The sequence below is a fragment of the Gemmatimonadales bacterium genome, from assembly GCA_036265815.1.
Taxonomy (GTDB): Bacteria; Gemmatimonadota; Gemmatimonadetes; order Gemmatimonadales; family GWC2-71-9; genus CAVVWJ01.
Genome location: DATAOI010000052.1, coordinates 113,366 through 168,557 on the forward strand (window position 1 = coordinate 113,366; position 55,192 = coordinate 168,557).

A 55,192-nucleotide genomic window follows, 5' to 3' on the forward strand; every position below is an offset into this window, starting at 1 on the left:
CATCGGCGCCGTCGCCTGGATCAACTGGTACTTCTTCCTTGCCGAGGCGCCGGAGGTGGCGGCCGCGGCGGGGGTGGATGGCCCTCAGCGCGCGCGGATCGAAGTCAAAGGCGGCTACTCGCCCGCGGTGGTGCGGGTTCGTGCCGGCCGGCCGGTGCGGCTCGAGTTCTACCGCGACGAGACCAGCGGGTGCACCGAGGAGGTGGTGCTGCCGGATTTCGGCATTCGTACCTTCCTGCCTCCATACCGGACGACGCCCGTGGAGTTCACGCCAGTGCGTGCCGGCAGCTACGAGTTCACCTGCGGCATGGGGATGGTACGGGGACGGGTCATCGCGGAGGCTCCCGCCGCCGACGGGGGAGAACGGCCATGACGACCGCGGCCCCGAATGCTCCGGACCAGTGCACCATTCCGGTGACCGGGATGACCTGTGCCGCATGCAGCGGGCGGGTGCAGCGCACGCTCGAGCGGACGCCGGGCGTCACCGGCGCCAATGTCAATCTCATGACCGGCAGCGCGACAATCAGGTATGACCGGGGCGCGATCTCCCCGGCAGGACTGGTCGAGGTCATCCGCTCCACCGGCTACGGCGCAGAGCTCCCCTCGCCGGACGCCTCATCCGAAGATCTGCTCGAGGCGCAGGACCAGACCCGCGCCGATGAGGTCCGGGAGCTACGGCGGAAGCTCGCCGTGAGCGCCACTGCCGCCGTACTCGCCATGCTGGTGAGCATGCGATCCGGGGCGAGCATGGGCGGCGGCACCGCCCTCGGACGATACCTCCTGCTCGCCCTCACCATTCCGGTCGTCGGCTGGGCTGGACGCCACTTCTATGCTCGGGCATGGGCCGCGGTTCGGCACCACAGCGCCGACATGAACACGCTCATCGCGGTCGGAACCGGGGCCGCGTTCCTGTACAGTCTCGTGCTGACATTGGCGGGAAGCTGGTTCGCGGCCCATGGGATCGAGCCGCAGGTCTACTTCGAGGCGGTGAGCTGGATCATCGCTCTGGTCCTGCTCGGCAACCTGCTGGAGGCCCGGGCCAAGGGGCAGACCACCGGCGCCATCCGCCGGTTGATCGGACTCCGTCCGGCGACCGCCCGGGTGATCCGCGATGGCGGGGAGGTGGAGATCGGTCTGGCGGAGCTGCGCATCCGGGACGTCGTCGTGGTCCGGCCCGGAGAGAAGCTCCCCGCCGACGGCACCGTGCTCGAGGGCAGCAGCAACGTGGACGAATCGATGCTCACCGGCGAGCCGGTGCCGGTGCCGAAGCGGGCTGGCGACGCGGTCATCGGCGCGACGCTCAACCAGAACGGCGCGTTCCGCTTCCAGGTCGATCGGGTGGGCCAGGACACGGTGCTCTCTCGGATCATTCGCCTGGTGCAGCAGGCCCAGGGATCCAAGGCGCCGATCCAGCGCCTGGCCGACCGGATTTCCGCGATCTTCGTTCCCGTCGTGCTCTCGATCGCGGTCGCAACCTTCGTCATCTGGTTCGACTTCGGTCCCGCTCCCGCGTACCTGCACGGGCTGGTCTCCGCCGTGACGGTGCTGATCATCGCCTGCCCCTGCGCCATGGGCCTGGCCGTGCCGACTGCGGTGATGGTTTCGACCGGCCGCGGCGCCGAGCTCGGGGTGCTGATCAAGGGCGGTGAAGTGCTGGAGCGGAGTCACGCGATCGACACGGTCGTCTTCGACAAGACGGGGACGATCACGGCCGGCCGCCCCGTGGTACGGTCGGTTCTGCTCGCGCCCGGCATCGACCCGGAGCTCGCGGGAGACGAGACCCGCCTGCTCCAGCTCGCCGCGGCGGTGGAGCAGAAGAGCGAGCACCCGTTGGCCGATGCCGTTGTCGCCGAGGCGGAGCGGCGGGGCGCCGCTGCCCTGAGCGCAACCGATTTCGAGAGTCGCACCGGCAGCGGAATCGTGGGCACCGTTCTGGGCCTGCGAGTGGCCGTGGGCAACGCCGCCCTGGTGCGTGAGCTGGGAGCCGATCCGACCGCGCTCGCTGCCCACGCGGACCGCCTGGCCGCGGAGGGAAGCACGCCCGCATTCGTCGTGGTGGATGGTCGGCTCGCCGGTCTGCTTGCCGTCGCCGATCCGGTGAAGCCGACCAGCCGTCAGGCCGTGGCGGTGCTCCAGCGGCTGGGCATCGATACGGTGCTCCTCACCGGCGACGATCGCCGCACCGCGGAGGCCGTGGCCCACGCCGTCGGCATCCGTCGCGTCGTCGCCGAGGTCCTGCCCGACCGCAAGCTGGAGGAGGTCCGCCGGATCCAGGAGCAGGGGAAGGTCGTCGCCATGGTGGGCGATGGCCTCAACGACGCGCCCGCCCTAGCCCAGGCGGACGTGGGTATCGCCATGGGGACCGGCACCGACGTGGCCATCGATGCCGGCGCGATCACCCTCATGCGGGGCGATCCGCTCGGTGCGGTCACCGCGATCGCGCTGGCCCGGCGGACAATGCGGCTCATTCGGCAGAATCTCTTCTGGGCCTTCATCTACAACGTGATCGGCATTCCGGTCGCGGCCGGCGTGTTGTATCCGGTGTTCGGCCTTCGCCTCACTCCCGCGATGGGGGCGGCAGCAATGGCCCTGAGCTCCGTGAGCGTGATCTCCAACAGTCTGCGGCTGCGCCGCTTCTCTCTGCGAGGGGACCTGGTATGAACGACGTCATCGCTCCCTGCGCCTGCGCCGCCCGCCCGGGAGACGGGGCCCACGCCACGGCGGTCGACCCGGAGATCAAGCGTGCCGTCGTCACCCGCCTGCGGCGGATCGAGGGCCAGATCCGGGGTCTTCAGAAGATGGTGGACGAGGAGCGTTACTGCGCCGACGTGCTGATGCAGGTCTCTTCGGTGCAGGAGGCGCTACGGGGCGTGGGTCGGTCGCTGCTGCACAACCACCTGAAGCACTGCGCCACCCAGGCCATTCGCTCGGGCGATCCGGCGCAGGCGGAAGCAATGTACCAGGAGTTGATGGAGCTGATGTCTCGAAGTCTCAGATAGCCAGCGGCTCGGCCGCGACCCGCGCCATGTCTCGAGCCACGGTGCGGGCGGCTCCCAGCAGCACCAGGCCGCCCGCGAGCGCCACCCCGGGCAGGACCAGCACCGCACGGTCCAGGCCGAAGCGGTCGGACAGCGCACCGACCAGGGGAAACGCCACCGTGTCGCCCACCAGGTGGATGAAGCAGAGGTAGGCGCCTGCCACCGTCGCGGTGATCCGGGCCGGCACCACGTCGAAGATCACCGCCGCGATGGGGCCGTTGTACCAGGAGATGAAGAAGAACGCCGCGCAGAACACCGGCACGAATACGGCCAGATCGCGCACCGTGAGCAGCCAGACGGTGAGCGGCGCGCCCAGCAGCAGCCCGATCGAGATCGTCAGCACCCGCCCCGTCTTGGTGTAGCGTCGAAGCCAGTCGGCGACCACTCCCCCGCAGAGCGCGCCGGCGATGCCCGCCACGAGACCCCAGGTCCCCAGCAGCGTCGCCGCCTCGGTCACCTGGAGTCCGAGCTCCCGGGCCATGAAGGTCGGTGCCCAGCCGACCAGACCGTTGACCCCGAAGGAAATGAGCGCACCGCCCAGGAAGACGTACACCAGCGTCGGCGTGCGCAGCACCGCCGCGAGCGAGGCGGCCAGATCGCCGAACACCCGGACCAGCGCACTCGGCCCTTCGGCGGGCGCGCGCGCGAAGTGCCGGACCCATACTCTGATGTTGAAGGCGAGCCCGATGGCCACGGCCGCCCCGAACGCGGCGACGTCGACCTTGGAGTCCGCCCCCGACACGCGATCGAGCTGGAAGGCAAGCAGGCCACCGACGGCGACACCGCTCAGCAGTGGTGCGAAGTGGCGCATGATAGCCATGAGCCCCACCTCAAGCTCATCCAGGGCGGCCTTGAGCGACACCATCCGGGGACGCCGAACCGGATCCCGCAGTCTGATGGTCAAGGAGGCCAGAGCGAAGCCCGGTAGGCTCACGGCGAAGAGGGCGGTCCGCCAATCATAGGCGGCCTCGAGGCGGCCGCCGAGCCAGATCCCCAGCACGCCGCCCAGCGTGATTCCGGCCGAGAGGATGCCCATGGCCACGGCGCGACCGCGGGAGGGGAAGTAATCCGCCGCCAGCGACTGGGCCGCGGCGCCAAACGCCGCCCCGCCCGCCCCCACCAGCGCCCGTGCGAGGAGCAGTCCCCCGAAGCTGTCGGCGAACCCGCTCGCGAGCGTGCAGGCGCTCCACAGCAGCACGCCGCCGGTGATGACCCCGCGGCGGGAGCGCAGGTCACTGAGCACGCCGAATGGCAGCGCCGCCAGCGCAAACACCAGCACGTACGACGAGGCCAGCCAGCCGAGTTGGGCGTCGGAGATGTGCAGGTCCCGCTTGATCGGCTCGAACAACGCGAAGACGATGTTGCGGTTGACGAAGCTCAGCAGGTTGGTCAGCGCGAGGAGGCCGAGGGCGTACCGGCTGTAGGCGGACGACGGCGGGTTGAGCGGCGGGGTCACCGCCGCGCCACGGTCTCGGCCCCGCCGGCGCCCGGGTGCATGTGGCTCAGCGACTCGTCCGCACGCTGATCGCGGAAGGCCAGGGCGGCCCGGTACTCGTCGATCAGCCGGTCCATCATCTCCTGGCGCCGGGCGAACAGGCGCTTGAGCGGGCGGGCTTCGCGCCGCTCCTTGGCATAGGCGGTGAGGAGCGGCAGCGCGATGGAATTGTCGCTGTACACCACGACCGTCCCGGGGAGCTGGTCGGGGTCGATCTTTCCCCAGCTCACGGCCTCGGCGGGCGTGGCGCCGGAGAGACCTCCGGTGTCCGGCCGGGCATCGGTCATCTGGAGGAAGTAGTCGTGCCCCCGCTCGTCGATCCCCAGCACCTCCTGGATCTGGGGCTCGGTCTGCAGCATGAAGTTCTTGGGGCTGCCACCGCCGACGATGAGCACTCCGCTCTTCCCGCCTGAGCGCTTGGCCTCGAGCACGATGCTGGCGGTCTCGTTGACGTCGGCGCTCACGTCAAAGCGGAGCTTGCTTCCCGCCAGGGCCTGCTCGGCCACGTTCATGCCGATCGAGCTGTCGCCGGGCGAGCTGGTATACAGCGGCACCTGCAGGTCGTGCGCAGCCGAAAGGACCGAGCGGCGAGTGAGCCCCAGGGCCTTCTCCCGCTCCCGGACGTACCCGCCCAGCAGGTAGTGGTACTCGGCGCTGCTCATCGGCCGCTGGAACTCCTCCCGCGCGGACACGTCGCGGATGAACGCATCGGTGGAGAGCAGCACGTGATAGTCGAAGAAGATATCGTAGATCCGCACGACGCCCTTGTCGCGCAGCTCGACGTCGTTCGCGTTGGGGGTGCCGCGATGCATCGCCAGTCCGAGCGCGAAGTGCGCGTCGTGATACAGGTTGGCCCCGGTGGAGATGATCCAGTCGACGAAGCCCGACTCCATGAGCGGGATGAGGCAGCTCATGCCCAGTCCCGCGGGTGTCATGGCGCCAGTGAGGGTCATGCCGACGGTGACATCCGGCTCGAGCATCCGCTGCACGAAGAGCTGGCAGCCTTCCCGCAGGCGGCCGGCGTTGTAGGCCAGGAATGCGTCGTCGATCAGGCCCGCCACCGTTTCCCGCCCGGAGATCGCGGCCGGCTCGATGCGCTGCCCCCGAAGGTACGGAGCCGAAGGACGAGTCATACGATCATCCTATGATCCGCGCGGCGGGATCTCCCGGCTTCTCCGAGCGCGCCTCGATGACCAGCCGGGCCGCCTCCGCGGGATCGTCCGTCACGCTGAAGAGGAACAGGTCGGTGGCGTTGATCTTCCGCTGTTCCGCCACCGTGCGCGTCAGCCACTCGATCAGGCCGCCCCAGTAGGCGCTGCCGAAGAGGATCACCGGGAAGTGCTTCACCTTTCCCGTCTGGATCAGGGTCAGCGCCTCGAACAGCTCGTCCAGCGTGCCGTAGCCGCCGGGAAAGACGATGAACGCGGTGGCGTACTTCACGAACATCGTCTTCCGCACGAAGAAGAACTTGAAGTTGAGGCTCCGGCTGAGATAGGCGTTGGAGCCTTGCTCGAACGGCAGCTCGATGTTGCAGCCGATCGAGAGTCCGCCGCCCTCCTTTGCGCCCCGGTTGGCTGCTTCCATGATTCCCGGGCCGCCGCCGGTGAGCACTGGAATCCCCGCCCGGGCCAGCAGCCGCGCGGTCTCCACCGCCTGCTGGTAGTGTGGATCGGTGGCCGGAGTCCGGGCGGAGCCGAAGATGGTGACCCCGTCGCTCACGTCGGCCAGATTGTCGAAGCCCCACACGAACTCTCCCATGATCCGGAGCACCCGCCAGGAGTCGGAGCGCAGGAAGAGCGCCTCCGGCCGCTGCGGGGGCGGGCTCTCGAGCAGCTGCTCGTCTTCCGTGGGCAGCTTCTTGTCGTCCATGTGCCGGTAGGGGCTATTGGTCATGGGTCAGACGCTCGATCGCGGCGCGGTGGTCATCGCGCACGTTGTAGAAGTAGGGGGAGATCCGGACGTGCCCCGGACGGGCGTCGGAGACGATGCGCGCCTCCGCCAGCCGGCGGACGTCCCGGGCCGGGTCCGCGCTCGGCAGCATGACGATGGCGGACCGCTCCTCTCGAGAAGATGCCACCTGGGGCTGGAGACCCGCGGCGCGGGCCTGATCGATCAGGTCCTCCGCCAGGGCCATGGTGAGGCGGCGGATCTCCACCACGCCGATCTCCTCGATCAGGTCCAAGCCCCCCAGCTGCGCGTAGACCGGCAGCAGGGCAGGCGTTCCGGTCTCGAGCCGGCGGGCGTCGGCGTGCAGCTCCAGTCCGCGCGGATCGAAGTTGAACTGCTGCCGGTGCGAGAACCATCCGGCCGAGCGAGGCGCCAGCGTCGGGAGCAGCTCGGGTCTGGCGTAGAGAAACGCGACGCCGGTGCCGCCCAGCAGCCACTTGAGGCCGCCACCGCAATAGAAGTCGACGTCCAGGGCCCGCACGTCGACCGGAAGCTGGCCCGCCGCCTGGTACCCATCGATCAGCAGCAGCGCGCCTCGGCGGTGGGCCACCTCGGACAGGGCGCGTACATCCTGGATGGCGCCGCTGGTGAAGAACACGTGGCTGGTGGCCACCAGCGCGGTGCGGTCATCGACGGCCCGGGCGATGGCCTCGACCGGCACACCGATCCCATCGGGGCTCTCCACCACCACCAGCTCCACTCCCGCGCTCCTTCGGGCCAGCCACTGGTAGGCCACCGTGGGGAAATCGAGCGCGGTCACCACCACCTTGGGGCGGCGGCCATACTCCAGCGACTGCGCCACCGCGGTGAGCGCGCTCGAGATGCTGGGATGCAGCGCCACGGCGCCGTCCGCCGCCCCGATCAGGTGTCCGTAGCGACTCCGGAGCTCCGCCAGAGCCGCCCACCAGATGTCGTACCAGGCGGCCGCGCCGCGGCCCTCCCAGAGGTCGAGAAACTCCTCGACCTTGGCGCGCGACCGGCGGGACAGCGCGCCCAGCGAGCAGCTGTTGAGGTAGATGGAGTGGCGGAAGATGGGGAATTCCGCCCGGTAGTCCCGGGGAGGAGCGGGGGCGGCGGTGGCCATAGCGAGCCCAATATAACCGACCATGGGCCCGCGGCAGCACCCGCCGCATGAGGGTGGATGTATTATGCAGCATGTTCGCCCCTCACGTCGCCGGGAATGCGGCGCCGAGCTATCGGGGGTCGTGGTGGAGGCTTGTCGCGCGGCTGTCGGTGAGCGCCCTGCTGCGCCCGCGCCTGGCGCTCGACCTCGTGGCCACCGCCTGGGCCTTTCGCCGGCGTCGGTGGTGGGCGCGGCCGCCATTCCTGCCGCTCCCCGATCGGAAGTATCTGCGCTGGCGGATGTATACGGCGTATGCCGACGAGGAGGCCGTCCCGCCGGCCGAGGACGTAGTGCGCTTCGCCACGTGGCGGCGCGAGACCATGGGTCTGTAACCTGAGGAGTGCGCGGTGATCGGAGCTCCGGAGAAGACTGGATTGCCCCATCTGGTCATCGTGGGAGGCGGGTTCGCCGGATTGTACGCCGCCAAGGCGCTGAGCAAGGCGCCCCTGCGGGTGACGCTGGTGGACCGGCACAATCATCACCTGTTCCAGCCGATGCTCTACCAGGTGGCAACGGCGGGTCTCAACCCCAGCGACATCGCCTCGCCCATCCGGTCGATCCTGCGGCGCTCCAGGAACACCGAGGTGCTGTTGGCGGAGGTCGATGCCGTCGACCCCGCGGCCCGCCGGATCCACCTGACCGATGGCGACAGCCTCGCCTACGACTATCTGATCGTCGCCACCGGCGCGCGCCATTCCTATTTCGGCCACGACGCGTGGGAGCCGCTCGCCCCCGGGCTCAAGAGCCTGGAAGATGCGCTGGAGATCCGCCGACGGGTGCTGCTGGCCTTCGAGCGAGCGGAGCGGGAGACCGACTCGGTCCGGCGGCATGCCTATCTCACGTTCGTGATCGTGGGGGGCGGACCAACCGGCGTCGAGATGGCCGGGGCCGTGGCGGAGATTCGCCGCTATGCGCTGCGCCGGGACTTCCGCCGGATCGATCCGGGTGAGGCCACCGTCATGCTGCTCGAGGGCGGCCCCCGATTGCTGCCCTCTTACCCTCCGAGCCTGAGCGAGCAGGCGAAGCTCAAGCTGCGCCGGCTGGGTGTGGAGGTGCGCACCGAAACCCTGGTGACCGATATCCGTCCGGGCTCGGTGGGTGCCGCGGGCTGGACCATCCCCACTCAGACCGTCATCTGGGCCGCCGGCAACACCGCCAGTCCCCTGCTCACGAGCCTGGGTACGCCGCTCGACCGGATGGGACGCGCGCTGGTCGAGCCGGACTGCTCCATCCCGGGCCATCCCGAAGTCTTCGTGCTGGGCGACGCCGCCGCGTTCGAGCACCAGACCGGCGGCACCCTTCCCGGCATCTGCCCCGTAGCCATTCAGATGGGGGTCTACGCGGCGCGTACGATCGAGGGCGATCTCGCCGGCCGGCCCCGCCGCGCATTCCACTACTGGGACAAGGGTCAGCTGGCGGTGATCGGCCGGGGCCAGGCGGTGGCGGACATTTGGAAGCTCCACTTCGGCGGATTCGTCGCTTGGCTAACCTGGATCTTCGTGCACATCTTTTTCCTGATCGGATTCCGCAACCGGATCCTGGTTCTGCTCCAATGGGGCTGGTCGTACGCGACCTACAGCCGCGGCGCTCGGCTGATCACCGGCGAGGCGCGCATGCCCGCCGTGCCGCTCAGAGCGGTTGGAATGCCCGGCGCATCGCCGTGACTCTCTCGTCCTCCGTCAAGGCCCGCGCCGCCGAGCTGGGTTTTCTGGCGTGCGGGATCACCGATACTCGTCCGCTCGCGCACGGCGACCGACTGGACGACTGGCTGGCCCGCGGCTACGCCGGCACCATGCGGTATCTCCATCGGCAGGCGAGACGCCGCAAGCAGCCCGCCCTGATCGTCCCGGACGCGCTCGCGATCGTGGTCGTGTTGGAGAACTATTACCAGCCTGACGACACCGCTGATCGCCTCGCGCCCCGGGTGGCGAAGTACGCTCGGGGGGAAGACTATCATCACGTGACCGGCCGGCGGCTCGACAGCCTGGCGGAGTACCTCCGGGAGCTGGGCGCGCGAGTGGCCCGTTCTTACGTCGACGCCGGCCCGGTGCCCGAGCGGGAGCTGGCCCAACGCGCGGGACTCGGATGGATCGGCAAGAACAGCATGCTGATCCGCCCGGAGACAGGGTCGTTCTTCTTCATCGGCACCATCTTCACCGATCTCCCGCTGCAGCCCGACCAGCCCTTCGAGCCGGACCATTGCGGCAGCTGTACCCGCTGCCTCGAGGCCTGCCCCACGGACGCGTTGGTGGAGCCTGGGGTGCTGGATGCGACCCGGTGCATCTCCTATCTCACGATCGAGTACCGCGGGGAGATCCCAACCGCGCTGGCGGAGCGGTTCGAGGGCTACGCCTTCGGCTGCGACATCTGCAACGACGTCTGTCCCTGGAATCAGCGATTCGCCGTGGCCACTTCGATCCCCGAGCTTCGCTCGCAGCACCGGCTGGCGGGAGTTGGGCCAGAGTTCTTCGACCAGATGGACGAGGAGGAGTTCTCCCGCCGCTTCGGCCAGACTGCGCTCGCGCGCCCCGGACTCGTGGGCATGCGGCGGAATATTCAGGCGGCGCTCGCCTCGGAGCGCGGCGGCACGACGACCGAACACGGCGAGCGGGGATGAGCGATCTCACCTATTACGGCCGGCTGCTCGACTACGATCATTGGGCCAACCGCGAGACTCTTCGGCATCTGCGCGAGAGCGCCGAGGCGCCGCCGTTCGCGGTACGGTGGATGGCCCACATCATCGGCTCCGAGTATCTCTGGCTGGCTCGCCTGCGGGAGGAGGCGCCGACCCTGCCCGTCTGGCCCGATTTGGACCTCGACGCCTGCGCTGCCGGGCTTGCCGAGCTCGAGCCCGCCTGGGCGCAGTGGCTGGACGCCCTCGAGCCCGAAACCCTGGGCGAGGGGGTCGGGTACCGTAACACAAAGGGCGAGTTCTGGACCAGCACCATGGGTGACATCCTGACCCATGTGATTCTCCATTCTTCCTATCACCGCGGGCAGATCGCTTCGGCGATGCGGGCGGGCGGAGAGAATCCCGCGTACACCGACTTCATTCACGCCGTGCGCCAGGGTCTGGTCGAGTGACCTCGGGGGGTGCAGGTCCGCTGCTCGTGGGTCTGGGTACCTGTCTGATAGTCGTCGGGCTGCTGGTCTGGTCGGGGGCACTCGACTGGTTTGGCCGGCTGCCGGGCGATATTCGGATCGAGCGGGAAGGCGTGCGGATCTATGTCCCGCTGGTCTCGATGCTGCTCCTCTCCGCCACCCTGAGTCTCCTGCTCTACCTGCTGCGCCGGTTCCGCTGACACAGCCGGTGCGCGCTGGCGCCCGGGTATCGTCTCCTTGGACGTGCTCGGCCGGGACCAGCCAGCGTGACGACGAGAACCAAAGCCTTCGCGGTCTTCCTCGCCTGGACCCTGGTGGCCCTGGTGGGGCTGTGCCAGTGGTACCTTCTGCGGGTCTCCGCCGGAGTGCCTCTCCAGTGGGGCGGTTTCCTCGCCGGAACGCTCCAGAGCTGCTGGCTCTGGGCCGCCTTCACCCCGGCCATCGTCGCCCTGGCGCGCCGGTTTCGGCTGGAGCGCGGCGCCTGGACCCGGAACCTCCTGCTCCACTTCGGGCTCAGCCTCGGGTTCGGGTTCCTCGATACCCTGGTGGGCGAGGGGGTCGCCCACCTGCTTCCCTTCGGGACGCCACGACCCCTGCTTATCGCCTTCCTCGGCCAGTCGTTCCTCGAGATCTTCAGTTACTTCGCCGTCGTGGCCATCGCCCACGCCGTGGACTACTATGCCCTCTTTCATGAGCGGCAGGTGGCCGCCTCGCGCCTGGAAGCGCAGCTGCTGAGCGCCCAACTCCAATCGCTGGAGATGCAGCTCCGGCCGCACTTCCTCTTCAACACGCTCCATACCGTCGCGTCGCTGGTTCGAACCGGTCGGAAGCCGGACGCCGTGCGGATGATCGCCGGATTGAGCGACCTGCTCCGCGCTTCGTTGCGACCCGACGCCGCGGCGGAAGTGCCCCTTCGGGAGGAGCTGGCGTTCGTGCAGCGCTACCTGGAGATCGAGCGGATCCGCTTCCAGGACCGGCTCCGCACCAGGATCTCCGCAGGTCCGGAGGTCCTCGATGCGCTCGTCCCCAGCCTCATTCTGCAGCCCCTGGTAGAGAACGCGATCCGCCACGGGATCGAGCGCCGGGCTGCCCCCGGAGAGATCATACTCGAGGCCGTTCGCCAGAATGGAACGCTCTGTCTTCGTGTGCAAGACTCCAGTTCGGGCGCGTCCATCGTGTCGCCGGGCAGGTCGGGGGGAGGCATCGGACTGAGCAACACGCAGGCCCGCCTGCGGCACCTCTACGGTCACCGGCAACACTTCGAGTTGGCGGCCGCCGCTCAAGGCGGCACGGTGGCCCGGATCGAGCTCCCGTTTCATCGAGAGCCGGTGAACCATGGACGACCCGCAAGCTCCTGATCGGCTGACCGCGCTGATTGTGGACGACGAGGCGCTGGCCCGCGCATCGCTCCGCGGCCTGCTGGGGCAGGATCCCGAGATCGAGCTCATCGGCGAATGCCGTGACGGTATCGCGGCCGCCGCACTGATCGCGGCACGAATCCCCGACATTCTCTTTCTGGATGTCCAGATGCCGGAGGTGGACGGCTTCGAGGTGCTCCGCCGAATCGGGCAGGCCGGGATCCCCGCGGTCGTCCTGGTCACCGCCTTCGATGAGTACGCGCTCCAGGCGTTCGAGGCGGAAGCTCTGGATTACCTGCTGAAGCCGTTCGATGATGCCCGCTTCCACCGGAGCCTCTCTCGGGCCAAGAGCCGGGTGCGGGAGCGGCGGATGAACCGGCTCACCCGCCGGCTGATCGCCGCCTTCGGGGCGCCGGCCGCCCGCGACACCCCCGCCGATCCCCCGCCGACCTACGCGGAGCGGCTCGCGCTCAAGAACGACGGCCGCATCTCGTTCCTCCCGGTGGGCGAGGTCGACTGGATCGAAGCGGCCGACTACTGCGTCCGGGTACACGCGGACGGGCGCTTCCACCTGCTCCGCGAGTCCATGCGCGAGCTCGAGGCCCGACTCGACCCGCGGCGCTTCTTCCGGGTGCATCGTTCCGCCATCGTCAACGTCTCCCGTATCCGCGAGCTCCAGCCGTACTTCCACGGTGAGTTCGTGCTGGTCATGCAGGACGGCGCCCGGCTCAAGCTGAGCCGGGGCCGGCGGGAACAGCTCACCACATTGCTTGGTCTCTCCGCCTGACGCTCGGCCTCTCCAATGGCGCATCTGGCCACGAGTTTGACGCAGTTCGCTGCAAATCGATTTCTCTTCGGGCGCTGCCGAGGCAGCGTGGTCGCTGGGGACATCTGTCCTCGATCGAGCGACTACTCCAGGAGGAATCATGCGAACGATCGGCTGGGTGATGATGATCGCCATCGGTGCGGGAGCGTGCGCGGACCCGCAGGGAGTGCAGGACGTGCAATCCGGTACACCAGCGGCATCTCCGGCACTCGCCCGGGGAGCCGGGATCGACATTCAGGCGGAGCGGGCGGCCCTTTTCGCGGCGGACCAGGCCTTCGGCGCAGGGCTGGCCGCTCCCAACCTGACGGCTGGCGTGCTCGCGGGCCTGGCGGACAATGCCTATCTGCTCTTCCCGGGAGAGAACCTGGCCCAGGGACATGCCGCCGCCGAGGCCATCTTCACGGCGAACTTCGACGCCGGGTCGGCGTTCGTGTGGCAGCCCGCGCTGGCGGATGTGTCCGCCGATGGGGAGATCGGCTACAGCTTCGGCGCGTTCGAATTCACCGATGACGGCGCGCACGTCTTCTGGGGCAAGTACATCAGCGCCTGGCGGAAACAGAGCGACGGGCGCTGGCAGATCGAGGCGCTCAGCCTCTCCTTCTACCGAAACCCGGCCGGAGCGCTGCCGGCCAACTTTCCCCACCCGTTGGACAACGGCCGGGGACCGTTTACCCCGGTGGACGTGCCGGCTGAAGAGCAGGCGCTGCTGGGCGTGGATGCCGCCTTCTCGCAGGCGTCGGTGGATCTCGGCCAGGCCGAAGCATTCAAGCTCTACGCCGATCCCCACGCCATTGTGCTCGGCAATCCCGATTTTGTCATCGGACGGAAGGCGATCTTCGAGTCACGGCAGGGCGGTGCTCCCGGAACGGTGTTGAGCTGGACACCCCAGATCGCGGAGGTGGGGCCGCTCGGTGACCTCGGCTTTACTATCGGCACCTATCTCTTCACCGCACCGGGCGTGGCGTCGAACGGCAAATACCTTACGATCTGGCGCAAATCCGCCAGCGGGACGTGGCGGTTCGTGCAGGATGGCGGCAGCGTCAGTCCGCCACCGGCCGCGCAGTAACGGCGACCGGCGGGTGCCCGGTGCGGCGCGCGGCCCGCGCCGTACCGGGTGCTCGTCCCGCACCGCGATGCTCCGCGCATGCCGGCTGTGAGCGGTGTAGCTTCCTCGCATGGCTCGTTCGGATTCGGCCTCCCCCCTGGTGCCCGAGGTCGCCACCGTGGATCCCCGGCGGCTCGAGCGCCTCCGCCGGGTGGGGTACCTGCTCGACAACTCCATCCCCATTCCGGGAACCCGCTACCGGCTCGGCATCGACTCGCTGATCGGCTTGGTGCCGGGGCTGGGCGACATCATCGGCGGCGTGCTCTCGCTCTACATCATCGCGCAGTCCGCCCGGCTCGGCGCCCCGCGCAATCTCCTGCTGCGAATGGGGTGGAACGTCGCGATCGATACCCTGATCGGTGAGGTACCCATACTGGGTGATCTCTTCGATATCGGCTACAAGCCCAACCTGCGCAATCTCGCGTTGCTGGAGGCCTATCTCCGCCGGCCGGCGGAGCTCGAGCGCTCCACCACTCGGCTCGCGATCCTGCTCGGGGCCGGTCTGCTGCTGCTGACCCTGGGAGCGATCGCCGTGGCCGTGGTCTTCCTGCGATTTCTCGATGGACTCCTCAAGCACGGACTGCTCCGGTGACCACCCCACCCCCGTCCATGTACAGCGTGGCGATCTTCGTGCACGACATCGGGCGCGCGGTGGAGTTCTATCGCGACCATCTGGCGCTGCCGCTCGCCAAGCAGGGAACGTTCGGAGCGGAGTTCTTTCAGGAGGGAACCCACATCGGGGTGCATCCGGCCGTGCACCCGGATGCCAAGGCGATGGTTGGCCGGCACACCGGCATCACCTTGCACGTCCCCCATCTGCTGCGCTACTGCGGCCAGCTCCACGACCGGGGGGTTCGATTCATCACCGAGCCCGCGCAGCAGAGCTGGGGCATCATGGCCATGGTGGCCGATCCGGACGGCAACGTGCTGGCGCTGTGGGAGGATCGGGTGCCCGAGGGCGAGAGCCACACCGCCCACGTCGATCAGGCGGACGGCGCCTATTAGCGGTCCCTCAGACCTCCTCCTCTGCTCCCGGCCGGAAGGGTGAGATGCCCCGAGCGGCGGAGTCACCGCGGAAGCAGTCCTCGACGATCTGCCCCTGCTGCTCCATGCCGTAGCTCTCGAACGGCTTCCCTGCCTCCAACTGGTAGGCGTACGGACTCTCACCGACGCCGAGCGTCCGGTGGAGCAGATCCCTGCACTGGGTAATCAGCCCTCGCCGGAGGTAGGCCCAGGCGCCCCAGGTCTGATACTGCCCGCAGTGGGTCAGCTCGTGCGCCAGCACCGGTACGTCGGCGGCGCAGCGATCAGGTAGAAAGATGTGATTGCCCAGGGTGACCGCGCGCCCCCGGCTGGCCCACAGCACCGCGCGGCGGATACCGTCGGGACGCTCTCCCCGGTGGAGCCGCACCCGTGAGAGATCCACCCGCGCGGCGAGCGTGCCGAGGACCACCTGCTCATTACGGTTCAGACGCACTGCCATCGTCGGCTCGCTCAATCGCCCAGGAATTCTCCGATCGGTGCCAGCGACTCTATGTGGTCGCAGAATATCTTGAACGTCGCCAGGAGTGGGACGGCGATGAACGCACCGGCCACGCCCCACATCCACCACCAGAAGATGAGTCCCACCAGGATCGCGACCGGGTTGAGCGTGAGCCGCCGTCCCAGAATCACCGGAGTGACGAGGTTGGACTGCACGATGTTCACCGCCAGATAGCTGGCCGGCACCAGCAGGGCATGGCCGGTGCTCGGAAAGGTCACCAGCCCGGCGAGCGCGAGAATCACGAGCAAGGTGGTGGATCCAAGATAGGGGATGAACTCGGCGAGCGCCGCGAGCGCGCCCCACAACACCGGGTTTGGCATACCGACGGCGAGCATGACCAGCGTCACGATCGTACCCAGCGCCAGGTTCACCAGAGTGACGGTGAAGAGGTAGGTCGAGATCGATGCCTCGGTTTCCCGCGCGATCGTGACCGCCTTCTTCTTGTCTTTGAACTGGGGAAGCACCCGGATCAGCTTCTGCAGGAACAAGTCTCCCACGGCCAGCAGGAAGTAGAGGAGCACCAGCGTCTCGAGCGCGCCCGCCACAAAACCCTGCGTGTTGCCGAACAGGCGTTCGCTGAGCCGTGGACCCCGGATCACGACCTCGGGGGGACCACCCTTGCTCACCTCGGTTGCGGCCTCGACTTGCTCGGCAGTCCGGGTCACCTGCTCGACCGGCCTGCGAACCTGGCGGAGACGCATCTGTATCCGCTCCATGCTCTCGGGAGCCCGGGCCATCCAGGCCTGCGCCGGCTCCGCCAGACGGTAGGCTCCCCCACCCAGCGCGCCGAGCAGCGTCAGGATGACCAGTGCCGCTCCGACAGGCTCCTTGATCCGGAGCCGCTTCAACCCGCGAATCACCGGACTGAGAAGGAAGTCGAGCAGGACGGCAATGACGATCGGGAGGAGGAGTACCCGGGCGAAGTACACCGTATAGAAGATGGCGAGAACGAACAGCCCGGTCATCGCGATCGAACGGATCTCCACCCGGTCCAGCGCCTCGCCCAAACGGCGGAGATCGGGCTGGCCGGCCGCGGCTCCTGCGGCAGCAGGCGCGGGCACGGTCACGTCGGGGGTGAAAGCCGAATCTCCGGAGTCGGCGGTCCTGGCCATTGGTCTATCCTTGGGTGAATGATCGGCCGCCCTTGTCCCCGGCTCCCGGCCGGCACTAAGGTTACCCGTTGCCGGCCGCGGCGGCTGTGCGCCAACACACCGGTAGCTTCTCGATCCCTGGTGGGGAGCATGTCGCGCCTCTGGCAATCGGTGGTCTCGATCTGGGCCTGGCTGGTCCTGGTCGTCTGCGTGCTGCTCTGGCTGCCGCTCATGTTCCTGGCCCGGCTGGTCACGGCCCCGTTCGATCGCGGGAGATATTTCGTCGGCTATCTCTTCCGGCAGATCCCGGTGGTGATGGTCACGCTGAACCCCCTCTGGCGCTTCCGCTGCATCGGTGCGATGCCGCCCAACCCTCGCAATCCGTATGTGGTGGTCTCCAACCACGAGTCGTTCGTCGACATCCTGCTCATCAGCCATCTCCCCTGGGAGATGAAGTGGCTGTCCAAGGCCGAGCTCTTCCGGATTCCGGTGCTGGGCTGGCTCATGCTGCTGGCCGGTGATATTCCGATCAAGCGCGGCTTCGGGCCCAGCGCCATCGAGGCGATCGCCCGCTGCCGCGCCGCGCTGGCCAACCGTGTCTCGGTGATGATCTTCCCGGAGGGCACCCGCTCACCCACGGAGGACATGCTGCCGTTCAAGGATGGGGCGTTCCGGCTGGCCATCGACGCCGGAGTGCCGATTCTTCCAATCGTAGTCCACGGCACCCGGACCGCACTCCGCAAGCACGACTGGCGCCTGGGGCGTTCGACGGCCGTGGTCCGAGTGCTGCCGCCGGTCGAGACCTCCGGCCTCACGGCCGAGGATGTGCCGGAGCTGAAGCAACGGGTCCGCCAGCTGATCCTGGACGCCCGCGCGGAGCTGACCGCCGGCGGGTAATTCCGGGCGCTGGGTCGCCTTACCCCCTCCCCAGGTCCGCCGGTGCCCGCATTCGCCCCACCGCGCCCGCCAGCGCCAGCAGCGTGAGCAGATACGGCAGCATGAGGAAGAGCTGGTAGGGGACCGCCAGGCCGAGCGACTGGAAGACGAACTGAAGCGCGGTGGCCACTCCGAACAGCAGCGATGCCACCGCGACGCCGGCTGGATGCCAACGGCCGAGCACCACGATCGCGATGGCCACGTACCCGCGCCCCGCCGTCATCCGCTCCGCGAACGAACCGACCTGCGCGAGCACCAGTGTGGCCCCCGCCAGTCCGGCGAACGCCCCACCCGCGATGGTGGCGCCGGCCCGCACCCACCCGGTGCGGATCCCGTTCGCTCGCGCCATGGCCAGAGACTCTCCGGTCGCCCGAAGCGCCAGTCCGGGGCGGCTCCGAAACAGCACCCACCACACGACCGGCAGCAGGAGGAAGGCGAGATACGTCGGCGCCGGCTGATCGAAGAGCGCCGGCCCCAGCAGGGGAATCCGGGCAAGTCCGGGGACTCGGATTGCCTGGAGCGTGGCGACCGCCGGACCGGCACCACCGGTGCCCAGTGCCTGCCGGTAGATCATCCCCGTCAATCCGACTGCGCCAAGCGTGAGCGCCGTGCCCGAGATGATCTGATCGGCCCGGGCGCCGATCGCCACCAGCGCAAAGAGCGCCGCGAGCGCCATTCCGGCCAGCATGCCGAAGCCGACGCCGGTCCACGGTCCGAACCAGGCGGCGCCGAGCGCGGAGGCGAGCGCCCCAGCGAGCATCATTCCCTCGAGTCCGAGGTTGATGACCCCGGCCCGCTCGCTCACCGTCTCCCCTGTCGCGGCAAGGAGCAGCGGAGTCGCGACCCGCACCGACGCCGCTAGGAAGCCGCCGACCAGCCCCGGCGTATCGATCAAGCCGGCAGGCGCATCGCTCGCGCCTTCCTGCCGGCCGTAGCCTCACGGCGGTCCACGTCCACTAGGAGCACCACCAGGATCACCACCGATTCCACCACATAGACCGCGACGGCGGGAACACCGGCGTCCCGCTGCATCGCCCCGGCACCCGCCTCCAGCGCGCCAAACAGTATCCCGGTGGCCACCACGCTTAGCGGATGGAGCCGCGCCAGCAGCGCGACGGCGATGGCGGTGAAGCCATATCCCGGGGAGAGATTCTGGAAGAGTGCGTAGGAGACACCGCTCACCTCCACACCGCCGGCCAGCCCAGCCAACCCACCCGAGCCCAGGAGCGCCACCGCCGTGATCCGCCGTGCGTCGATGCGGCCGGTAATTTCCGCCGCCCGCGCTCCCGCGCCTACCGCGCGAAGCTTGAAGCCCCAATGGGTGCGCGCGAAGAGATACCAGAGCACCAGCGCCGCCAGCAGCGCAAGCGCGAAGCCGGCGTGCAGCCGGCTTCCGGGCAGCAACGGCAGCCGGGCGGCCGGAGCGATGGAATCGCTCTGGGGATAGATATGCTGCCGCTCCTGCAGCGGTCCCTGCACCACCAGGCTGACCAGCGCTTCCGCGACGAAGTTGAGCAGCAGCGTGCTGATCACCTCGAGCACGCCGAATCGGAGCTTGAGCAGGATCGGGACGGCGACCCAGGCCATGCCGGCGAGGACGGCCGCCGCCCAGACGGAAGCGATGGCGACCGGAGCCGGATGGCCGGCGACGTGCAGTCCGACCCAGGTGGCCGCGATGGCTCCCGCGTAGAACTGGCCTTCGGCGCCGATGTTGAGAGCGCCGCCCCGGAAGGCGAGCGCGATACCCAGCCCGATGATGATGAGCGGGACCGACCGGACCAAAGTCGCGGAGGTGAGCGCGTACCAGGAGCCGAATGCCCCTTGCCAGAGGGAGCCGAGCGCGGCCGTCGCGTCGTAACCCGCCAGGTGCAGGCTCAACGCCAGGGCCAGGAGGCCCAGAGCCAGCGCCGCCGCCGAGCCGCTAGGCCGCACCCGTCACCATCAGCTCACCGATCAGTGACCGCGTCAGGCTGGTTCCGACGGAAAGGACCGCGCCTCGATTCATCACGACGATGCGGTGGGCCAAATGGAAAACCTCATCCAGATCGCTCGAGTGAATCAGTATGGCGGCCCCGCCGGCTGCCGCCTCGAGCAGTCTGGCGTGAATCTCGGCAGCCGCCCGGATATCGAGCCCGCGTGTCGGGTTCTCGGCCACGATCACCCGGGGTGCGCGGGCCAGCTCTCGTGCGGCCACCAGCTTCTGCTGGTTGCCTCCGCTGAGCGCGGAGGCGCGGGTTTGCGGACCGGGCGCGGCTACGGAGAAGTCCTGCAGGAGGACAGCCGTACGCCGGCGGGCGAGACGCCAATCGATCCGCCCATGCCGAAGCCAGGGATCGCCCGGCCGGGATCCCAGCACCACGTTCTCGGCCAGCGTGAGATCGGGAATCAATCCCTCGGTGGTCCGGTCCTCCGGAATGAAGGCGACCGGACCCGCCACGTCGAGTTTTCCTCTGATCGGAAGCAGACGCCCCGCTATAGCCCGCAGCAGCTCGCGTTGCCCATTGCCCTCCACTCCCGCGACGCCGAGAATTTCGCCGCCATGCACCACCAGCGATGCGTGGCGCACGGCGATCCCGAATCCGCTCTCGCGGGGTACCTCGAGCGCCTCGATGCGCACCAATGCTGGCCCGGTGAAATCGGCGCTCTCCCGCGGTGTGGCGTCGGGGGGTGCGAGTCCCGGTAGAGCCTTGGACTCGCCGCCGATCATCGCCCGCGCCAACGACGCGGGCGTCTCCCCCGCCACCTGGCCGGTGTGGACCACCTTGCCCTGTCGAAGCACCGTCACCCGGTCGGCCGCGGCGAGCGCCTCGTCCAGCTTGTGGGTGATCAGCACGACCGATCCGCCGGAGGCGGTGAAGGTCCGCATTACCCGGAGCAGCTCATCGATCTCCCCCGGCGCGAGGACCGCCGTCGGCTCGTCGAGCAGGAGGATGCGCGCGTCGGCCGCGAGTGCCTTGACGATCTCCAGGCGCTGCTTCAGGCCCACGCTGAGACGCCCGGCCAGCAGGTCGGGATCGAGCGGCAGGCCCACCCGCTCGGCCAGAGCCTGCACCCGGCCGCGCAGCGGCTTCGGTGCAATCGGCCACCCCGCGGCGAGCGCCACGTTCTCCGCCACGCTGAGCGCCGGAATGGAGGTGAAGTGCTGATGGACCATGCCGATGCCGAGCCGACGGGCGGCGCGAGGCGAGCCAACGTCGCGGGGAACTCCGGCCACCAGCACCTGACCCGCGTCGGGCCGGACCAGCCCGTACGCGACGTGCATCAGGGTGGTCTTGCCGGCTCCGTTCTCGCCCAGCAGGCCGTGCACTTCACCGGGTCCGAGCGTGAAATCGGCCCCCTGCAGAGCTTGCACGGAGCCGAAGCGCTTCTGGATCTGGCGGAGCTCGAGCGCCGGTGCGGCCGGATCGACGGTCACAGCCCGGTGGGATGGTCGTGGAACTCCCACTCCAGCTCGAACCGCTCGGCCAGATGCGAGGCCAGGGCCTGAACTCCCAGAGTCTCGGTGGCGTAGTGACCCGCGAAGATCACGTTGAGGCCCCCCTCCATCGCATCGAAGTAGGTGTAGTGCGCGCCTTCCCCGGTGATGAAGGTATCCAGACCCGCCTCCCGCGCGGCACCGACCATATTTCCCGCGCCGCCGGTGATGATCCCGATCCGGCCCACCCGCTCGGGTCCGCCGGGAATGAGCTTGCCACCGGTGCGGAGCGTCCCCAGCGCGTGGTTCACCTCGCCCAGCAGGGCCTCTCTCGGGGCCAGCCGAGCCGGGGCACTACCCCAGACCCCGATGGGAGTGCCGCGGTAATCGCCGAACCATCCCTCGATTTCGATCCCGAGCCGCTCGGCCAGCACCACGTTGTTGCCGACCTCGGGATGCAGGTCCAGCGGAATGTGAGCCGAGTAGAGCGCCACGTCGTGCTCCAGCAGGGCGGCGATCCGGCGGTAGCGTCGCCCCGTCACCGGAAGGTTGCCATCCCAGAACAGCCCATGGTGCACCAGCAGGAGGGGCGGCGCACGGTGAGAGTCGGATTCATCCAGCACGCCATCGATGGTCGCCTGGCTGGCGTCCACCGCTGCCACGATGCTTCCGATCTTTCCTCGGTTCTCCACCTGCAGACCGTTGACCGCATTCCGTTCGTCGGGCACCTCCGCGATGCGGAGATAGCGGTCGAGGTACCCGACCAGGTCGCCGAGCTGGGCGGCGTCACTCATCCGTCAGGGACGCATCGCCTGCATGGAGGCGGGCCGGGGCGCGGCGAGCAGGGCGCCCGAGGCGATCGAATCGGCGGCCGCCTTGACCCGGGCCTTGAGGGCGGACGGGACCAGGCTGTCCAATCGGGGGTTGGGAACATACCGGAGGACGCCGCTGGCCAAGCCAAAAGCTTCCACTCGAGGGGTGAACTTCCCCGCCTTCACCTCTCTCGCCACCAGGAGCAGGGCCCGGGGAAGATCGATGACGGCACTCCCCACCACCCGGTCGGGGGCAAGGTTTGCCTGGTCGGCGTTGGCGCCGAAGGCGTAGACCCCCCGGGATTCTCTGACCGCCTGGAACATCCCCAGGGCGGCCGCATCCGCGTTGTGGTGGAACATGTCGGCGCCCACCCGGATGAGAGCCAGCGCGGCCTCCCGACCGGCCGCGGCGTCATCGAAGCTGTTCAGGTAGATCTTGCGGCTCCTCACCTTGGGGTTCACTGCGGTGGCACCATTGACCCAGCCCTGGTAGGCCGCTTCGATCGGGGGTAGCTCGATTCCGCCTACGAAACCCAACACGTTGCTCTTAGTCATCCCCCCTGCCACCATGCCTGCCAGGTAGCTGGCCTCTTCCAGCCGAAAGATGAGCGGGGCGACATTGCCCCGCGCTCGCGACCCCGAGGTGATGATGAACACCGTCTTCGGATACTGAGCCGACACTCGTTCGGCCGCGTCCTGAAACTCGAAGCCGTGGGCGAAGACCAGATCGAACCCCTGCGCGGCGTAGGTCCGAAGCGCCTCATCCTGTTCCGCTGGCGTCCGCGCCTCAACCTGGCTGATCGCCAGACCGAGGGAATCATGGATCTCCTTGAGCCCCTGGTAGGCACCGGAGTTCCAGGCCGCATCGGCGATGGATCCCGGAGTGATGAGGCCAACGCGGATCCCGGCCGGCGCAGCCGGTGCCGAGCAGGCCCCTAGAGCCATCAGCACGGCAGCATGACGACACAATGGTCGCACAAGCGACCTCAACCACTTCGGAATCGTTTTCAAAGTAAATGATTGTCCACAACTTAGGGCGATTTATCAACTCTTGTGGGAATCCGACGCCGGTTGCGCTCCGTCGGGTTGATCCATCTTGACCTCCCCGCTCACTTTGGCCCCTTCGACGATGGCGATGCGCGGCGTGAGGATGTCTCCGGTCACGATGGCGCTGGCCTGGAGCTCGACCCGGTCACGGGCGTGGATGGCCCCGCTCACCTGCCCCGCCACGACGGCTTCCTGGGTGTGGAGGTCGCCCTCGATCACGGCACCGGCGGCCACCAGCACCTGGGCCGCGGCCCGCACCGTTCCCCGGATCCGGCCCTCGATCCGTACGACGCCTTCGGTCTCCAGGTCCCCGATGACCGTCATGTCGCTGGCGACGATCGAAAACGGAATCTGGTCGGTGCGCCGGCGGCGGAGCTCGTTTCCCTGCTCGTCCCTCGCCGGGTTGGTGAAAATCCCCATCAGCCCCCCTCTTTGATCATGGTGCGCGGATCCAGTGAGACACCCTTTTGACGGATTTCGAAATGCAGGTGCGGCGCGCTCGATCGGCCGGTATTGCCGCTCAGGCCGATGACCTCACCGGGCGCGACCGCTGCGCCGGCCGTGACCAGGATCCGCGACAAGTGGCCATACATGGTCTGGTAGTCGTCGGGATGGCTCAGCAGGACGAAGAACCCGTATTCCGGATCCTCGCCGACCTGCTGCACCGTGGCGCCGCCGGCCGCGCGCACGACGCTTCCGATCGGCACGGCGACGTCGATGCCGGGATGAGCTTCATCGGCCGACCCCGTCCCGACCTGTCCTCGTGTGAGATAGCCCGCCTCGTCGAGAGGCCAGCGGCTTGGCAGGGTGAGCCCGTAGGCCGGCCCCGGGGCCGGGGCGGTAACCCGCGCCAATACCTGGGGAGCCACCGGCAGCGGCGCGCCCAGGGTGAGCGGGTCGCGCACGATGTCTCCACCCACCATCTGTCGCACCTGGGCATAACGGGATTCGAGGCTGTCGAGGGCAGCAGAGAGCTGGCGAATCTTGGCGTTGTCGGCCTGGAGCCGAGAGACTTGTCGCTCGAGGCCGGGCACTCGAGCCGCGGCTCGGAGCAGCGGCCCATAGAGCGCTGCCACCACGATCAGGGCGAACGCCGCGGTGCCGGCGAACGCCCCTGCGGCGCGGAGGACCCATAGCGGAACCCGGAGGGTCTGCGCCCGCGCCGTGCCATCCCGCTGGATGACGACGGTGACCGCGCGTGACCCGACCCTCATCCCTCGAAGGGTCGGCCGAGCATGAGCTCGAGCAGCCGAGCAAGATCGTCGTTGGAGTAATAGCTGATGGTGAGAAACCCGCGCCCCCTTCGCCGGGTCGTCACCCGTACGTCGGTACCGAGGCGCTTCCGGAGCTCGTCCTCCACCCGGCGGGCGTCGGCACTCACTGCGCGTGGGGCCGCACGGGGGCGGCGGGGCCGGTCTACGGCCGGCACCTCGGCACTCACGTCGCCGCGCACCCGCGCCTCCATCTCGCGAACCGACCATCCCTGCTCCACGGCCTCCTGCGCCAGGCTGCTCATCCGGGCAGGATCCTCCAGTGCCAACAGCGCGCGCCCGTGCCCCTCCGAGAGCTTCCGCTGATGCAGCAGTGCCTGCACCTCGGGAGGGAGCTGAAGCAGGCGAAGGAGATTGGCTACCGTCGCCCGGTTCCGTCCCACCATCCGGGCGATCTCCGCCTGGGGCAGGTGGAACTCGGCGGCGAGACGCTGGTACCCGGTGGCTTCGTCGATGGGAGAAAGATCGTCGCGTTGCAGATTCTCGATGAGCGCCAGGGTCAGCAGCGTCTGATCGTCGACTTCCTTCACCACCGCCGGGATTTTGCCCCACCCGAGCCGCCCGGCAGCGCGCCACCGCCGCTCGCCCGCGATGAGCTCATACCCGCCGTTCCGCGGCCGCACCACGATCGGCTGCAGCAGCCCGGAGGATTCGATCGATGCGACCAACTCGGCCAAGGCGGTCTCGTCGATCTCGCTCCGCGGCTGATAGGGGTTCGGCCGGACGCTCGCGATCGGCAGCTCGCGGAGTCCACTCGGCACCCCAGACTGCTCCCGCGAGACCGGCCCCAGCAACGCTTCGAGCCCGCGCCCCAACCGCTTGGTTTCGCTCATGTGGCCACCTCCGGGAGAGAGGCCGGCGGCTCGGCGAGCGCTCCGCTCTCCACTCGGCGAAGCAGCTCCTGACCGACGGCGAGGTAACTCTTGGCCCCGACCGACTGCACGTCGTACAACAGAATCGGCTTGCCGAAGCTCGGCGCCTCCGCCAGCCGCACGTTGCGCGGAATCGGCGTGGCGAAGACCTTGGCGCCGAAGTATTCCTTGGCGTCTTCCGCCACCTGGCGGCAGAGGTTCAACCGCGAGTCGTACATCGTGAGGAGCACGCCGGTGATGGCCAGTCCGGGATTGAAGTTCTGCTGGACCAGCCGGACGGTATTGAGGAGTTGCGAGATGCCCTCAAGGCCATAGTACTCGCACTGGATGGGGATCACGACTGCGTTCGAGGCGGCGAGCACATTCAGAGTCAGCAGACCAAGCGACGGTGGGCAATCCACCACGATGTAGTCATAGTCATCCTGCAGATCGGCCAGTATTCCGCGAAGCGCCGCCTCACGACCCTGGCGCTCGACGAGCTGCAGCTCGGCGCCGACCAGGTCCTGGGTCGCGGGCAAGACCGACAGATGAGGCAGCCCCGGAACCTGGACGATGACTTCTTTGGCCGGCAGCCCCTCCACCAGTGCGTCGTAAAGCGATAACTCCAAGTCGTGTTTGGTGATACCTACGCCACTGGTGGCGTTCCCCTGAGGGTCGGCGTCCAGCAGCAGGGTGCGCCGCTCTGCCACGGCGAGCGAAGCGGCCAGGTTCACGGCAGTCGTGGTCTTCCCGACGCCACCCTTCTGATTGGCAATCGCGATGATATGTGCCATGAAGGCTTTTCTTTAAGTTCTTGTGGGGTAATAGCTTAGATGTATTTTGCTATCGCTGGCCGGAAGGGGGTCTGGCCTAGGAACTGGCGACAAGGTGCAATATAGGCATGCAAGGCGTCAGCGCAAACACTGTGTTTCACGTGAAACGCGATTGATTGAAGAAGCACCACGAGGGAGTCTAGTGCGCACGAGCGGAGTTGGAGACTGAGGCAGTGAGGCGGCGAGATACGTGGAAAGGAGCCGGAGCGAAAGGAGGAGAGGGGAGAGTGGGAGGAGGCACGGGAGAACGAGCCGATGAAGGGAGGGAGGCGGAGGGGGAGCAGGCGATGAGGGGGTGGAGAGCAGACGATGCGTATGGAGGCAGGACAAGGCGAGGGCCGGGGAAAGGAGAAGGAACGAGCCGGAGAGGGAGAGTTGCTGAGGCGGGAGAATGGGTGCCGGCCCGGGGCTTGAGCGCGGGGCTGGAAGGGAGGTCGGATCGCCAGCCGAAGTGATCGCCAAAGATCCCGCATCGAGGCTGGGGTCGGGAACCAGGAAGGAGTGCGAAGGAGCCGAATGAGTGAGGCCCGGAAGGGGGAGGGCTATCGGCAGGGGGTGCGGAGCCCCGTTGAACCAGGATGAGGAGGCCGATTCGGGGGGAGACGGAGGAGAGCAGACTGACTGGAACGAAGGCTCGATCGGTACACCGGTCTCAGCCGGCCCTGAGGAGGAGGCCGCGGCCGCAGGACTCGGACCTAAAGCGTGAAATCCGAGTACACTCGGCGGATCAGCAGTTTGGCGGGGGTTCTGTCGCGCGACAGTGGCGTGAGGCTGGAGACTCTACAGGGCGTCACATGTGCGAAGCCCACGAGGAGCTTGCAGCAGCTAACGGGGACGGCTAGGAAGAGGTGCGAAGAGGCTCTGCTGAGAGGCTATGCTGGAGAAGTTGGAGAAGTTTTGCTGACGAGGCTTTGCGGATGAGCTTTTGCTGATGAGGATGTGTTGCTAACTCGATTGCCATGCCTGGCGAGCCCTGTTTCACGTGAAACACACCCTACTGTTTATGAATCTTGAGTACCTCCATCACAAGACTCTGAACGTCACTTGGGGACACGCCCGGAATCCGACTCGCCTGTCCGAGGGACATTGGGCGAGCCAGATGAAGTTTCTCCCTGGCCTCGAACGAGAGCGTGAGTAGACTCTCGTAGTCGAGATCGGCCGGAAGGCGGAACGCGTCCATTCGACTGAGATTCGAGGCTGCCGTCCTCTCCCTCCGCAAATATCCGGTGTACTTGAATTCGATATCGGCCCATTCGGTCGTTTCCGGGTCAGCCGCGCAGCCCGCGGCCCGGAGTAGCCCCAGAGTCGAGACGCCTGGGCGCCGAGCCAGATCCGAGAGCCGTTGAGGCTCTGCTGTGGGGCTAAACCCCGCCTGTTCGAGGATCGGAGCCGAATCGGATGGACTCAGCGAAGTGGCCTCCGCAAAATCCCTTACCTCCTCTTCGGCCTTGAGTCTGACTTCAGCGGTACGCAGCTCGTCGGCCTCCAGGAGGCCGAGCCGCTCCGCCAGGGGGAAAATCCGGCGGAGCGCGTTGTCTTGGCGCAGTAGCAGTCGGTATTCCGACCGGGACGTGAACAGCCGATAGGGTTCATCCACCCCGCGGCTCACCAGATCATCGACGAGCACGCCGATGAACCCCTCGTCCCGCGCCACTACGACTGCTTCGTTGCCGAGCGCGGAAGCCGCGGCGTTCAAACCGGCGATGGCCCCTTGGCCTGCGGCCTCCTCATAGCCGGTTGTGCCGTTCACCTGGCCAGCCAAGAAGAGGCCCTCGATGTGCTTCAACTCGAGCGTGGGCCGAAGTTGAGTGGGCGGGAAATAGTCGTACTCGATCGCGTATCCGGGGCGAGTCATGCGGACCAGCTCCAGTCCCGGAATCGTGCGAAGGAACTCCAGCTGCACGCCGGCCGGCAACGAGGTCGAAAGCCCGTTGACGTACATCTCCGTGGTATCGAGACCCTCGGGCTCGAGGAAGATCTGATGTCGCTCCGCCTCGGGAAACTTGACGATCTTGTCCTCGATCGAGGGGCAGTATCTCGGGCCGCGACCGCTGATCGCTCCGCCGTACAGGGCCGACTCTCGAAGGTGGCGAGTGATGATGTCCCGCAGCCGGCCGCCGGTGTGGGTCAGGTAGCAGGGAAGCTGCCGAGGATGGTGGGCGCGCTCATAGAAGGAGAACCAGAAGGGAGAATCGTCGCCCGGCTGCCGAGCCAGGGCGTCCAGGTTGACCGACCGCCCATCGATCCGAGGTGGCGTTCCTGTCTTGAAGCGTTCAGTCGTAACCCCAAGATTCTCAATCACTTGCGAGATTTCTAAGGATGGCGCCTCTCCCGCGCGACCGGCCGGGATCTGCGTGTCGAGCCCCAGATGTATCCGGCCTCGCAAGAAGGTCCCGGCCGTGAGCACAACTGCCGGCGCCTGAAACCGCCGGCCATCCAGCGTGGTGACGCCCTGAACCCGGTGACCGCTCATCAGAAATGTGGCGGCAGTGCCTTGGGCCGTGTCAAGATTGGCTCGGCGCTCGAGGAGCGAGCGCACCGCACGACGATAGAGGCCGCGGTCACACTGGGCGCGAGGCGAGCGGACCGCGGGTCCCTTCGAGCCGTTGAGCATCCGGAATTGAATCCGCGCGAGGTCCGTCGCTCGGCCCATGATCCCGCCGAGCGCGTCGACTTCGCGCACCACGGTGCCCTTGGCAATCCCGCCGATGGCGGGATTGCACGACATCTGGCCTATGGTCTCGAGATTCTGGGTCAGAAGGAGGGTGCGCGCACCCGACCTTGCCGCCAGGGTGGCGGCTTCCGCGCCGGCATGTCCAGCGCCGATCACGATCACGTCGTATCGATCGGTCATGGGGAGAAGATAGAAGCCCTGGCGGGGAGGTGGGACCCTCTGGCACGGGCGGGAACCGCGTCCTATCTTAGCCCGACTCCCACCCCAAAGGCCATGCCCTATCGCATCAAGATCGATCGCGCCCTGTGTAGTGCGTATGGCGAGTGCATCGGGCTCGCGCCCGGAGTCTTCCAGCTCGGTGACGACAACGTGTCAGTCGTGCACGACGCGGAAGGTGAGGACGACGAGGCGGTACTCGACGCGGCCCGCGCCTGCCCGGTCGACGCGATCACCCTGATTGATGAGTTCGAAGAGCAGGTCTGGCCCGCCTGATCACTGCGCCAGCTCGCCCAGGCGGGTAATCTTCGCGACTTCGTGCGCCGGCACGATCAGGTGCTTGTGCTCCGCGCGCACCCCGAACTTTGCACTTCGGCTGAGATAGTCATCCCTCGACGGTGCGCCGGCCGTGGCCTCGTGCACTCCCGCGTCCAGCAGGTGCAATCCCTGCTGATCTTCACTGTCGAAGCGGCCGACGTAAGTGCGCGGCCCGTGCGTCTCGATCACCACGGTGATGCCGTGCAGCTCGTGATGCCCCGGATGAAAGACCTGGCCCGTCATCCCGGCCCCGCGTCAGACCGTGGCGCCACAGAATCGATCGAACGCCGACGTGAGGTCGGCGGCAATCGACTGCGGCGTGCGCCCCTCGATCTGGTGACGGTGGACGAAGTGCACCACCTCGCCATCCCGCAACAGCGCAATCGATGGACTGCTGGGCTGGTATTCGCTGAAATATTGCCGGGCACGCGCGGCCGCCTGCAGATCCTGTCCCGCGAAGACGGTTACGATCTGCTGCGGGCGCACCGCATGCTCCAGCGCGAGACGCAAGGCCGGGCGCGCATTCCCCGCCGCGCAGCCGCAGACCGAGTTGACGAACACCAGCGCGGTCCCCTTCTGGTCGCCCAGGACGCCATCGACCTCCGCCTCGGTGGTGAGCTCCTTGGCGCCCATGCGGGTCATCTCTTCGCGCATTGGCGCGACCAAAGCGGGATTGTACGGCATGTGGCTGACTCCTGGCTGAATTATTCGGTGGAGACGGTGTGGCCCGGCGCATCCAGCGCCGCCTTGAGCGTGTGCCACGACAGGCTGGCGCATTTTACCCGGATCGGAAACTCCGACACACCGGAGAACACGGCGAGCTTCCCCAAGGTTTCCGCCTCGGCGGGCTCGAGCGTGCCGGTCACCAGGCGATGGAAACGCCGGAACAGCTCCTCCGCCTCCCGGCGGGTCCTCCCTTTCACGGCGCTGGTCATGAGCGACGCCGAGGCCCTGGAAATGGCGCAGCCCGACCCCTGGAAGCTGGCGTCCTGAATCACGTCGTCGTTCACCCGCACCCAGACGGTGAGCTGGTCGCCGCAGAGCGGATTGTGCCCCTCCGCCTTCCGGTCGGTGTCGTCCATGGAGCGATAATTCCTGGGCGAGCGGTTGTGCTCCAGGATGACGTTCTGGTACAGCTCGTTAAGGCTCATCAGCCGAACACCTGGCGGACCCGGCGGAGTCCTCGAACCAGTGCGTCGACCTCCTCCAGGGTGTTGTAAGCCGCGAAGGATGCTCGCGCCGTAGCGGGAACCCCGAAGCGCTGCATCACCGGCTGCGCGCAGTGGTGCCCTGCCCGGATCGCGATGCCCTCATCGTCCAGCACCGTTCCGATGTCGTGCGGGTGGACGCCCTCCATCACAAAGGAGAGCACGCTGGCCTTGGCGGGCGCGGTGCCCACCAGCCGCACCCCTTCGATGTCGCCCACTCGCTGGCTGGCCACGGCCAGGAGCTCGTGCTCCCAGGCCGCGACGGCCGTGAGCCCCACCGCGCTCAGGTAGTCCACGGCAGCGCCGAGGCCGATCACCTCGGCGATCATCGGCGTGCCGGCCTCGAATTTGGCCGGGACCGGCGCCCAGGTGGAACGCTCCAGTGTGACCGACGCGATCATGTCTCCCCCGCCCTGCCAGGGCGGCATCCGCTCGAGCAGCGCCTCGCGCCCGTAGAGTACGCCCACACCCGTCGGGCCGAACATCTTGTGGCCCGAGCACGCGAAGAAGTCGCAGTCCAGCGCCTGCAGGTCGACTCCCAGATGGGGCGCCGATTGGGCGCCGTCCACCAGCACCGGAATCCCGCGTGCATGGGCGCGTGCCACCAGATCGCGGACCGGATTGATGGTCCCCAGGGCGTTCGAGAGATGTGCCAGGGCCAGGAGACGGGTGCGCTCGCCCAGCAGGCGATCGAAAGCCTCGAGGTCCAGCTCGCCAGTATCCGTGATGGGAATCGCGCGGAGCCGCGCGCCGGTCTGCTCGCAGACGAGCTGCCAGGGCACGATGTTCGAGTGGTGCTCCATGCCGGTGATCAACACCTCGTCTCCCGGCCGGAGCACGGCGCGCCCGAAGCTCTGGGCCACCAGGTTGATGCTCTCGGTCGTGCCGCGGGTGAAGATGATCTCGCGGGCCGAGCCGGCATTGAGAAAGCGGGCCACCTTTTCCCGCACCGCGTCGTACGCCAGGGTCGCCCGCTCGCTCAGGAAATGGACCCCGCGATGGATATTCGCGTTCTCGCTCGCGTAGAAACGAGTGACCGCGTCGATCACCACCTGCGGCTTCTGACTGGTGGCGGCGTTGTCCAGATAGACCAGCGGCTTTCCCCGCACCGGCTGGCCCAGGATGGGAAAGTCCGACCGCAGTCGCTCGACGTCGAGCGGGACAGGTACCGGTGTCGCGAGGGTGGGGACGGGAGCCGCGGTCATCGTGGTCAGATTCCGCCGAGGCGCTCCAGGATCAGACGGTCGAGCTCGATCCGCACCGGCTCCAATGCCACTTCATCCACCACCTCCGCCGCGAACGCGTAGAGCAGCAGCCGCTGCGCCGCGGCCGCCGGAAGTCCCCGGCTCCGGGCGTAGAACAGCGCCACGTCGTCGAGCTTGCCCACGGTGGCGCCGTGGGTGCATTTCACGTCATCGGCGAAGATCTCGAGCTGAGGCTTGGTGTCGACTCGCGCGTGATCGCCCAGCAGCACGTTTCGGTTGGTCTGCTTGGCGTCGGTCTTCTGGGCCTCGGGCTTGACCAACACCTTGCCGTTGAAGACCCCTCGCGACCGGCCGTCGAGCACGCCCTTGTACACTTCCCAGCTCCGGCAGTTGGGCTGATCGTGGTAGATGGCCGTGTGATTGTCCACCAGCTGCTCGCCCCGGGTGAGATAGAGGCCGTACATCAGGGTCTCGATGTTCTCGTCGTTGAGCCGGACGTGCAGGTTATGCCGGGCGAGCGCGCCACCCATGGCAAGCGAGAAGGATCGATAGTGGCTATCGCGCTGCTGGTCGACCTGGGTGAGGCCGACGTGGTAGGCCTGCTCGCTCTCCCGCTGGATCCGCGTGTGCTCCAGCCAGGCCGCGGCCCCGACCGCGACTTCGGTGACCGGGTTGGTCCAGTAGGTCTGACCCGGCGCCAGGGTGACGTAGCTCTCGATCACCGAGGCGCGGGCCCCGCGCTCGACCACCAGCAGGTTCCGCGGATGGGTGACGGTGCCGCCCGCGTCCGCCGTGGTCACGAACACCAGGTGGACCGGCCGCGTCAGATCCATGCCGGCCGGAACGTAGACCAGTCCGCCTTCTCGCAGGAACGCGGTGTTGAGCGCCGTGAACGGGCTGCCGTCGATGGGGGCGTGCCGGGTGAGATGGCCCTGCAGCAGCGCGCCATCCGAGCGGAGCGCCTCGGACAAGCTGCCCACCCGAACGCCCGGCGGCAGCTCACCCGCGGTGCTGAGCCCCTCGTGATACGCGCCGTTCACGAAGACCAGGGTGGTCCACTCCGCGTGCCCGAAGATGAACGGATCGAGGTGAGCCCGAGCGACTTTCACCGGGGCCACCGCGGCCGGCCGCCAGTTTCCCTGCGTGATGGGCCCGATCGGCGTGAATCGCCACTCCTCGTCCCGGCTGGCCGGGAATCCGGTTCGGGCGAACCGCTCCATGGCCGACCGGCGCACCGGTTCCAGCCAGTCCGGCGACTCGGCGGTGGCGGTGCCGCTGAGCGCCTCGAACTCCTGCACGAAGCTCTCGCTCACGACGCGGACTCCACCGCTTCCTCCAGCCACTCGTACCCCCGAGCCTCCAGCTCCAGGGCCAGCTCCTTGCCGCCGGATTTCACGATCCGGCCCGCCGTGAGCACGTGTACGTAGTCCGGGACGATGTAATTGAGGAGGCGCTGGTAGTGGGTCACCACGATGGTGGCGTTGTCCGGGCGCCGGAGGGTATTCACGCCGGCCGCGACGATCCGGAGCGCGTCGATGTCCAGCCCGGAATCGGTCTCGTCCAGAATGGCCAGCTTGGGCTGCAGAACGGCCATCTGGAGGATCTCGTTGCGCTTCTTCTCGCCCCCGGAGAAGCCGGAGTTAACGGCGCGGCTCATGATCTCGGGGCCCCACTCGACCACCTTGAGCTTCTCCTCCAGCAGATCCAGGAAGTCCATCGAGTCGACTTCCTCCATGCCCCGGGCCTTCCGGATTTCGTTGTACGCGGCGCGCAGGAAGTAGGCGTTGCTGACGCCAGGGATCTCGACCGGATACTGGAACGCCAGGAACACGCCCGCCTGGGCCCGCGCCTCAGGCTCCAGCTCGAGCAGATCCTGCCCCTCGTAGATCACCGATCCCCGGGTGACCTCGTATGCCGGGTGCCCAGCCAGGACCTGGGCCAGCGTGCTCTTGCCGGAGCCGTTGGGGCCCATGACCGCGTGCACCTCGCCGGCGTTTACCGTGAGGTCGATCCCCCGAAGGATCTCCTTGTCGCCGGCGGTGGCGTGCAGGTTTCGTATCTCGATCATCCTACGCTCCCCTCGAGGCTGATGCCGAGCAGCTTCTGCGCTTCCACCGCGAACTCCATGGGAAGCTCCTTGAACACTTCCTTACAGAAGCCGTTCACGATCATGGAGATCGCATTCTCGGTGTTGAGTCCCCGCTGTTTCAGGTAGAAGATCTGGTCTTCGCCGATCTTCGAGGTGCTCGCCTCGTGCTCGGTGGAGGAGGAAGTGTTCTGCACTTCGATGTACGGGAAGGTATGCGCCCCGCAGGCGTTTCCGATCAGCATCGAGTCGCACTGGGTGTAGTTGCGTGCTCCGGTGGCCTTGGGGAGCACCTTGACCTGGCCGCGGTAGCTGTTCTGCCCGTGACCGGCGGAGATGCCCTTGGACACGATAGTGCTGCGGGAGTTCTTCCCCATGTGGATCATCTTGGTGCCGGTGTCGGCCTGCTGCCAGCCGTTCACGACCGCCACCGAGTAGAACTCTCCGACCGAGTTGTCGCCCTGGAGCAGCACGCTGGGGTACTTCCAGGTGATCGCCGAGCCGGTCTCGACCTGGGTCCAGGAGATCTTGGAGTTGTTGCCGGCGCACTTGCCGCGCTTGGTGACGAAGTTGTAGATGCCGCCCCGACCCGCTTCATCCCCGGCATACCAGTTCTGCACGGTGGAGTACTTGATCGACGCATCGTCCAGCGCGATCAGCTCCACCACCGCGGCGTGGAGCTGGTTCTCGTCGCGCTTGGGAGCGGTGCAGCCCTCGAGATAGCTCACCGACGCCCCCTCGTCTGCGATGATCAGTGTGCGCTCGAACTGTCCGGTCTCCGCGCTGTTGATTCGGAAATAGGTGGAGAGCTCCATGGGACACTTGATGCCCTTGGGCACGTACACGAAGGAGCCGTCGCTGAAGACCGCGGCGTTGAGCGCGGCGAAGAAGTTGTCGCTCGCCGGAACCACGGAGCCGAGATACTTCCGGACCAGCTCGGGATGCTCCCGTACGGCCTCGCCGAAGGAGCAGAAGATGATCCCCTGCTCGGCGAGCTTTGCCTTGTAGGTGGTCCCCACGGAGACGCTGTCGAAGATGGCGTCGACTGCCACGCCGGACAGGAGCTTCTGCTCCGAGAGCGGGATGCCGAGCTTCTGGTAGGTCTCCAACAGCTTGGGATCGACCTCGTCGAGGCTGCCAAGCGGCTTTCGGCTCTTGGGGGCCGAGTAGTAGCTGATGGCCTGGTAGTCCACCGGCGTGTAACGGATGTTGGCCCAATGATGGGGCTCGACCATCTTCTGCCACCCGCGCAAGGCCTTGAGCCGCCACTCGAGCAGCCACTCAGGCTCGTTCTTCTTGGCGGAGATGAGGCGGACGATGTCCTCGCTCAAGCCCTTGGGCGCCACATCCGACTCGATGTCGGTGACGAAGCCGTACTTGTATGCCGTGTTGACGAGCGTCTCGACCGACGAGCTCATAGGGTCTCCTGTGCGGGCTTGAACCGCACGTGATATTCGCAGGCGCTGCAGCCGTTGAGTATGTGCTCGCGGCGGTCCACGTCCGCCTGGAGCACCTCGGCAAGGAAGCGGGCCTCGGCGGCGCAGATCTCGGGGAACCGCTCGGCGACGGCGGGGATGGCGCAGTTGTGCTCGGTGAGGGTGGCGTCGGCCCCCTCACCGGACCCCTCCGCCATATAGCCCTCCTCCGAGAGGGTGCGGGCCACCGCGCGGAGGCGCTCACCGGGACCTCGCCCTTGGAGCTCCTCCTGCAACCGATGGGTCAAGGCGGCGAAATAACCCTCCAGCAAGGCCACCGCCGTTTCCCGTCCTTCTCGCGCCACCACGTGGTCCAGCACGACGGTCAGGGTCTCCGCGTACCGTCGGGGGAAGAGAGCCTGGCCGGCCTCCGTCAGGCGGTAGGCAAAGGCCGGCGCCCCGACCCCCCGGTGCTCGCGCTCGTACTCGACCAGACCCTCCGCTTCCAATTCCTTGAGATGGTGCCGCGCGGCGTTCAGTGAGGTACCCAGCAGACCGGCAAGCTGCTTGGCGGTGAGCCGCTGCTCGCGTTTGAGCTGGCTCAACACGAGACCCCGTGGTCCGCGTTGACCGAGCGGCCCGTTGGAGCCGGGAGCGATAGGAAGCGGCGTACCCATGCTCGAATGATAGTGTTTTAGTCGGGATTGTCAGTTCGCGCAATATTCTTGGTGCGAACGCGCAGGTTTAGAATCTGCAACGTTTTATGGTGGCTGGAACAAGCGGAACGTAATGGGCTTTGGCAATCTCCGGGACCCTCGTGAACTGCAATAGAGTAGTAGCAGCTGCTACCTTCGGCCATGGAAGCCAGGGTGCATCCGACTGCTGGCCCGGATGCCCGCATTTTCCCATATTGGGATCGGCAGATCCATCACGTACCTCGTTGTCGAGAGGCAAAGGCCCGATGACCATTCATCGCATCCGGCTGCTGGGCGACCCTATCCTCCGGGCCAGTTGCGAGCCGATTACCCGGCCTCGATCCACGGCCGTCCGAGTCATCATGGACGATCTGCGTGAGACGCTGCAGGATTGGCAGTCCCGCTTCGGGAGCGGCCGGGGCATTTCCGCGCCGCAGATCGGCGCCCCCGTACGGATGGTCTACGTGGAGATGGACCGGCCGTGGCCCCTGATCAACCCGGAGATCGTGGACATCGGCACCGAGGATTTCGAGGTTTGGGACGACTGCTTCTCGTTTCCCAATCTGCTGGTCCGCGTCTCCCGAGCCCACCATATCCGGGTCCGGTATCAGGACCTCAAGGGCGAGTGGGCCGAGGTGGAGCTGGAAGGTGATCGCGCCGAGCTGCTGCAGCACGAGATCGACCACCTCGACGGGGTGCTGGCGGTGGATCGGCCCCTCGGGCTCGACCCCTTCTGTCTTCGGGAGGAGTGGCACAGGCTGCACGGCCCGAGCTCACGGTATGGGTCGCCGGAAGCACGCAGCGCGAGCTACGCCACACCGCTCACAGGTCTGCTCTAGCCGACGGATCAGAACCAGCGGCCAAGGCGGACGAACAGCGCATCGCGGTCCCCCGTTGCGCGGCCATACTCCAGGCGAAGTGGTCCCAACGGCGTTTCGGCCCCGACACCCACCCTTGCGCCTCCTACCCACCCCTCAGCACCGAAGAGCGACCCCCCGGTGGCGGTCCGTCCGCCCGCGAGCTCCACTCGACCGATCAGTGGACCCTTGAGCGGAAAGCTGAACAGGAGGCTGAGCATGGCCTCGCGGTCGCCGCGGCGCTCCCCGATATGGAGACCGGGAAAGCCATCGCTCCCACCCAGCGGAAATCCCGCCTGCAGCGGGAGATCTTCGCCCCAGCCCAGGCGCAGCCGGGGCAGCAGCCGCACCACTCCCAGCTTGGCCGAGAGCTGTCCCTCGAGCGCGGCGCGCTGGTAGAGACCCGTCCACAGGATCTCTCCATCGAACACCTTGCCACGGGAGCGGCTGGCGCGCACCACTCGGCCCACCACCCCCAGAGTGCTGCGATCGCGCGGCCCCGGCTGGCGCCAGGCGTGTCCCTCGATGCCGAGCGCCAGCTCCCAGCCGCGCGACAACACCCGCTCCACGCCCATGAACCCAATCGCCTCCCGGGTGAAGGCCTGGGACAGCTCATCGCCCTCGGGGTCGAACCGGCGCACATCCTCGTTCGCCAGACGGATCGTGAGCGTAGGGTTCACCAGCTGCCGGGCAAGCTGAAAGTTTCGGCGGAACCCGAGAGCGAGCTCGCGCCGTAACTCGCCCAGGAATAGTGCGCCGCTGGCTTCGATCGCACGGCCCAGGAATCGGCGATCCACCAATCCCGCCCACATCCGGCCGCCGAGCTCGTTGTCGTAGGCGATGCCCAGACCGGCGACTCGGCGCGCCGCACGGCGCAGGGCGAGGGTGAACTCCACCGAGTCTCCGGCGCCGGAGGGATTGAGCCACACCGACTGGTAGGCCTCGGAGGCCGCCGCCAGCGTCCGCACCCGGGTGAGGAGAAGCTGTTGGTCGAGTGAATCGCTCAGTCCCAGACCGAGGAGCCGGATGAGGGCGTTCCGCTCCGAGAGATTGGCACCAGGAACCCGGACCCCGGCGAGGTAGTGCGGCAGGCCCGGCGGCGATATCGGAGTCGAGCCCTCGCGACAGGGGAGCCGGGGCAGCATGCTGTCGGCCGCGGCAAAGCCGAGCTGGAGCAGCCGCTCGACGTTTCGACGGGAGAAGTTGAGGCTGGCAAAACCTTCCACGGCAGGCCGGATCAACAGGTCGCGGCCGGTGAGGCTGTCCGCTCGCTGCTGAAACAGGAACTGGACCAGCCGGTCCGCCACGACGATGGGCGAACCCTGGGGAAGAGAATCGGCGGCATGCTCGGTGGCGTCGGACACGATCACTCGCTCGGCGCCCGCGGCCCGAGCCACGGCGATCGGGATGTTGGCCGAGAGACCGCCATCGGTCAGGTAGCGCCCGCCACGCAGCTCGGGAGCGAAGAGGAGCGGCACGGCCGCGCTGGCCCGCGCCGCCTGAGCCAGATCGCCCGAGCGGAGGACGACCACGTCCCGGTGGGCGAGATCGGTGGCAACGGCCCGGAAGGGGATAGGAAGCGAGTCGAAATCGCCCCGCGCGCGCAGATTGCCCCGGAGCATGGCCGCGTTCATCAGCGCGTTCACCTCGGCCTCGACCAGGGCGGCGCTCTGGAGCGCAAAGTGGCCTTCACCCTGTTCCCAGACCACCAACGGCTGGAGAATGCCAAGCGAATGAGGAGCCAGCGGTTGGTAGGACCGGAAGAGATCGGCGAGTGGGGTCGCCCGCGCCACGGAGTCGAGCTCGCGGCCGCTGTACCCGCTGGCATAGAGCGCCCCCACGATCGCTCCGATACTGGTGCCGACCACCAGGTCGGGCCGGATGCCCAGGCTGTCCAGCACCCGGAGCACCCCGATGTGGGCGAGTCCCTTGGCGCCGCCGCCCGACAACACCAGCGCGGTCCGCAGGTGGGGGCAGGCTTGGGCGTGCAGCGGGGGTCCAGGGAACACGGCACCCGATACCAGGGCGAGCGCGAGTCCAAGATGGAGGGGAGGAAGCATCGACAGGGAAGATACATGCACCCCTTGCGCCACCCCCATCGACCTTCGTATACCTACTCGCAGACGCGTCCGCTTCCGGGCGAACGTCGTGGCCGCTAGTCCTCGGAGGGAACCGACAGCAATGACTTACGTGATCGTCGAGGCCTGCATCGGAGTGAAGGACCGCGCCTGCGTGGACGTCTGTCCGGTGGACTGCATTTACGAGGGCGAGGACATGCTCTATATCCAACCCGACGAGTGCATCGACTGCGGCGCCTGCGAGCCCGAATGCCCGGTCACCGCCATCTTCCCCGAGGAAGATGTGCCCGAGAACATGAAGGAGTACATCGCCAAAAACCGGGACGTGTTCAACGGCGACGCGCCCCCGGGGCGCCCGAAGCGCTAGATCCCGGTCTGGGGAATACGGCGACCCTCCGCGGACCGGTCCGCGGAGGGTCGCTCGCATATGGAGAGCGGCCCCGGGATCGAACTGATTGGCCGCGACCCCGGAGCCTGTGTGGTAGGAAATGACTCCGACGCGGCATGGCCGTCAAAGGTTTCAGCCGAGCTGGCGGAGGAACTCCTGCAGTGCCCTGGTGGTGGCGGCCGGACGCTCGACCGGGGGGAGATGGCCGGCGCCAGGAATCACCACCAGGCGGGCTCCGGGAATTGCGTCCGCCATGCGGCGCGCCTCGTCGGGTGGAGTAGCCTGGTCCGCCTCACCCACCAGCACGAGTGTCGGCAGGTCGGCGAGGGTCGGCAGCAACGGCGTGCTGTCCGGACGATCCCGCATGGCCGCGAGGGCCCCGACGATGCCGGCGACGGGGAGCTCCGTGATCACGCCACGCACCCGGTCAGCCACCTCCGGCGCGCCCGTCAGGGTGTCCGGCGCCAGCAGCTTCGGCAGCATCGCCTCCGCGATGGCGGCCGCGCCCTTCTCCTTGGCCATGGCGGCGAACCCGTCCCGGCTGCGGCGGCCTTCGGGCGAGTCCGATTCTGCCCGCGTGTCGATCAGCACGAGCGCTCGCACCCGCCGCCGCCAGCGACGCAGGAACTCGAACCCGATGTAGCCTCCCAGCGAGTGTCCGCAGAAGACCACCTGGTCGACTCCGAGATTGTCGAGCAAGGCCGCGAGGTCATCGGCATAGATCGACATCCCATAGCCCAGGTCGGGCGCATCGGACTGGCCCATGCCGCGCAGATCGGGCGCGATGCGGCGGAACCCTTCGAGCGTCTCCAGCTGATGCGCCCAGATGGTGCGATCGAGCGGATAGCCGTGGACGAAGAGAACGGCCGGACCCTCGCCGCGCACATCGACCGCGAGGCTGACCCCGTGGACCGTCAGCCGCTCCACACTGCCCGGCCCGGACGGTCGGGTGGTGAGGAATTCACCGAACTCACGCGGCACCGGAACCGGCCGGCCTTCCCGATTGATGCAGACGAAGACGAACTGCGCCGTGGCGATGAGAGTGTCATCCCTCACCCGGCGGGCGGTCTGCCGCATGGTGAAGCTAGTGCGCCCGTGATGCGTGAGCGCCTGCTGAAAGCGGAGGACATCACCCGGCAAGGCCGCGGCGTGATAGTCGATCACGGTCTTCCGGACCGCGGGCCACGCGCCGGCCCGGGTGAAGACGTCCATCCCCGGGCCCTGAATCAGCATCTCCCACCGGGCGCGCTCGAAGAGACTGAGAAACGACGCCTGGTTGAGATGACCGAAGGCATCGCATTCATCGGGATAGACGGTGAGGTCGATCTCGGGATGGGGCATGGGCGGCGGAGCTCTACGCGAGGGACACCGGGCGCGTCCGACCGAGAGGCCCAAATCGGACCAAGTAGATATACTACACCCTGGCCCTCTCGGTTAGGCGTGCAACGAGCCCATCACCCGCTCTCCACACCATCCCATGAAACCAGCCACCGATTACATCCGCCACGCCGCCAGACTTGCCCGCAAGCTGCACATGGACGCCGCGATGGGAGGCGCGCCGCAACCGGACGCCGAGTTCTTCAAGACGCTTTCCAAGGCACTGGATGAGATCGCGGCCGGTCTCGAGCTCGTCTCGAAGGCCGAGTAACGCCGCGCGTGCAGCTGATTCAGACGACCCAGGAGTTGGAGGATCTCACCCGGCGTCTTCGCCTGGCGCCGCTGGTGGCGGTCGACACCGAGGCCGCCAGCTTTCACCGCTATGAAGACCGGATCTATCTCCTGCAGGTCTCGTCCCGCACAGAGACTGCGGTGATCGATCCGCTCGCGGTCGGAACGCTGGAGCCGTTGGGGAGCATCCTGGCCGACCCGGCTGTGGAGATCGTTTTCCACGATGCGGACTACGACCTTCGCCTGCTCGATCGAGAGTACGGCTTTCATCCCAACAACATCTTCGATACCCGAATCGCGGCCCAGCTCCTGAACGAGCCCGGCGTCGGGCTCGCAGCGCTGCTGGAGAAACACCTCGGCGTACGGCTCGACAAGCGGTTCCAGCGGGCCGACTGGTCGGCCCGGCCGCTCTCCCGCGAGATGCTGGAGTACGCGGCCTCGGACACTCGACACCTGCCGGAGTTGCGAGATATCCTGCGGGAGCAGCTCGCGGCCCGGGACCGGCTTTCCTGGGCGGAAGAGGAGTTCAGGCTTCTGACCCAGATCCGCTTCACACCCGCGCCCGCGACCGAGCCGGGCTACCTCCGCCCCAAAGGCGCCAAGGCCCTTCGCGGACGGGAGCTGGCGGTCCTGCGCGAGCTCTGGGAATGGCGCGAAGCCGCCGCGCAGCGCGCCGACCGCGCGACATTCCGGATACTCAACAACGAGCCCATGCTGCTCATGGCCAAGAACCCGCCCACCGACGCCGCGGCCCTCAGGGGCATCCCGGGCATGAGCGCGGACCAGGTGGAACGGAGAGGGCGCGAGATCCTGGCGGCAGTGCAGCGTGGACTGGACGTGCCGGACCGCGATCTCCCCAGACTGGAGCGACCGCCTCGGCGGCCGGCCGACCCCGCGTTGGAGGCGCGGGTGGAGCGGCTCAAGGTTGTGCGGAACGCGCTGGCGCTGCGCTACGATCTGCCTCCGGGCGTCCTGTGTCCCAACGGCACGCTGGAATCGATCGCCCGGAGTAATCCAGGGATGCGGGAGGAGATGAGGGGGATTCCCGAGCTCCGGCAGTGGCAACTTCGGGAGTTCGGCGACGACCTGCTGACCGCCTTGCCCCAGCCGGCACTTCCATGAGAAGTGGGGTCAGAAATGGCAATCCGGGCAATTGTCTGCCAGGATGGCTGGAATCGGTCGCACGGTTGGACGAGTGATTGAATGGTGTCAGCCTGGTGATTCCTCTGTCGCACCACCCAACTGGTCTCAGAAGCCGAGGAACGCCCTGACTCTGGGATCCATCTTCTCCGGGGTCCAGTAGGGATCCCACACCAGCTCGACCTCGACGCTCTTCACGCCCTCCATGTCCGAGACCACGTGCTTCACATCGTCGATGATCTCGGTGCCAGCGGGGCATCCGGGCGAGGTGAGGGTCATGCGAACCTCTACCTCCCCGGCGGCTCCGACCTCGACATCATACACCAGGCCGATGTCGATGATGTTGAGGTTGAGCTCAGGGTCTTTGACGGCCCGAAGGGCCTTCCGAACAGAGTCTGGAGTCAACATGGGCGCCTCTCGTGTGTTCATCGCCCCTGAAAGCTAACAGGTGGTAGGACCACAGCCGAAGCGGTGGCGCCGAGCGGCCACCCAGGCATAGACCCGGTCGGCGAGCCGCTGGACACCGGGCACTCGCATGAGAAGGGCCGGCACCCGGCCACCAGGGAGAAGCCGGAACAAGAGGGGAAGGGCCCGGGCCCCGGGGTAGACTCGACCGTCAGCTGTCACCAGGTGCATGGCCCGGTCGAGAGCGGCATCGGAGAGCTGGGGGAGTCCGGCGAACGCCCCGCGATCGGCTGCGGCCACATACTCCAGGGCGCCGTGGCGATCCCAGCGCCGCAGGCGGCTCACCCATCTCCGGCAGAACCCGCAGGCCCCATCGTACAGCAGGACCGGCCGGCTCAGCACCTCGCAACCAGCTCCTGGGTGCAGCCGTGGGGGACCAGCCGGACAGCCGCGTCGGAGAGCGAGGCGCGCACCAGCTTGAGACCGTGCATGGAGTCGGGCGCCCGCGGATCGAAGGTCCGGTTGGTCAGGAAGACGAGGAAGAGGTCGCGTGAGGGGTCGATCCAGAGCTCGGTGCCGGTGAACCCGGTATGGCCGTACGCCGCCCCGCTGATGAGGGTTCCGAACACACTGGGCTCGTCGCCGTTGAGCTCGGGAGAATCCCACCCGAGGAGGCGGGAGCCGCTGTTGGTGCCGCGCGCAAGGAACCGGCCCATGGTCGCGGCGCTCACCCATCGCCCGTGGGGCCCGATGCCGCCGCGAAGCCATGCCTGAGCGAATCGCGCCAGGTCCATGCCGGTCGAGAACACGCCGGCGTGTCCTGCCACTCCGCCGAAGGCGACGGCGTTCTGATCGTTCACCTCACCGGGCACCGCCTGGCCCCGCCAGATCCCGCTGGGCACGATACGCCGGCGCAGCCCCACCGGCGGCCGGTACCTGGTCTGCCGCATGCCGAGCGGAGTGAAGACCTCCCGGCTGGCGAACCGATCGAGCGGCATCTTGCCGATCTTCTCCACGATCAGCCCGAGCAACAGCGCGTTGAGATCGCTGTACTCGGCCGACTCGCCAGGGGGCCGGAGCAACGGCTGGGCGTAGAGCAGGTCGATGGCCCGGGCGCGCCGCCCGTGCGCCTTGCGATAGATCGGGACGTAGCTCTTGAGACCACTGGTGTGGTCCAACAGCATCCGGACGGTCACCAGGTTCTTGGGCCCGCCGGAGAAGCGGGGCAGATACCGGCGGACCGGCGCGTCGAGATTCAGCCGACCGCGGTCCACCAAACGCATGGCGGCGCTGGTGGTGCCGACCACTTTGCTGATGGAGGCAATGTCCCAGAGGGTCGAGTCGGGCTCAGGAAGGGCGGAGGCGGGGTCCCAGGTGAAATGACCGTAGCCCCGGGCGTAGAGGACCGAGTCACGCCGGCCGATCACCACCACGGCACCGGGGTAGAGTCCCGCCTCGATGCCGGAGCGCACGGCCCCATCGATCTCGGCGATGGACTGGGCCTCGCCCGAGGAAGCGCGCAGCAGCGTCATGGCGAGCAGTCCAGACAGCAGCCGGCATACTCGCGAGGTGGCACCCATGTCTCTCTCCGCCTGGCGGACGTCATTGGTCCAAACCTTCAGATCCAGGGCAACGATCGTGCCCACAGCGGGCAGCCTCAGTGGCCGTCCGCCAGCACGTCGCGCACCGGCCCAGGCGGCAGGCGGTAGAGCACCGCCGCCGTCCGACGATCCCGGTCCGAGAGCGTGCCGGTCCGGGTCGCGGGAAACATGACGTCGTTGGAGTCGGAGGAGTGGGGGAGGCCGAGGGCGTGCCCGGTCTCGTGGACCGCGACCGCGAGCAGGGCAGCGTCCGGCAGCGATACCGCGGCGTTGGTCCTGAGCGCGAGGGAGATGAAGGCCCGGCGTACCCGCCCGGACTGGTCCCAGGTGAGATCGGTCTGCCCCGCGCGATCGAAGTCGAAGTGGTCGATCCAGCGCACGACCACGTCGGCGGCGGCGGTATCGGTCACGACCCAGAAGCGGATCCCGATGCCGGTGGCTTCCCATCGGTCGAGTGCCTCGTGCACGTAGCCGGCCATCCTGGAGTCGTAGCCGTCCACCCCGCCCTCGACGATGGCGACCCGGATCGGCTTGCCGAAGCGGTCCGGCCATCGCCGGACGACGGAATCGGTGCTCAGAATCAGCGAGTCGAGATAGGTGGCGGCGGCTTCCCGGGTGAGCTGCTGCCGGGCGGCCAGGCGGGCGAGCCGGTCCTCGCCGGGCGTGCCGGCTCGTGCATTCTGCCTGCTGGCCCGGACATCGGGGGTGGCCGTACCGGTTGCAGTGGATTGCACCCCCGCGCCGCGCTCGCCGATCTGCCGGAACACGGGGGAGATCCGGTCGACCAAGACGAGGAGCAGGAGTCCGAGGGTGACGACCGGAAGGACGAATCGGCGCATGGGATCAATATGGGCAAGGGATGCGCCACCCCGCTAGCTGACCCGCTGGCGCCAACCGCCGCAGCCATCTAACATTTGCCACCGCGCCCTCCACACCGCGAGTGGCCGCGCCGGCTTGGAGTCGGAGGGCTCACTGAATCTGATGGATCGATTCGCCCAGGCGCTAGTGCGCTGGCGTTGGGTGGTGTTAGGGGTGTGGGCCGTCATCGGCGCGGTGGCGGCGGTACGGGCACCCGCCACGCCCGGGCTGCTCAACATCCGTGGCGGCAGCGCGCGGGAAACCGAGGCCTCCCGGACCGAGGATCTGCTGAATTCGCGCTTCAGCCGGCCGATCGGCGAGTTCTACGCGGTCACGCTGGAGGGGCCGGCCTCGTTCGAGGCACCCGGGCCACGCCTCGCGCTCGACAGCCTGCTTGCCGCCCTCAGGCGCCAGCCCTACATCCGCGGCCTAGTTTCATACGTTTCCACCAACGACACCACGTTCCTGAGCCGCGACCGCCGCGCCACCTTCGTCATCGTGGCGCTCAAGGCGGCTCGGGGAGACAGTGCCGGAGCCCTGGTGACCCCGGTGCGCACGCTGGTGCAGGCCACCCTGGCCCGAACCCCCGAAGCGGCCGGGATCCGGGCGCGGGTCACCGGCCGGGCACCGCTGGACCTGGACGTGCGAACAGTGGTGACCCGCGACAGCGCCAAGGGCGAGGAACGGCTGCTGCCGCTGACACTGGTCATCCTGGTGCTGGCGTTCGGCGCGCTGGTGGCGGCCGCGCTGCCCCTGATCGTCGGGGTCATGGCCATCGCGATCTCCCTCGCCATCATCGGCGTCGTCGCGCGGTTCACCCCGATGTCGGTGTTCGTGCTCAACATGACCACCATGATCGGGCTGGGCGTCGGGATCGACTACTCGCTCCTGGTGGTCACCCGGTTCCGGGAGGAGCTGGCCCGCGGAACCCGCAGGCGGGAGGCCGCCGCACGCACCCTGGCGACGGCGGGCCGCGCGGTGATCACCTCGGGCCTCACCGTCGTGGTGGGCTTCGGCGCCTTGCTGCTCACGCCTCTCATCGAGACCCGGAGCGTCGGCATCGGCGGTCTCATCGTGGTGGCCGTGGCGGTGCTGCTCTCGATCACCCTGCTCCCCGCCCTGCTGGCCGTGCTGGGCCGGGAGATCGACCGGCCGCGCTGGCTGGCGCGGCGGCTCGCCTGGTACCACGCACCCCAGACGTGGGAGAAGTGGGCCCGCACGCTGGCCAGACACCCGGTACGGGCGCTGCTCTACGGCGGCGCCGTGATCGGCCTGCTCACCCTGCCGGTCTTCTGGATCAGGATCGGCCTTCCCTCGCGCCACTGGTGGCCCGTCGGCACCGAGGCCGGCGAGGGGCTGGACGCACTCTCCCGGATGGGGGTGGCGGGCTACATCCAGCCGATACGGGTGCTGGTGGAGCTTCCGGAGGGTCGGAGCGCCGTGACGGCGACCTCGCTCCGGGGATTGATGACGGTGGCCGACTCGCTGCGGGCGGACCCCAGAGTGCGGGAGGTGCGCAGCCTGGTGAGCGTCCAGCCTAACGGCTCGCTGCTGGGCTATTCGGTGCTCTACAGCGACCTCGCCGCCGCCCGCGCCAGGTATCCGGACCTGCTGGACGCCTACCTCAGCTCCGACCGGCGGCTCACATTGATCGACGTGATCCTGACCGACACCACCTCGCTGACCTCCGCCACCGACGTGGTGACCAGGGCCCGCCAACTGGCCAAGGAAAAGCTCCGCGGCACCAAAGGGATGGAGATCCGAGTGGGGGGCTACTCCGCCGCCGCGCTCGACTTCCAGCGCGACCTGCTGGCGCGGTTTCCCCTGCTGGTCCTGCTCATTTTGGGGGCCACCGGGCTCATGCTCGCCGTGGCCTTCCGGTCGGTGCTGGTGCCGATCAAGGCCATCATCATGAACACCCTGTCGGTGAGCGCGACGTTCGGGCTGATCGTGCTGGTGTTCCAGTACGGGATCGGATCGAGACTCTTCGGACTGGACGGGCCCACCTCGGCCATCTTCGTGGCCGTGCCGGTGCTGGTCTTCGCGGTGGTGTTCGGGCTCAGCATGGACTACGAGGTGTTCCTGCTGAGCCGAATCAAGGAGGCGTTCGACCGGAGCGGCCGCAACACCGTCGCCACCATGGAGGGCCTGAGCGCGACGGCCTCGGTCATCACCTCGGCGGCGCTCATCATGATCCTCGTGTTCGGGATCTTCGCCTTCTCGCGAGTGCTTCCGATGCAGCTCATGGGGTTCGGGCTGGCGGTGGCGGTGTTGCTGGACGCCACCGTCATCCGGATGGTGTTGGTTCCCGCGATCATGCAGGCGATGGGACGGTGGAACTGGTGGCCCGGGGTGCGCGCGGCGCCGCGCAGATCGGCCGAGTACCCGAGACCCTAAGCGACGCTCAGTGCGCGCTCACCCGTTCGACGGCGGTCGCAGCGAGATCGGCGAGCCGGGCGGCGAAGATCACGACGGCGGCGCCCACCAGGGCCAGGAGCAGCAGACCCCAGAGCAGCGCGGCCACGGCGATCGGCCGCGAACGGCTTCCGGCTTCCGGCCGGCGCCGCGGGGCGCCGGCACGCACCGCGGCAAAGGCGGCGCGGCGCCGCTCCCGCTGGTCGTCCGCTTCCGGAAGGGCCCGGACGATGGCGGTGATCGAGGGCAGCTCGGGCAGGGAGAGCCCTCCGATCGGCTGATAGCGACTCCGGGCAGCCCAGGCCGCCCGAATCTCCGGATGAGTGCCCAGCGGCTGCATGCTCTGCCGCACGGCATCGAAGAGTGGGCTTCCGGCGCTCACCAGACCGGCTTCGAGCGCGTCGAGCACCGCTTCGACGTCGCTGAACTCGAAGTCCCCCGCCTCGGGGTCGCTGCAGGTGAACCGCGCTGGCGCCGGCGTCATCGCTTGGCATCCAGCCAGTCTGGGCCGACGCCGATGTCCACCACCAGCGGCACCCGCAACTCCACCACGCCCTCCATGTAGTCGCAGACCAGCGACCGCAACGGCTCGATCTCGGCGGGCGGGGCCTCGAAGACGAGCTCGTCGTGCACCTGAAGCAGCATCCGGCTCCGCAGCCCCTGGTCTCGAATGGCGCGATGAATCCGGATCATGGCGAGCTTGATGAGGTCGGCGGCCGAGCCCTGGAGCGGCGAGTTCTGGGCGTTGCGCTCGCCGTAGGCGCGCATGTTGAAGTTGCGGTCCTTGATCTCGGGAATGTAGCGGCGCCGCTGGAAGATGGTCTCCACGTAGCCGAGATCGCGCGCCAGCTGCACTTGGCGATCGAGAAAGGCGCGCACTCCGGCGAACCGCTCGAAGTAGCGGGTGATGAAGCTCCGCGCGTCTTCCTGGGAGATCCCCAGCTGGCGGCTCAGCGCGAAGGGACCCTGCCCGTAGATGGTGGCGAAGTTGATGGTCTTGGCCCGGGCCCGCATCTCGCCGGTCACCTGGTCCAGGGGGCAGTTGAAGATCAGCGAGGCGGTCTGCCGGTGGATGTCGCCGCCCTGCCGGAACGCCTCGATGAACAGCGGGTCGCCCGAGAGATGGGCCATGAGCCGGAGCTCGATCTGGGAGTAGTCGGCCGCCAGGAACGACCAGCCCGCCCGGGGAACGAAGCCACGGCGAATGGCTTCGCCCCGGGGAGTGCGCACCGGAATGTTCTGCAGGTTGGGCTCCGAGGAGCTGATCCGCCCGGTGGCGGCGCCGATCTGGTTGTAGCTGGTGTGGATCCGCCCGGTCTGCCGGTTGACCCGCGCGGGTAGGGTGTCGACATAGGTGCTCTTGAGCTTCTGGAGCTCGCGATACTCGAGGATGAGACGGGGCAGCTCATGACCCATGACGGCGAGCTGCTCGAGCACGTCGGCGTCGGTGGAGGGGCCGCTCTTGGTCTTCTTCAGCACCGGGAGCTGCTGCTTCTCGAACAGGATGGCCGCGAGCTGCCTGGGAGAGTTGAGGTTGACCAGCTCGCCGGCAATCGCGGCGATCTCCCCTTCGAGCCTGCGGAGCTCGACGCCGAGCTCCTGACCCAGCCTGGCGAAGACGCCGGGGTCGATGGCCACCCCCTCCCACTCCATGTCGGTCAGCACCTCGACCAGCGGCAGCTCGATGTCGCGGAGCAGCGGCTCCGCCCCCATCTCCCGCAGCGCCGGAGCGAAGAACTCGTGCAAGGCGAGCACGGTCGCGCTGTCGGCACCGCAGTAGGCAGCCGCGGAGGCACAGGGCACTTCGGCGAACGAAATCTGCGTCTTCCCCTTCCCCGCCACCTCGTCATAGCTCTGCATGGTGCGTCCGAGGTGCTCCAGCGCGAGCGTGTCGATGGCATGGGAGCGGCGGCCCGGGTCCAGCACGAAGCTCGCGAGCATGGTGTCGTAGGCCACGCCCGCGAGCTCCACCCCTGCCCCGCGCAACACCTGCCAGTCGTATTTGATGTTGTGCCCCGCCTTGGGCACCGCCGGATCGCTGAGCAACGCCGTCAGGGGAGCGCAGGCGAAGTCTCGGATCGGGGGTAGGTTCCGGACCGGCGTGGGGGCGGCGAGCTCCCCGGCGAGCGGGCGATGCCCGAACGGGAAATACCAGACCTCGGTCGGGCTGCCCGCGAGCGAGAGACCGATCAGCTCGGCGTCGTGCGGCTCGATCGAGGACGTCTCGGTGTCGATGGCCACGAGCGGGGCAGCACGGAGCCGCTGGACCACCGCGGCCAGGTCGTCAGGATCGTCGACCACCACGACGTCCAGGGCGGGCGTCTCATCCAGTGCGAGCCAGTCGGCCGCGGTGACCGGTGCCTGGTCGGTGAGGAGCGCGGGGCCGGCGCCCGCATCGCCCTGATCCAGGACGGCGACGGAGCCCCCCGGCGAGACCGCGCCGGCCGGGGTCCGGCCCTCCGCTTCCACCAGGGTGGCGGACGCGATCTCGCTCTGGCTGCCCAGGCGGCGCGCCAGCGTGAAGAACTCGAGCTCGGTGAGAATGCGGATCGAGGCCTCCCGGTCGGGCTCGCGGAGGACCATGTCCTCGATGGCGAAGTCGATCGGCACATCGCACTTGATGGTGACCAGCTCCTTGGAGAGCCGGGCGTTGTCGGCCTGGGCGAGGAGCGCCTCGCGGCTCCGCTTCGCGGTGATGTCGGCGGCGTGGACGAGGATGTTCTCCAGGTCCCCGTATTCGGCCAGCAGCTTCTGGGCGCCCTTCTCGCCGATTCCCTTGACGCCGGGGATGTTGTCGGAGCTGTCCCCCACCAGTGCAAGAAAGTCGACCACTTGCCGGGGACCCACGCCGAGCCGCTCGGCGGCGTTGGATTCGTCGATCCAGGTCTCGTCCACCGCTGCTGGACCACCCCGTCCCGGGTTGAGCAGGGTGATCCCGGGACCGATGAGCTGGTAGAAATCCTTGTCGCCCGAGACGATCACCGACTGAAGCCCTCGGCTGGCGCCGGCGGTGGCGAGGGTGCCGATCACATCGTCCGCCTCGTACCCGCGGACCGACACGAGAGGGATGCGGAAGGCCTCGAGCATGGCGCAGATCCGCTCCAGCGCGCGGTCGAAGTCGGCCTGAAGCTCGTCGTCCAGCTTCTCCCGGGTGGACTTGTAGTCGGGGTAGCGCTCCTCGCGGAACGAGGTGCCCGCGTCGTTGATCCAGGCGACGAAGTCGGGGCGGTATTTCTCACGCAGGCGGAGGAGAAAATTGGCGACGCCCCAGGCGGCGGAGGTATTCTCTCCCTTGCTGGTCCGGAGCGGCCGGGCGATCATCGCGTAGAAGGCGCGATAGATCAGCGCGTAGCCGTCGATGAGGAAGAGCTGCGGGGGGGTGTGATTGGCCATGCTGAAAGTTAGCCCCGCCCCCCTGCCCCGCTATGTCTGGTTTCGCCGGAGCCGGGTCAGCACCCGCTCGTATTCGGCCCGGGAGCCGGGCGTCAGGCGGACCCGGCCGAACCCGGTCTCGTCCTGGAAGTAGAGCTCCAGCCGGTAGTTGGTATAGCCCCAGCGGATCACTCGCCGGTCGGCGGTGCCAGGGGTGTTCTCGATGATATCGTCGGGCTGGCCGAGGTTGATGAGGACCTCACCCCGGTCGGTGCGCCAGCCGGGGACCCCCTCATCCGTGAAGCGGGCGTTGGCGGCGCTCACCCGGCTGAAGTAGACATTGAGCGCCTCGTTCTCGGGAGTGGCGGTGTTGGGATCGGTGGAAGTGTAGAACTCCCGCCAGAGCCGGGAGCGCTCGGAGGGCGGCGCCTTCCGCATGGCGTTGAGCTTCTCGTCCTGTCCGAAGTAGCGCAGCAGGTCGAGCATCTCGTCGAAGTTGGTCACGATCCAGGCCTGGGTGAACGACACCAGGGCCGAAGTAGTGCGCTCCCCCTGCCCGCTTCCCACCACCAGCCGGAGCTCGCCGAGCGAGATGCTGTCGGGCGCCACCCGCACGACCTGGCTCTCGACCGAGCGGCCACCGCGGAAGTGGAGTGAGTCGGAGTAGACCACTTTCTGCTGCTCGTCGTGCACCTCGAACGGCACGGTGGTAGGCGCCGTGAACTGGTACCCCTCGATGTATGCCAAGAGGGTGTCGCTGCCGTACCCGACCGCTCCCCGCGGGTTGAGCACCAGGGAGAGCGGATCGGCCAGGCTTCCCCGCCCCGTCGCCTGGTACACCAGGATGGGCGCGGAGATGCTGCCGGTCGCGAAGGCCGGCGCGGTGAAATCTCCGGTGGCCCGGCTCTCGGACGTGGAGCTGGCATCGCGCAGAGCCACGCTGACCTTGTAGGTGCCGGGCGTCATCCTGAGCACCTGCTGGAACAACACGCTCTCGTCGGCGCGCTGGGTCTCCTGGAAGGTCGGCACCCGGACGATCTCTTCTCGCGTCAGATCGACCGAGCGAGTGCCTGGCCGCTGAAAGGAGATGGCGACGCGGTACCGGGCGACGAAGACGTTGCCTTCCCGCTGGAAGGCCAACGCGCGATTCTCCAGAGACAGGCCGAGCACGGCGATGACAGAGTCGGCGGGCGCCGCGGCGAACGCAACGGTACCGACGAATGGGAGCGGGTCGCCCGCGGCGAGGCGTCCGAGCCGTTGATAGAATTGCGCGGTGTTGAGGAGCGCGGTGAGCTGGTCGGAGGGCGCGGGGGCGGCCTGGGTGCCGACCCGCTTCCAATTGCCGCACCCGAGGGCGGCGCTCAGGAACACTGCCGAGAACACGAGCCGACGCATGACACCACCCCCGGCAGATTCGTGGGTTTCCACCCCTCTCGCGAACGGGCGGAAGGTTAGCGGCGGCGGTCGAGAGACGTCAAGCATCGTGCGCCGTCGCACAATCGCGCAACTTGCTGGCTGATCGAAGATTCGGTAGCTTGGCCTAGCCATGAGCACAGATAATCTGGTCGGCCGCACGGTGGCGGGATACCACCTCGCAGAGTACATCGGCGAGGGTGGCACCGCTACGGTCTATCGGGCCGAGCATCCGCAACGCGGAACCGCGGCGGTGAAGATCCTGCGGCCGAAGCTGGCGCAGGATCCGGTGGCCGTGAAGCGCTTCCTGCGCGAGGCCGAATACGGCGCCCGGGTCAAGCACCCGTCCATCGTGCAGACCTACGACTTCGGGGCCACCGACGGATTGCACTATCTGGCGCTGGAATGGGCGCCGGGGGAGCCACTAGCCAAGTTCTCCAGCCGCTCAGGGCGACTGGCACCCACGCTGGTGGCTACCATCGTGGAGCAACTCACGGCGGCCCTGGCGGCGTCGCATAAGGCCGGGATCATCCATCGCGATCTCAAGCCGGAAAACATCATGTATGACCCGGCGACGCAGAGCGCCAAGCTGCTGGACTTCGGGATCGCTCGGGACGCGGAGCTCAGCCCAGAGGAGCGGCTCACCCGGGCTGGCTTCTTCGTGGGCTCGCTCCAGTACGTGGCGCCGGAGACGCTGAGCGGCGAGCTGGTGAACGAGCAGGCAGATGTCTACAGCCTCGCGACGATCACCTACCATCTGCTGACGGAGGCGTTCCCGTTGACGGGCCGGAGCCCGAGAGAGTTGTTCCAGCAACTACTCTCTCAACCGCCTTTGCCACTCAACCAAGCGGTGAAGGGGCTCAAGTTCGCGCCGGCAATCGAGGCGGCGGTGATGCGTGGGTTGGAGCGCGATCTCTCCAAACGTTCCAAGACAGTGGACGAGTTCGCGCGGGAGTTCTGCACGGCGGTACGGCAGGAGGGCTCCAAGAAGGGCGGCTTCCTGGCGTCGCTCTTCCGCAAGGGCGGCGATTGACCGACGAAGATGCGCTCCGGCGCCTGCTCCTCGCGCGGTCGGTACGGCATGGCGATTTCGTTCTCTCCTCTGGGCAACGCTCTTCCTATTACATAGACTGCCGGCTCAGCACGATGAGCGCCGAGGGGATGGTGCTGATCGGTCGGATGGGGCTGGCGGCGATCCGGCGCGCGGGGTGGGCTCCCAAGGCCGTGGGCGGGCTGACAATGGGCGCCGACCCGGTGGCGTACGCCATCGCGGCGGCGAGCCATGGGACGGACCTCGAAGTCGATGCATTCAGTGTGCGGAAGGAGCCGAAGGCGCACGGGATGGGGCAGCAGATCGAAGGCAACTTCAGGGCAGGGGACCGAGTCGTGATCGTGGAGGATACGATCACGACGGGAGGGTCGGCACGGCGGGCGATCGAGGCGGTGGAAGCTGCTGGGGGGAAGGTAGTTGGGGTGTTGGCGGTGGTGGATAGAGAGGAGGGGGGGAGGGAAGTGTTGGAGCGCGCTGGCAGGGAGGTGGTAGCCATTACTACTGCTAGTGGATTAGCGCTACGTTAGAGTCCGGAAAAGGCTCCGGTAGTAACCGGTGCTAAAGTGACGCCCGCGGGTACGCGGATAAATCGAACTCACGTCTGCAGGGCTTCCCGTAGCTTGATGGACCCGCTGGACCCCAGTCGCCCCTTCCAGATCAGCTTCATGCCCGGGACTTCCCCCCGACCGGCAACCCAAGACATAGACCCGGTGGCCACACCAACGCCCCCGCAGTTGCGGCGTCTCGGGCAAGACTCGAAGAGTCAAGTCGACAGATCAAAGCGCTGCAGGCATTCCTTGGGTCCGAAGGAGCGATTTGAATCTTCCGTACAACCCATTGGGTTGGAGAGCTGGCTGGAAGTGCAATGGGATGCGGATCAACGCGCCAATGGCGCACTCACGCCCACGCCGATCGCGGAGCGATGCGACGTTCGAAGCCCCAGCGTCTGAATTGATCCCCGGCAGCCCTCGAGCAGCATTTCAGGTAAACCGTAGGTGTCTGGCCCACTCCCGCCAGACCGTACCCGCCGTACCGCTCCCCTATTCGTCGCCGCCCTGTAGTCCCGCTACCTACGAAGTGACCCGCCAACTCCCTCCCTCAAGGTCAGCGCCCCACTGATTTCTACCCACCCGGACGAGGCCTACTGTTCACGCGTCTCGTTGAGGCAGGTCCGGAAGCAGCAGTACCAGGGGAGAAGTCGCCATGACCAACAGAACAGAAGGACGCAGGCTTCACCGGGCGCTGGTGCTTACCGCCGACCTCGCCTACGTCTGCAGCGTTCACGCATCCCCGACCGACGGGATGCGCTTCACCGTCGTGGTGCAGTGATGTGGCGCGCGGCTGCGGCACTCGCGCTCGGCGTCGGGCTCCCGGCCGCGGCCTGGGCGCAGGGCGACTGCTTCCCCGGAGCCAGCTCGCACGAAGCGAAGGCGTTCGCGATTTTCGCCGTGCCTCTGGCGTTCAGCCCGGCGGGCGCGCCGGACCTGTTGCCGGGGTTCCGGTTCGGATTGGAGGCGGCGTCGCTGCCTAATATCGACGACGCGACGGCCACTCCGACGATCTGCCGGCCGGGGAAGGGGCCGGAACACACCGATCTCCTTCCCGCGCTTCCTCGGCCGCGGTTCACCATGCCGCTGCCCCTGGGACTGGCACTGCAGGCGAGCTGGATTCCACCGATCCGAGTCAACGGGGTGAAGGCGAACCTCTTCGGCCTGTCGGTGGGGAAGAGCTTCGGCCGGCTCGGGGGTGTGGTGGTCGCGGTGCGGGGCCATGCCACCTTCGGCTCGCTCCGAGCGCCCATCACCTGCGATGACGACGCGCTGGCCGATGCCAAAAGCGAGTGCTTTGGCGGGCAGCGCTCGGACGACAAGCTCCGGCCCAACATCATGGGCGCCGACGTCTCCGTGGGATGGAGCGTAGCCGAGGGCCGGCTCCGCCCGTATGTCGGCAGCGGGTACAACCGGCTGCAGCCACGCTTCCAAGTCAACTTCACCAATCAGTTCGGCGCGCTGGACAACCGGCGGGTCGCAGTCAACCTCGACCGCATGGTGGTGTTCGGCGGAGCGACGTGGGACGCGACGCCGCGGCTCGCGCTGGCGGGGGAGCTGTACGCCGCCCCGGCCGACGCCGTCACCGGACGAGTCGTCGTTCGAGCCGCAGTCGGACCCTAACTCACGAAGAGAGAGAGCCTCCAATGCAATCGTTGCGCATGATGGTGCTGCTGTTCGCCGCCTGGAGCCCGATCGCGACCGCCGACTTGGCCGCGCAGCGCCCCATACCCAGCGGCAGCATCAAGGAAGGCGTCCTGAGCTTCGATGGCCGGGCGACCGTGGGCT

Annotated in this window: 58 protein-coding genes (2 of these 58 cut by a window edge); 25 read left to right on the top strand and 33 right to left on the bottom strand. The window is 67.8% G+C overall.

Annotated elements, in window-relative coordinates:
- The 3 genes in view from VHR41_11520 to VHR41_11530 are tightly spaced (each overlapping or abutting the next) and all read left to right on the top strand, a layout consistent with a single transcriptional unit that may run on beyond the window.
- Nucleotides 1–373 carry the 3' portion of a cupredoxin domain-containing protein gene (locus tag VHR41_11520; protein ID HEX3234818.1) on the top strand. It extends 35 nt beyond the left edge of the window, so only the last 373 of its 408 coding nucleotides appear in the window; its start codon lies off the left edge, out of view; it ends in the stop codon at nt 371–373.
- Nucleotides 370–2,661, top strand: a complete 2,292-nt coding sequence (locus VHR41_11525; protein ID HEX3234819.1) for a heavy metal translocating P-type ATPase — start codon at nt 370–372, stop codon at nt 2,659–2,661. Before VHR41_11520 ends, VHR41_11525 begins: the two co-directional genes overlap by 4 nt.
- A complete protein-coding gene (locus VHR41_11530; protein HEX3234820.1) occupies nt 2,658–2,999 on the top strand; it encodes a metal-sensitive transcriptional regulator in 342 nt (113 codons plus the stop codon). The genes VHR41_11525 and VHR41_11530 overlap by 4 nt, the downstream gene beginning before the upstream one ends.
- Here the strand turns inward: VHR41_11530 and VHR41_11535 are convergent.
- The 4 genes from VHR41_11535 to VHR41_11550 are packed head-to-tail and all read right to left on the bottom strand — an operon-like array spanning nt 2,992 to nt 7,564.
- Nucleotides 2,992–4,494, bottom strand: a complete 1,503-nt coding sequence (locus tag VHR41_11535) for an MFS transporter (protein ID HEX3234821.1) — start codon at nt 4,492–4,494, stop codon at nt 2,992–2,994. The two genes, VHR41_11530 and VHR41_11535, sit on opposite strands and share 8 nt — an antisense overlap.
- Nucleotides 4,491–5,666, bottom strand: a complete 1,176-nt coding sequence (speY, locus tag VHR41_11540; protein ID HEX3234822.1) for a deoxyhypusine synthase — start codon at nt 5,664–5,666, stop codon at nt 4,491–4,493. Before speY ends, VHR41_11535 begins: the two co-directional genes overlap by 4 nt.
- A gap of 4 nt (nt 5,667–5,670) precedes the next feature.
- Nucleotides 5,671–6,426, bottom strand: coding sequence for a TIGR00730 family Rossman fold protein (locus VHR41_11545; protein HEX3234823.1), 756 nt, complete (start codon nt 6,424–6,426; stop codon nt 5,671–5,673).
- On the bottom strand, nt 6,416–7,564 hold the full coding sequence (locus VHR41_11550; GenBank protein ID HEX3234824.1) for an aminotransferase class V-fold PLP-dependent enzyme: 1,149 nt from the start codon (nt 7,562–7,564) through the stop codon (nt 6,416–6,418). The genes VHR41_11545 and VHR41_11550 overlap by 11 nt, the downstream gene beginning before the upstream one ends.
- Nucleotides 7,565–7,635: 71 nt before the next feature.
- Here VHR41_11550 and VHR41_11555 point away from each other — a divergent pair, with 71 nt between their 5' ends.
- From VHR41_11555 to VHR41_11600, 10 genes are all read left to right on the top strand, one after another.
- Nucleotides 7,636–7,935, top strand: a complete 300-nt coding sequence (locus VHR41_11555) for a hypothetical protein (protein ID HEX3234825.1) — start codon at nt 7,636–7,638, stop codon at nt 7,933–7,935.
- Between the two features lie 15 nt (nt 7,936–7,950).
- A complete protein-coding gene (locus VHR41_11560; protein HEX3234826.1) occupies nt 7,951–9,267 on the top strand; it encodes an NAD(P)/FAD-dependent oxidoreductase in 1,317 nt (438 codons plus the stop codon).
- On the top strand, nt 9,264–10,220 hold the full coding sequence (gene queG, locus VHR41_11565; protein ID HEX3234827.1) for a tRNA epoxyqueuosine(34) reductase QueG: 957 nt from the start codon (nt 9,264–9,266) through the stop codon (nt 10,218–10,220). Before VHR41_11560 ends, queG begins: the two co-directional genes overlap by 4 nt.
- Nucleotides 10,217–10,687 carry a DinB family protein gene (locus VHR41_11570; protein HEX3234828.1) on the top strand — a complete coding sequence of 157 codons (471 nt, stop codon included), beginning with the start codon at nt 10,217–10,219 and terminating at the stop codon, nt 10,685–10,687. Before queG ends, VHR41_11570 begins: the two co-directional genes overlap by 4 nt.
- A 26-nt stretch (nt 10,688–10,713) precedes the next feature.
- The gene (locus VHR41_11575) at nt 10,714–10,905 is read left to right on the top strand and encodes a DUF2905 domain-containing protein (protein ID HEX3234829.1); all 192 of its coding nucleotides are present in this window, start codon (nt 10,714–10,716) and stop codon (nt 10,903–10,905) included.
- Between the two features lie 66 nt (nt 10,906–10,971).
- Entirely contained in the window at nt 10,972–12,063 is a 1,092-nt protein-coding gene (locus VHR41_11580) for a histidine kinase (protein ID HEX3234830.1), read from the top strand.
- The gene (locus tag VHR41_11585) at nt 12,041–12,850 is read left to right on the top strand and encodes a LytTR family DNA-binding domain-containing protein (protein ID HEX3234831.1); all 810 of its coding nucleotides are present in this window, start codon (nt 12,041–12,043) and stop codon (nt 12,848–12,850) included. The genes VHR41_11580 and VHR41_11585 overlap by 23 nt, the downstream gene beginning before the upstream one ends.
- Before the next feature lie 139 nt (nt 12,851–12,989).
- The gene (locus VHR41_11590; GenBank protein HEX3234832.1) at nt 12,990–13,955 is read left to right on the top strand and encodes a DUF4440 domain-containing protein; all 966 of its coding nucleotides are present in this window, start codon (nt 12,990–12,992) and stop codon (nt 13,953–13,955) included.
- A 109-nt stretch (nt 13,956–14,064) separates the two neighbouring features.
- The gene (locus VHR41_11595) at nt 14,065–14,586 is read left to right on the top strand and encodes a DUF4112 domain-containing protein (protein HEX3234833.1); all 522 of its coding nucleotides are present in this window, start codon (nt 14,065–14,067) and stop codon (nt 14,584–14,586) included.
- A complete protein-coding gene (locus tag VHR41_11600) occupies nt 14,583–14,999 on the top strand; it encodes a VOC family protein (GenBank protein HEX3234834.1) in 417 nt (138 codons plus the stop codon). The genes VHR41_11595 and VHR41_11600 overlap by 4 nt, the downstream gene beginning before the upstream one ends.
- Nucleotides 15,000–15,006: 7 nt before the next feature.
- On the opposite strand, the gene VHR41_11605 is transcribed toward VHR41_11600, so the two are convergent.
- Both VHR41_11605 and VHR41_11610 read right to left on the bottom strand, forming a co-directional pair.
- Complete coding sequence (locus VHR41_11605; GenBank protein ID HEX3234835.1) at nt 15,007–15,477, bottom strand: DUF4157 domain-containing protein; 471 nt, start codon at nt 15,475–15,477, stop codon at nt 15,007–15,009.
- 11 nt (nt 15,478–15,488) lie between these two features.
- The gene (locus tag VHR41_11610; protein HEX3234836.1) at nt 15,489–16,649 is read right to left on the bottom strand and encodes an AI-2E family transporter; all 1,161 of its coding nucleotides are present in this window, start codon (nt 16,647–16,649) and stop codon (nt 15,489–15,491) included.
- Nucleotides 16,650–16,778: 129 nt separating this feature from the next.
- Between VHR41_11610 and VHR41_11615 the strand changes: the two genes are divergently transcribed.
- The gene (locus VHR41_11615; protein HEX3234837.1) at nt 16,779–17,525 is read left to right on the top strand and encodes a lysophospholipid acyltransferase family protein; all 747 of its coding nucleotides are present in this window, start codon (nt 16,779–16,781) and stop codon (nt 17,523–17,525) included.
- Between the two features lie 19 nt (nt 17,526–17,544).
- Here VHR41_11615 and VHR41_11620 read toward each other — a convergent pair whose 3' ends face one another.
- From VHR41_11620 to mnmG, 10 genes are all read right to left on the bottom strand, one after another.
- Nucleotides 17,545–18,459, bottom strand: coding sequence for an ABC transporter permease (locus tag VHR41_11620; GenBank protein ID HEX3234838.1), 915 nt, complete (start codon nt 18,457–18,459; stop codon nt 17,545–17,547).
- Nucleotides 18,456–19,496 carry an ABC transporter permease gene (locus tag VHR41_11625; GenBank protein ID HEX3234839.1) on the bottom strand — a complete coding sequence of 347 codons (1,041 nt, stop codon included), beginning with the start codon at nt 19,494–19,496 and terminating at the stop codon, nt 18,456–18,458. Before VHR41_11625 ends, VHR41_11620 begins: the two co-directional genes overlap by 4 nt.
- The gene (locus VHR41_11630) at nt 19,486–20,979 is read right to left on the bottom strand and encodes an ABC transporter ATP-binding protein (GenBank protein HEX3234840.1); all 1,494 of its coding nucleotides are present in this window, start codon (nt 20,977–20,979) and stop codon (nt 19,486–19,488) included. The genes VHR41_11625 and VHR41_11630 overlap by 11 nt, the downstream gene beginning before the upstream one ends.
- Complete coding sequence (locus VHR41_11635; GenBank protein ID HEX3234841.1) at nt 20,976–21,773, bottom strand: Nif3-like dinuclear metal center hexameric protein; 798 nt, start codon at nt 21,771–21,773, stop codon at nt 20,976–20,978. Before VHR41_11635 ends, VHR41_11630 begins: the two co-directional genes overlap by 4 nt.
- Before the next feature lie 3 nt (nt 21,774–21,776).
- On the bottom strand, nt 21,777–22,736 hold the full coding sequence (locus VHR41_11640) for a BMP family protein (protein HEX3234842.1): 960 nt from the start codon (nt 22,734–22,736) through the stop codon (nt 21,777–21,779).
- 99 nt (nt 22,737–22,835) lie between these two features.
- Nucleotides 22,836–23,258, bottom strand: a complete 423-nt coding sequence (locus VHR41_11645; protein HEX3234843.1) for a polymer-forming cytoskeletal protein — start codon at nt 23,256–23,258, stop codon at nt 22,836–22,838.
- The gene (locus tag VHR41_11650) at nt 23,258–24,052 is read right to left on the bottom strand and encodes a M23 family metallopeptidase (GenBank protein HEX3234844.1); all 795 of its coding nucleotides are present in this window, start codon (nt 24,050–24,052) and stop codon (nt 23,258–23,260) included. Before VHR41_11650 ends, VHR41_11645 begins: the two co-directional genes overlap by 1 nt.
- A complete protein-coding gene (locus VHR41_11655) occupies nt 24,049–24,942 on the bottom strand; it encodes a ParB/RepB/Spo0J family partition protein (GenBank protein HEX3234845.1) in 894 nt (297 codons plus the stop codon). Before VHR41_11655 ends, VHR41_11650 begins: the two co-directional genes overlap by 4 nt.
- Complete coding sequence (locus tag VHR41_11660) at nt 24,939–25,754, bottom strand: ParA family protein (protein HEX3234846.1); 816 nt, start codon at nt 25,752–25,754, stop codon at nt 24,939–24,941. Before VHR41_11660 ends, VHR41_11655 begins: the two co-directional genes overlap by 4 nt.
- A gap of 1,033 nt (nt 25,755–26,787) precedes the next feature.
- Nucleotides 26,788–28,647, bottom strand: a complete 1,860-nt coding sequence (gene mnmG, locus VHR41_11665; GenBank protein HEX3234847.1) for a tRNA uridine-5-carboxymethylaminomethyl(34) synthesis enzyme MnmG — start codon at nt 28,645–28,647, stop codon at nt 26,788–26,790.
- A 93-nt stretch (nt 28,648–28,740) separates the two neighbouring features.
- On the opposite strand from mnmG, the gene VHR41_11670 reads away from it, so the two are divergent.
- Nucleotides 28,741–28,959, top strand: coding sequence for a ferredoxin (locus VHR41_11670; protein ID HEX3234848.1), 219 nt, complete (start codon nt 28,741–28,743; stop codon nt 28,957–28,959).
- On the opposite strand, the gene VHR41_11675 is transcribed toward VHR41_11670, so the two are convergent.
- From VHR41_11675 to VHR41_11710, 8 genes are read right to left on the bottom strand one after another with little or no spacing between them, the layout of a single operon-like run.
- Entirely contained in the window at nt 28,960–29,244 is a 285-nt protein-coding gene (locus tag VHR41_11675; GenBank protein HEX3234849.1) for a hypothetical protein, read from the bottom strand. It lies immediately after the preceding gene.
- A gap of 12 nt (nt 29,245–29,256) precedes the next feature.
- Nucleotides 29,257–29,685 carry a BrxA/BrxB family bacilliredoxin gene (locus tag VHR41_11680; GenBank protein HEX3234850.1) on the bottom strand — a complete coding sequence of 143 codons (429 nt, stop codon included), beginning with the start codon at nt 29,683–29,685 and terminating at the stop codon, nt 29,257–29,259.
- Between the two features lie 20 nt (nt 29,686–29,705).
- Nucleotides 29,706–30,152, bottom strand: a complete 447-nt coding sequence (locus VHR41_11685) for an SUF system NifU family Fe-S cluster assembly protein (GenBank protein ID HEX3234851.1) — start codon at nt 30,150–30,152, stop codon at nt 29,706–29,708.
- Nucleotides 30,152–31,414, bottom strand: coding sequence for a cysteine desulfurase (locus VHR41_11690; protein ID HEX3234852.1), 1,263 nt, complete (start codon nt 31,412–31,414; stop codon nt 30,152–30,154). Before VHR41_11690 ends, VHR41_11685 begins: the two co-directional genes overlap by 1 nt.
- 5 nt (nt 31,415–31,419) lie before the next feature.
- Nucleotides 31,420–32,727, bottom strand: coding sequence for a Fe-S cluster assembly protein SufD (gene sufD, locus VHR41_11695; GenBank protein ID HEX3234853.1), 1,308 nt, complete (start codon nt 32,725–32,727; stop codon nt 31,420–31,422).
- On the bottom strand, nt 32,724–33,482 hold the full coding sequence (gene sufC / locus VHR41_11700; protein ID HEX3234854.1) for a Fe-S cluster assembly ATPase SufC: 759 nt from the start codon (nt 33,480–33,482) through the stop codon (nt 32,724–32,726). The genes sufD and sufC overlap by 4 nt, the downstream gene beginning before the upstream one ends.
- Entirely contained in the window at nt 33,479–34,918 is a 1,440-nt protein-coding gene (sufB, locus tag VHR41_11705) for a Fe-S cluster assembly protein SufB (GenBank protein ID HEX3234855.1), read from the bottom strand. The genes sufC and sufB overlap by 4 nt, the downstream gene beginning before the upstream one ends.
- A complete protein-coding gene (locus VHR41_11710) occupies nt 34,915–35,520 on the bottom strand; it encodes a helix-turn-helix domain-containing protein (protein HEX3234856.1) in 606 nt (201 codons plus the stop codon). The genes sufB and VHR41_11710 overlap by 4 nt, the downstream gene beginning before the upstream one ends.
- 356 nt (nt 35,521–35,876) lie before the next feature.
- Between VHR41_11710 and VHR41_11715 the strand changes: the two genes are divergently transcribed.
- On the top strand, nt 35,877–36,449 hold the full coding sequence (locus tag VHR41_11715) for a peptide deformylase (protein HEX3234857.1): 573 nt from the start codon (nt 35,877–35,879) through the stop codon (nt 36,447–36,449).
- An 8-nt stretch (nt 36,450–36,457) separates the two neighbouring features.
- Here VHR41_11715 and VHR41_11720 read toward each other — a convergent pair whose 3' ends face one another.
- Nucleotides 36,458–38,527, bottom strand: coding sequence for a patatin-like phospholipase family protein (locus VHR41_11720; GenBank protein HEX3234858.1), 2,070 nt, complete (start codon nt 38,525–38,527; stop codon nt 36,458–36,460).
- A gap of 121 nt (nt 38,528–38,648) precedes the next feature.
- On the opposite strand from VHR41_11720, the gene VHR41_11725 reads away from it, so the two are divergent.
- Entirely contained in the window at nt 38,649–38,912 is a 264-nt protein-coding gene (locus VHR41_11725) for a ferredoxin family protein (GenBank protein ID HEX3234859.1), read from the top strand.
- A 153-nt stretch (nt 38,913–39,065) separates the two neighbouring features.
- Here VHR41_11725 and VHR41_11730 read toward each other — a convergent pair whose 3' ends face one another.
- Nucleotides 39,066–40,274: an alpha/beta fold hydrolase gene (locus tag VHR41_11730; GenBank protein HEX3234860.1), complete on the bottom strand. Its 1,209-nt coding sequence runs from the start codon at nt 40,272–40,274 to the stop codon at nt 39,066–39,068.
- A 136-nt stretch (nt 40,275–40,410) separates the two neighbouring features.
- On the opposite strand from VHR41_11730, the gene VHR41_11735 reads away from it, so the two are divergent.
- Together VHR41_11735 and VHR41_11740 are read left to right on the top strand one after the other, a co-directional pair.
- Nucleotides 40,411–40,581, top strand: coding sequence for a hypothetical protein (locus VHR41_11735; GenBank protein ID HEX3234861.1), 171 nt, complete (start codon nt 40,411–40,413; stop codon nt 40,579–40,581).
- A gap of 8 nt (nt 40,582–40,589) precedes the next feature.
- Nucleotides 40,590–41,723 carry a ribonuclease D gene (locus tag VHR41_11740; protein HEX3234862.1) on the top strand — a complete coding sequence of 378 codons (1,134 nt, stop codon included), beginning with the start codon at nt 40,590–40,592 and terminating at the stop codon, nt 41,721–41,723.
- Between the two features lie 126 nt (nt 41,724–41,849).
- Here VHR41_11740 and VHR41_11745 read toward each other — a convergent pair whose 3' ends face one another.
- The 4 genes from VHR41_11745 to VHR41_11760 all read right to left on the bottom strand — a co-directional run bounded on the left by VHR41_11745 (nt 41,850) and on the right by VHR41_11760 (nt 44,586).
- A complete protein-coding gene (locus VHR41_11745; protein ID HEX3234863.1) occupies nt 41,850–42,149 on the bottom strand; it encodes an iron-sulfur cluster assembly protein in 300 nt (99 codons plus the stop codon).
- Between the two features lie 33 nt (nt 42,150–42,182).
- The gene (locus VHR41_11750; GenBank protein HEX3234864.1) at nt 42,183–42,548 is read right to left on the bottom strand and encodes a DUF393 domain-containing protein; all 366 of its coding nucleotides are present in this window, start codon (nt 42,546–42,548) and stop codon (nt 42,183–42,185) included.
- On the bottom strand, nt 42,542–43,726 hold the full coding sequence (locus tag VHR41_11755; protein ID HEX3234865.1) for a serine hydrolase domain-containing protein: 1,185 nt from the start codon (nt 43,724–43,726) through the stop codon (nt 42,542–42,544). The genes VHR41_11750 and VHR41_11755 overlap by 7 nt, the downstream gene beginning before the upstream one ends.
- 77 nt (nt 43,727–43,803) lie before the next feature.
- Nucleotides 43,804–44,586, bottom strand: a complete 783-nt coding sequence (locus VHR41_11760; protein ID HEX3234866.1) for a matrixin family metalloprotease — start codon at nt 44,584–44,586, stop codon at nt 43,804–43,806.
- 142 nt (nt 44,587–44,728) lie between these two features.
- Here VHR41_11760 and VHR41_11765 point away from each other — a divergent pair, with 142 nt between their 5' ends.
- Complete coding sequence (locus VHR41_11765) at nt 44,729–47,002, top strand: MMPL family transporter (protein HEX3234867.1); 2,274 nt, start codon at nt 44,729–44,731, stop codon at nt 47,000–47,002.
- 7 nt (nt 47,003–47,009) lie between these two features.
- Here the strand turns inward: VHR41_11765 and VHR41_11770 are convergent, their stop codons facing one another.
- From VHR41_11770 to VHR41_11780, 3 genes are read right to left on the bottom strand one after another with little or no spacing between them, the layout of a single operon-like run.
- Nucleotides 47,010–47,504: a hypothetical protein gene (locus VHR41_11770; GenBank protein HEX3234868.1), complete on the bottom strand. Its 495-nt coding sequence runs from the start codon at nt 47,502–47,504 to the stop codon at nt 47,010–47,012.
- Complete coding sequence (polA, locus tag VHR41_11775) at nt 47,501–50,413, bottom strand: DNA polymerase I (GenBank protein ID HEX3234869.1); 2,913 nt, start codon at nt 50,411–50,413, stop codon at nt 47,501–47,503. The genes VHR41_11770 and polA overlap by 4 nt, the downstream gene beginning before the upstream one ends.
- A 30-nt stretch (nt 50,414–50,443) precedes the next feature.
- Nucleotides 50,444–51,787: a GWxTD domain-containing protein gene (locus VHR41_11780; GenBank protein ID HEX3234870.1), complete on the bottom strand. Its 1,344-nt coding sequence runs from the start codon at nt 51,785–51,787 to the stop codon at nt 50,444–50,446.
- A gap of 151 nt (nt 51,788–51,938) precedes the next feature.
- Between VHR41_11780 and VHR41_11785 the strand changes: the two genes are divergently transcribed.
- The 5 genes from VHR41_11785 to VHR41_11805 form a co-directional block, all read left to right on the top strand.
- Complete coding sequence (locus tag VHR41_11785; protein ID HEX3234871.1) at nt 51,939–52,838, top strand: serine/threonine-protein kinase; 900 nt, start codon at nt 51,939–51,941, stop codon at nt 52,836–52,838.
- Nucleotides 52,835–53,383, top strand: coding sequence for an orotate phosphoribosyltransferase (gene pyrE, locus VHR41_11790; protein ID HEX3234872.1), 549 nt, complete (start codon nt 52,835–52,837; stop codon nt 53,381–53,383). The genes VHR41_11785 and pyrE overlap by 4 nt, the downstream gene beginning before the upstream one ends.
- A gap of 676 nt (nt 53,384–54,059) precedes the next feature.
- Nucleotides 54,060–54,185, top strand: a complete 126-nt coding sequence (locus VHR41_11795) for a hypothetical protein (protein HEX3234873.1) — start codon at nt 54,060–54,062, stop codon at nt 54,183–54,185.
- On the top strand, nt 54,185–55,027 hold the full coding sequence (locus VHR41_11800) for a hypothetical protein (GenBank protein HEX3234874.1): 843 nt from the start codon (nt 54,185–54,187) through the stop codon (nt 55,025–55,027). The genes VHR41_11795 and VHR41_11800 overlap by 1 nt, the downstream gene beginning before the upstream one ends.
- A 23-nt stretch (nt 55,028–55,050) precedes the next feature.
- Nucleotides 55,051–55,192: the beginning of a YceI family protein gene (locus tag VHR41_11805; GenBank protein HEX3234875.1), read on the top strand. It continues 485 nt past the right edge of the window; the window shows 142 of its 627 coding nt (coding positions 1–142); its start codon is at nt 55,051–55,053; the stop codon falls past the right edge of the window.

What these genes read in the sequence shown, in the direction of transcription:
- polA (HEX3234869.1), bottom strand. Translation starts at nt 50,413, where the DNA reads ATGGCCAATCACACCCCCCCGCAGCTCTTCCTCATCGACGGCTACGCG.
- VHR41_11660 (HEX3234846.1), bottom strand. Translation starts at nt 25,754, where the DNA reads ATGGCACATATCATCGCGATTGCCAATCAGAAGGGTGGCGTCGGGAAG.
- VHR41_11615 (HEX3234837.1), top strand. Translation starts at nt 16,779, where the DNA reads ATGTCGCGCCTCTGGCAATCGGTGGTCTCGATCTGGGCCTGGCTGGTC.
- VHR41_11590 (HEX3234832.1), top strand. Translation starts at nt 12,990, where the DNA reads ATGCGAACGATCGGCTGGGTGATGATGATCGCCATCGGTGCGGGAGCG.
- VHR41_11685 (HEX3234851.1), bottom strand. Translation starts at nt 30,152, where the DNA reads ATGAGCCTTAACGAGCTGTACCAGAACGTCATCCTGGAGCACAACCGC.
- VHR41_11735 (HEX3234861.1), top strand. Translation starts at nt 40,411, where the DNA reads ATGAAACCAGCCACCGATTACATCCGCCACGCCGCCAGACTTGCCCGC.
- VHR41_11755 (HEX3234865.1), bottom strand. Translation starts at nt 43,726, where the DNA reads ATGGGTGCCACCTCGCGAGTATGCCGGCTGCTGTCTGGACTGCTCGCC.
- VHR41_11555 (HEX3234825.1), top strand. Translation starts at nt 7,636, where the DNA reads ATGTTCGCCCCTCACGTCGCCGGGAATGCGGCGCCGAGCTATCGGGGG.
- VHR41_11770 (HEX3234868.1), bottom strand. Translation starts at nt 47,504, where the DNA reads ATGACGCCGGCGCCAGCGCGGTTCACCTGCAGCGACCCCGAGGCGGGG.
- VHR41_11595 (HEX3234833.1), top strand. Translation starts at nt 14,065, where the DNA reads ATGGCTCGTTCGGATTCGGCCTCCCCCCTGGTGCCCGAGGTCGCCACC.
- sufC (HEX3234854.1), bottom strand. Translation starts at nt 33,482, where the DNA reads ATGATCGAGATACGAAACCTGCACGCCACCGCCGGCGACAAGGAGATC.
- VHR41_11655 (HEX3234845.1), bottom strand. Translation starts at nt 24,942, where the DNA reads ATGAGCGAAACCAAGCGGTTGGGGCGCGGGCTCGAAGCGTTGCTGGGG.
- VHR41_11765 (HEX3234867.1), top strand. Translation starts at nt 44,729, where the DNA reads ATGGATCGATTCGCCCAGGCGCTAGTGCGCTGGCGTTGGGTGGTGTTA.
- VHR41_11605 (HEX3234835.1), bottom strand. Translation starts at nt 15,477, where the DNA reads ATGGCAGTGCGTCTGAACCGTAATGAGCAGGTGGTCCTCGGCACGCTC.
- VHR41_11635 (HEX3234841.1), bottom strand. Translation starts at nt 21,773, where the DNA reads ATGAGTGACGCCGCCCAGCTCGGCGACCTGGTCGGGTACCTCGACCGC.
- VHR41_11745 (HEX3234863.1), bottom strand. Translation starts at nt 42,149, where the DNA reads ATGTTGACTCCAGACTCTGTTCGGAAGGCCCTTCGGGCCGTCAAAGAC.
- VHR41_11760 (HEX3234866.1), bottom strand. Translation starts at nt 44,586, where the DNA reads ATGCGCCGATTCGTCCTTCCGGTCGTCACCCTCGGACTCCTGCTCCTC.
- VHR41_11585 (HEX3234831.1), top strand. Translation starts at nt 12,041, where the DNA reads ATGGACGACCCGCAAGCTCCTGATCGGCTGACCGCGCTGATTGTGGAC.
- VHR41_11780 (HEX3234870.1), bottom strand. Translation starts at nt 51,787, where the DNA reads ATGCGTCGGCTCGTGTTCTCGGCAGTGTTCCTGAGCGCCGCCCTCGGG.
- VHR41_11530 (HEX3234820.1), top strand. Translation starts at nt 2,658, where the DNA reads ATGAACGACGTCATCGCTCCCTGCGCCTGCGCCGCCCGCCCGGGAGAC.
- VHR41_11550 (HEX3234824.1), bottom strand. Translation starts at nt 7,564, where the DNA reads ATGGCCACCGCCGCCCCCGCTCCTCCCCGGGACTACCGGGCGGAATTC.
- VHR41_11645 (HEX3234843.1), bottom strand. Translation starts at nt 23,258, where the DNA reads ATGGGGATTTTCACCAACCCGGCGAGGGACGAGCAGGGAAACGAGCTC.
- VHR41_11720 (HEX3234858.1), bottom strand. Translation starts at nt 38,527, where the DNA reads ATGCTTCCTCCCCTCCATCTTGGACTCGCGCTCGCCCTGGTATCGGGT.
- VHR41_11715 (HEX3234857.1), top strand. Translation starts at nt 35,877, where the DNA reads ATGACCATTCATCGCATCCGGCTGCTGGGCGACCCTATCCTCCGGGCC.
- VHR41_11675 (HEX3234849.1), bottom strand. Translation starts at nt 29,244, where the DNA reads ATGACGGGCCAGGTCTTTCATCCGGGGCATCACGAGCTGCACGGCATC.
- VHR41_11785 (HEX3234871.1), top strand. Translation starts at nt 51,939, where the DNA reads ATGAGCACAGATAATCTGGTCGGCCGCACGGTGGCGGGATACCACCTC.
- speY (HEX3234822.1), bottom strand. Translation starts at nt 5,666, where the DNA reads ATGACTCGTCCTTCGGCTCCGTACCTTCGGGGGCAGCGCATCGAGCCG.
- VHR41_11795 (HEX3234873.1), top strand. Translation starts at nt 54,060, where the DNA reads ATGACCAACAGAACAGAAGGACGCAGGCTTCACCGGGCGCTGGTGCTT.
- VHR41_11610 (HEX3234836.1), bottom strand. Translation starts at nt 16,649, where the DNA reads ATGGCCAGGACCGCCGACTCCGGAGATTCGGCTTTCACCCCCGACGTG.
- VHR41_11570 (HEX3234828.1), top strand. Translation starts at nt 10,217, where the DNA reads ATGAGCGATCTCACCTATTACGGCCGGCTGCTCGACTACGATCATTGG.
- VHR41_11680 (HEX3234850.1), bottom strand. Translation starts at nt 29,685, where the DNA reads ATGCCGTACAATCCCGCTTTGGTCGCGCCAATGCGCGAAGAGATGACC.
- VHR41_11800 (HEX3234874.1), top strand. Translation starts at nt 54,185, where the DNA reads ATGTGGCGCGCGGCTGCGGCACTCGCGCTCGGCGTCGGGCTCCCGGCC.
- VHR41_11525 (HEX3234819.1), top strand. Translation starts at nt 370, where the DNA reads ATGACGACCGCGGCCCCGAATGCTCCGGACCAGTGCACCATTCCGGTG.
- VHR41_11730 (HEX3234860.1), bottom strand. Translation starts at nt 40,274, where the DNA reads ATGCCCCATCCCGAGATCGACCTCACCGTCTATCCCGATGAATGCGAT.
- sufB (HEX3234855.1), bottom strand. Translation starts at nt 34,918, where the DNA reads ATGAGCTCGTCGGTCGAGACGCTCGTCAACACGGCATACAAGTACGGC.
- VHR41_11640 (HEX3234842.1), bottom strand. Translation starts at nt 22,736, where the DNA reads ATGGCTCTAGGGGCCTGCTCGGCACCGGCTGCGCCGGCCGGGATCCGC.
- VHR41_11690 (HEX3234852.1), bottom strand. Translation starts at nt 31,414, where the DNA reads ATGACCGCGGCTCCCGTCCCCACCCTCGCGACACCGGTACCTGTCCCG.
- VHR41_11670 (HEX3234848.1), top strand. Translation starts at nt 28,741, where the DNA reads ATGCCCTATCGCATCAAGATCGATCGCGCCCTGTGTAGTGCGTATGGC.
- VHR41_11650 (HEX3234844.1), bottom strand. Translation starts at nt 24,052, where the DNA reads ATGAGGGTCGGGTCACGCGCGGTCACCGTCGTCATCCAGCGGGATGGC.
- mnmG (HEX3234847.1), bottom strand. Translation starts at nt 28,647, where the DNA reads ATGACCGATCGATACGACGTGATCGTGATCGGCGCTGGACATGCCGGC.
- VHR41_11725 (HEX3234859.1), top strand. Translation starts at nt 38,649, where the DNA reads ATGACTTACGTGATCGTCGAGGCCTGCATCGGAGTGAAGGACCGCGCC.
- VHR41_11545 (HEX3234823.1), bottom strand. Translation starts at nt 6,426, where the DNA reads ATGACCAATAGCCCCTACCGGCACATGGACGACAAGAAGCTGCCCACG.